We start from the raw sequence: 57,671 nt of genomic DNA on the forward strand, positions 1-57,671 counted from the left end.
CCGAGCCCGGCTGAGATCACCTCCTGGACCGCCCGGCGCAGCGTGCGCGCCGCATCGGCGTGGCCGAGCCGTTCGATCAGCAGCGCCGCGGTCACGATCGCGGCGATCGGGTTCGCGACACCCTTGCCCGCGAGGTCAGGGGCGGTGCCGTGCACCGGCTCGAACAAGCCGAATCCGGTGCTGCCGTTGATATTCGCCGAGGCCGCGGTGCCGAGGCCGCCGGCCAGCTCGGCGGTGAGGTCGCTGATGATGTCGCCGTAGGAGTTGTTGGTGACGATCACGTCGAAGGCGGTCGGATCGGCGACCAGCTCCATCACGGCGGCATCGACATACAGGTGCGACGTCGGCACCTCGGGATGTCGCCGGATCGCGTCGGCCCAGCATCGCTGCCACAGCGCGCCGCCGTTGCGTACCGCGTTCGATTTGTCCACCATGCAGACGGATCGGCGGGCGATGGCGAAGGCGAAGTCGAGGATGCGGGACACACCGTGCCAGGTGTTGATCTCGGCGTCGATGGCCACTTCCTGGGTGGTGGCGGGACGCAACCGGCCACCGATGCCCGCGTACAACCCCTCGGTGTTCTCCCGGATCACCACGCAATCGATCGGCCTGCGCGCCTCGTCGCGCAGCGGGCTGAGCCGATCGTGGCACAGTGCCGCCGGCCGCAGGTTCACGTAGAGGTCTAGTTCGAAGCGCAGGCGCAGCAGTACACCGCGGGCATATTCGGTGTCGGCCCTGGCATCGCCGACCGCGCCGAGCAAGGCGGCGTCACTGGCCTTGACGCGGTCGAAATCCTTGTCCGACAAGGCGATTCCAGTGTAGAGATAGGTGTCGGCGTTGACGTGGTCGAGCACGTCGAAGTCGAGTCCGAGGTCGAGCGCGTCCAGGGTCAGCACCGCCTGCTCGATCACCTCGGGGCCGATGCCGTCGCCGGGAAGCACCGAAACGGTGCTCATGCTCCGGCCGCCGGTGTGTTGGCCGCGGCGACCGGCACGCTCGGCCGGATGCTGGGTAGCCAGTGGCTGCGACGACGTTCGTAGGCGCCGATGCCGTCGGTCCGTTCGAGCGTCACCGCGATCTCGTCCAGCCCGTTCAGCAGCAATCCGCGTGCACGATCGTCCACGGTGAACGCTTGTCGCAGCGCGCCTGCCCGCACCTCGCGGGCTGCGAGATCCACGGTGAGCCGCAGTTGGGGATCGCGTTCCACCAGATCGGTGAGCGGGCCGACCACGTCGCCGGGCAGCTCGACGGCGAGCAGCCCGTTCTTGAATGCGTTGCGCCGGAAGATATCTCCGAAGCTCGTGGCGATGACCACGACGAATCCCCAGTCCCGCAACGCCCATACCGCGTGCTCGCGGGAACTGCCGGTGCCGAAGTTGTGTCCCGCGAGCAGGATGGTCGCACTCGCGCTGTCCGGCTGGTTGAGCACGAACTCGGGATCGGTACGCCACTCGGCGAACAGCGCGTCCGCGTAACCGCTCTTGGTCAGTCTCTTGCAGTATTCGGCCGGAATGATCTGGTCGGTGTCGACATCGCTGCGCCGCAACACCGCGGCACGTCCGGTGTGCTCGGTCAATGGTTTCATCGTGGCCCCAAGCTGCTCGGCACGGTCAGCCGTCCGGTGACCGCGGTGGCGGCGGCGACGGCGGGGGAGACGAGATGGGTGCGGGCCTGCGGGCCCTGGCGCCCTTCGTAATTGCGATTGGAGGTGGACGCGCAGCGTTTGCCGCCGGTGAGCTTGTCCTCGTTCATGCCGAGGCACATCGAGCAGCCCGAGAGCCGCCAGTCCGCGCCCGCCTGCCGGAAAACCTCGTCCAGTCCTTCGTTTTCGGCCTGCTTGCGCACCGCGCTCGAGCCGGGCACCACCAGCGCGTGCACTCCGGCGGCGACCGTGCGACCACGTAATACGGCCGCGGCCGCTCGTAGATCCTCGATGCGGCCGTTGGTGCAGGACCCGAGGAAGACGATATCGATGTCGATAGCGTCCATGCGCGTACCCGGGACCAGATCCATGTAGCGCAAGCTACGTTCGGCCGCCGCGCGTTCGGCCGGGTTCGTGAAGTCCGCAGGGTCGGGCACGGTGCTCGAAAGTGGAACGGCCTGACCGGGATTGGTGCCCCAGGTCGCGAACGGGGCCAAGGTCGAGACATCGATGGTGACGGTGCGGTCGAACTCGGCGCCGGGATCGGTACGCAGTGCCTTCCAGTAGTCGACGGCCTCGTCCCAGGCGGTGCCGCTCGGTACGGCCTTGCGGCCCTTCAGATATGCGAAGGTGACGTCGTCGGGTGCGCACATGCCTGCCCGCGCTCCGGCCTCGACGCTCATGTTGCACAGGGTCATTCGGCCCTCCATCGAGATTCGCTCGACGGCCGCGCCGCGATACTCGATGATGTGCCCGTGCGCGCCGTTGGCGCCGATCCGGGCGATGACCGCAAGGATCAAGTCCTTCGCGGTCACATCGGCGGGCAGCTCGCCGAGGAACTCGACCGCCATCGTGCGGGGCCGCGCCAGCGGCAGGGTCTGGGTGGCCAGCACATGTTCGACATCGCTGGTGCCGACGCCGAACGCGAGCGCACCGAACGCGCCGTGCGTCGAGGTGTGGCTGTCGCCGCAGATCACCGACATGCCGGGGTGCACGAATCCGTGCTCCGGTGCCACTACGTGCACGATCCCCTGACGGGGGTCGCCTAGCCGGTACAACTCGATGCCGTGCTCGGCACAGTTGCGCCGCAACGTCTCCACCTGCATTTTGCCCATGGGATCGGACAGCACCAACGAGCGGGTCGGGACGTTGTGGTCCTCCATCGCCAGGGTCAGATCCGGTCGCCGGACCTGCCGTCCGGCCAGCCGCAACCCGTCGAAGGCTTGCGGTGAGCTGGCCTCGTGGATCAAGTGCAGGTCGATGTAGAGCAGATCCGACCCGCCGTCGACCTGCTCGATCACATGGTTGTGCCACACCTTCTCGATCAGCGTCCGCTGCGCGCACATCGGGCTACGCCTCCGCGGTCGCGGATTGCCGGCACAGGATCAGCTCGCGCACCCCGGCCAGATCGATGCAGTCACCGTTGGTCCGGTTGGCGACGAACTCGCGATAGATGTCGTCGACGGCGGCCTCGTCCACCGGCAGACCCATGTTCTCGTACACGTAGCGCAGCACCGCGTGTCCGGAATGCCTGCCGACCAGCATCGAGCGCTGTCTGCCGAACCGGGTCGGGTCGATGTACTGGTAGGTGATCGGATCCCGCAGCATGCCCGCCTGATGGATACCGGCCTGGGTGGCGAAGGCGTTCAGCCCGAAGATGGCCTTGTTCCGCGGTGCCGTCAGCCCGATTGCCTTGTGCAGCACCTGGAACGCGCGATACAGACCCTCGGTGCGGGCGGTGGTGGTGGCGCCGACTTCCGCGCTCTTGTAGGTGAGCACCGCGATGAGTTCCTCGAGCGCGGTATTGCCCGCTCGTTCGCCGATTCCGGCCAAGGTCGCCTGCACCTCGTCGGCGCCCGCCGCGATGCCGGCCAGCGCGTTGGCCAGCGACAGGCCGAGGTCTTCGTGACAGTGCGTGGCGATCACGACATCCGGACCCGACCAGGACCGAATTCGACCGATCAGCGCGCCGTACTCGCTCGGCGTCATACATCCGGTGGTGTCCGCGACCGCGATGACGTCGGCGCCGGCGGCCAGTGACTCCTCCACCAGCGCACGCAGCAGCTCATCCGAACCGCGAGAGGCGTCTTCGATGCCGAGCGTCAGGTTCTCGGTGCCGAGCGAACCCGCGTAGCGCATGGTGTCGACGACTTCGCGCACCGCCTCGGCTCGGTCGATGCCGCGCTTGTGTTCGAGGTGGATCTCGCTGCCGGTGGCCATGATCTGGAGGTGATGGCGGGCGGTGCCGCCGGCCTGGATCGCGAGCTCGACATCCGCGCGGGTCGCTCGATTGAGCGTGGCGATGCGGGCCGAGGTCAGCTCCTGCGACAACAGCTTCGTGGCCTCGAAGTCGCTCGGCGACGAACTCGGAAAGCCGACCTCGATCACGTCGACGCCGAGAGCTTCGATCGCCAGCGCGACTTCGAGTTTCTGTTCGGGTGTCATAGCGTTTCCCGGCGCCTGTTCGCCGTCGCGCAATGTCGAATCGAAGATCGATATTCTCTTCATGGTACGTCGCCTTCGGGATCAATAGTCCGGTATATGGAAAGAGCGCCGTCATCGGTGTCGATCATCGGAATGGGCATGCCTGCGGACTTAATCTGCTGCACGATCGTGCACTACTGTTATTGTGCGCGCCGAACTCGGCATCGGAATGCGTGTCGAGTTGTGCCGAAGGACGTTTCGTTGCTACGGATGGCTCGGTCCGCGACCGCAACTCGTCCTATTCGGACCATAGCATGCGCGATCGTTCGGCAATCGACCGTCAGTGCACACCATTGAACTGACCGTGCACAATTCGCGCAGCGCCGGCCTGCTGCGGGCACGTCCGGTCCAGCTCAGGTGGCCTTGCGGTGGCTCGCAACGAGGCGGGAGTTCCTAGGGGCGGCTACCTTTTTCGATATTCCGACCGGGCGGTTTGTGAATGGCTAATTTTCAGATGAAAGCTCTTCTGCTGTGCGGCAATCGATGTAACAATCGAGAAGGCTCTAGTCGGCAGGAATCTTTCAGCGGATTCGGCTCGTATTGTTCATATCGCTGGATGGCCGCAATCGGATGTCGTATTCATATACATTGCCGAATCGCGACGAGTATTTCGTCGGTATACCTGCGTCGGCAAACGGGTGAACATCGGACCCAGCATCGTCCGCAACCGGTACCCGCGAGCAACCCTCGCCCGTCGAATCGGAATCGCTCATGGAGCCACCGCATTCCAGTCTTCGTAACGGCACACTCCAGAACTCGGCCACCACCGACCTACCGGTGGCCGAACGGGTCGGCAACCTGGCCCGCAGCGGCTTGTTCGGATTGCTGGCCACGGCACAGGGCGGGCACACCATCGATCTCGCGCTCGGTGTACCCGCCGTGCCCGTGACCCCGCCCGGCCTGATCGAGATGGCCTGCGCCGCCCTCCGGGACGGAGTCAACCAATATGAACAGCCGGACGGCAATATCGAACTGCGGCAACGGATCGCGGCCGAGTTGGCGGTTCCCACCGATCCGGCGACCGAGCTGACCATCACCGTCGGCGCCACTACGGCACTCACCGCGGCCATCCTGGCCATCGTCGACCCCGGTGACGAAGTCATCGTCTTCGAACCGCTCTACGAGAACTTCATCAGCGCGATCGCCCTGGCCGGCGGGGTCCCCCGGCTGGTGACCATGCACGCCCCGGACTGGTGCTTCGATGCCGCCGAGTTGCGCGCGGCGTTCGGCCCGCGGACCAAGGCGGTGGTGTTGTGCACGCCGAACAACCCGACTGGTCACATGCTGACCCGGCGGGAGTTCGCCGATATCGCGGAGCTGTGCGAACGCTGGAACGCGGTGCTCATCTCGGACGAGATCTATTCGACCTACGTGTACGCCGGGAACCGGCATGTGTCGGCCGCCGATATTGCCGGCCTGGGCGACCGCAACATCGTTATCGGCAGCTTGTCCAAGAGCCACGCGGTGTGCGGCTGGCGGATCGGCTTCGTCCGGGCGAATGCCGCGCTGTCCAATTCGATCCGGCGCGTTCATGTCGCGGTCTGCGGCGGCGCGGCCGCACCACTGCAAGCGGCGGCGGCGCGCATGGCGGCGGCCCGGCCCGGTTTCCTGCGGCCGTTGGCGAAGCTCGATGCACAGCGGGTTCTTGTTGTCTCGATATTCGACGACATCGGTTTCCGCTGCATTCCGCCGGACGGCGGATGCTATGCGATGGCCGATATCCGGCAATTCACCGACGACGACTGTGAATCGCTGGCTTACCGGCTCGCCCAGCAGGCCGGGGTGATGGTGGCGCCGGGGAGATTCTTCTATGCGGTGGCGGCGCAGGGCGATCACCTCATCCGCATCGCATTCAACCGGCGACTGGCGACCCTCGACGAGGTCCGCCGGCGTCTTTCGGCATATCAGGCCGCTGACCAGCGGTTCATCGCACGATAAGGAGCAGGTTATGTCTGATGGGCCATCGGCGACACTGGACGACATCGATCGGCCAGTCTTCGACTACATGCAGGGCTACGTCATCTGCTCGGTGTTCGCCGCGCTGGAGTCGGCGGGCGTTCTCGCCGACCTGGCGGCGACCGGCCTGCGGCCGGACGACGTGGGTTCGAACAGCTTTCTGACCGAAGCCACGTTCGACTACCTGGCGCAACGTGGGATCGTATGCACCGACGGTGACACCCGCTATCGCTTGACCGAGTTGGGCCGATTCATCCACGCCGACCGCGGGTACCTGGTGTGGCTGGCCGGCGGGTACGGTGCGCCGCTGACGGCTTTCGGCGACTTGCTCACCGACGCGCAGACCTTCGGCAAGGAGGTAGATCGCGACGTCCGCTGGGTGGCGGTGGGCACTGCGCTCGTCGGCCGGAACGATCTCTGGCCGTATGTCCTCGAGGTGGTGCGCGCATTCGAATTCCACCGAATAGCGGATCTGGGCTGCGGCAACGGCCAGTCGCTGATCTCGCTGTGCCAGGTGGTCGGCGCTACGGGGATCGGGGTGGATATCAGTCCCGCCGCCTGCGCCGAGGCTGGACGCGAGGTGGCGAGAGCGGGGCTCAGCGATCGCATCGAGATCATCGAAGCCGACGCGGGGAACCTGAAGTCGGTTCCCGGTATCGACGAGGTCGATCTGGTGATCACTTTCTTCTTCCTGCACGAGGTCCTCGAGCACGGGTATGACGCGCTCGTCGCGTACCTCCGGCAGATCCAGGAGAGCCTGCCCGCCAAGGCGCATATCTTGACCGCCGAGATCGGGCCACCCGATTCGAACCTGGACACCTCGGAAGTGCTTGCACCGGAGTACGCGCTCACCCAGGCTTTGATGAAACAGCACCTGCTCGATGAGAAAGGCTGGCAGCGAGCGTTCACCGAGGCCGGCTTCGAGGTGCGGCAGACGATTCGGCCGGACCTGCCGGGGGCCCGGATCATCCTCGCGGCGAAGCCGGGCTGAGAGGTCGATTCACAGTGACGACCTTCGACGAAGTGACCGATTGCGACAACGCTTGCGTGGCGCACCCTGCCGAGTATGTGAACGGGCAGGTCGATGAGCTCGACGCCCGACTGCTCGATGTGGTGTCGAAAGTCCTCCGGTCGCCCACCGTCGGAATGGACGACGATTTCTTCGCGGTGGGCACCACATCCTTGGATATCGCGCGATTGGTCCATCGATTGCGGCGCGAGTTCGGCCGGACGGTATCGGTGCGCGACGTCTACGACCACCCCTCGCCGGCCGGAGTGGCGCGGTTGTTGCGTGCGTCGGCCGAGCGGAACAACACTGGTGTGGCGATGCCCGCGGTGCTCGCGGTGACGTCGCGGCCCGAGCGAATACCGTTGTCGTCCGGACAGCGTCAGCTGTGGTACCTGAATCGAACCGGCGTCGGCGCCACTTACCATATGGCGCTGAGTATTCGGGTGCGAAGCAGGCTCGACGGGGCCGCATTGCAGGCGGCGCTGCATGATGTCGTTGCGCGGCACGAGAGCCTGCGTACCCACATCCGTGTACTCGATGGGCAGCCGTGGCAAGTTGTCGTCGCCGCCGCGGATGCGCGGAGCCGGTGCGAGATTCGCGACACCACGGCGGAACAAGTCGCCGAGATGGTGGCGGAGCTGGCCGCACCGCCGTTCGACCTGGCGGCAGAACTGCCGCTGCGGGCGATGCTGCTGCAGATCGGGCCACAGGAGTCGATCGTCGCGCTGGTGGTGCACCACATCGCCGTCGACGGCTGGTCGATCGCGCCATTGTGTCGCGATCTGGCCGCCGCCTACTCCGCCCGCGCGGCGGGCCGGGCACCGCGCTTCGCGGACTTGCCGGTGCAGTACGCCGACTTCGCGCTGTGGCAGGCCACCGTGTTCGGCGGCGGCGCATCGACCGATGCCGCCGCGGACGAGCAGTTGCGGTTCTGGACGCAGGCCCTGGCCGGGCTGCCGCCGGAACTTCCGGGACAGACCGACCATCCGCGTCCAGTGGCCGGCGAAAGTATGGCGGGCACCCTCGTCGCTGCCTGGCCGGCGAGCCTGCTGCGGAACATCCGCGACCTGGCCGGCGCACACCGCGCGACCGTGTTCATGGTGCTGCAAGCTGGGTTGGCGGCGGTGTTGACCGAACGCGGCGCGGGTACCGATATCGCGTTGGGCACCGGTGTCGCCGGCCGTGTCGATCCGGTGCTCGAAGATCTGGTGGGGTTCTTCGTCAACGCGGTGGTGCTGCGCGTGGACACCTCGGGCAAGCCCGCTTTCGCGGAGCTGCTCGACCGTGTGCGATCGGCCACCCTGGGCGCTTTCGACCACCAGGACGTGCCCTTCGGCCAGGTGGTGGAGCGACTGCGGCCCGCGCGGGTGGCGGGCCGTAACCCGCTGTTCCAGATCAGCATGGTGGTGCAGAACATGCCCTGGCCCGACATCCGGATGGCCGACGCCCCCGCCGAGGTGGAGCTGTTGCCGTACCCGCGAGCGAAATTCGACCTCCTGCTCGAGTTTTGGGAAAAGCCGGACACCGCAACGGAATACGGCGAGATGGTCTGCCACGCGGAGTACAACCTCGACCTGTTCGACGAGCAGACCGTCGCCGAGATCGTGGACCGGTTGCGAGCCGTGCTGGTTGCCGCGACCGCGGATCCCTGCTTGCCGATAGATGAACTCGCACAAGGGCATTCGACCGGCTCGGCGGCGTCCCGCGGGTCCGGCGCGGCGCTCGACGTCGAGACGCCGCTGGCCTACCTTTTCGAGCGGCAGGTCGCCGCGACACCGGACGCAATCGCCGTCAACGGCCCAGAGGGGCATCTGACATTCCAGGAACTGGATGAGCAGGCGAACCGGCTGGCCCGGCTGCTCGTCGACCAGGGCGCGGCACCGGAGACGCTGGTCGGTATCGCGTTGTCGCGGTCGCTGAATCTGGTCGTTGCGATCGTGGCGGTGGTCAAGACGGGCGCGGCGTATCTGCCGCTGGATCCGACCTATCCGTCCGACCGGATCGCCTGGCTGATCACCGACGCAGCTCCGGTCGCCGTTCTCACCGACGGCACAGGCCTGCAACATTTTTCGGCGCAGAACAGGGTTACGGTGGTGAACCTGGACAGTGCCGAGACCGCGCGGCGGCTCGCCGCCGAGGACAGTGCGGCGATGACCGACGCCCAGCGCCGAGGCGTCCTGCACGGAGACAGCCTCGCCTACGTGATGTACACCTCGGGCTCGTCCGGACATCCGAAAGGTGTCATGACCACCCAGGCCGATGTCGCGGGCCGGGTACTCGACAGCCACTTCGCCCACTCGGTGCACCGCCGGGTACTGCTGCACACACCCTACGGGTTCGATCCGGCCAGCTACGAACTGTGGATGCCGCTGCTCAGCGGCGGGCAAACCGTGCTCGGTCCGTCCGGTCGCCCAGAAGTGGCCGCCCTGGCCCGCAGCATAGTCGGTGGTCGGGTGACCGCGATGTGGGCGACCGCGAGCCTGTTCCAACTACTGGCACAGGAGGACCCAGGATGCCTGGCCGGCGTTCAGGAGGTGTGGACCGGCGGCGAGGCCGTGCCGCCCGAGGCCGTCCGGCAGGTGTTGTCCGCGTGCCCGCACACCGTGGTCGTCGACGGCTACGGCCCGACAGAAGCCACGATCCTCGCGACCTGCTACCGGATGCGCCGGGTCGAAGACGTGCCGACGTCCGTGCCGATCGGCCGCGGACTGGACGGCGTTCGCGCGTATGTTCTCGACACCACGCTGCGGCCGGTCGAAACGGGCAGCGCAGGGGAGTTGTACCTCGGCGGTACCGGGCTTGCGCGGGGGTACTTGCGGCGGCCCGGCCTGACCGCGGGCCGATTCGTGGCCTGCCCGTTCGGACCAGACGGTGCGCGGATGTATCGCTCCGGCGACCTGGTGCGGGAACGTCCCGACGGTGCGTTGGAGTACCTGGGGCGCGTCGACGTACAGATGAAGATCCGCGGCAACCTCGTCGCGCCGCAAGAGGTCGAGGCCGCGATGACCCGGCATCCGCTGGTCGGACATGCCGTGGCGGTAGGGCACGGGACTTCGCCGCTGGACCGTCGTATGGTCGGCTACTTCACGGCCGAGGGGACCGTCGATATCGAGGCGTTGCGTCGTCGCCTGGCCGCGGAACTGCCCGAACCCTTGGTTCCGGATCTCTTGATTCAACTCGATCGCATACCGGTGAACGCGCACGGCAAAACCGATCGCCGAGCCCTCGAGCAACGGCCGTTCAGCCGGGCCGGCGCCGCTGGTGGGCCGGGCTCACTGGCCGATTTGTTCGAGGCGCAGGTGGCAGCGCGGGGTGCGGCCGTCGCGGTGTGCGATCCGGATGGCGACTGGACCTACCGGCAGATCAACGCGCGAGCCAACCAGCTCGCCCGACTGTTGACGGCAAGCGGAGCAGCGTCGGAACGTGTTGTCGCCGTTGCACTCCCACGCGGCTCGTTGCTGATCACGACTTTGATCGCGGTCGCCAAAACAGGCGCGGCCTATTTGCCGATCGACCTGGACTATCCGCAGGCACGCATCGAGTTCATGCTCGCCGACGCGCGGCCCACCCTGACGGTCACGCTTACCGGACAGCGCGCTGCCGTGGCCGTCGATTCGAGTGTCCAGGCGATCGCTCTCGATGATCCCGGCACCGTGCGGGATTGGGCGGGGCAGCCCGACCACAACCTCGCCGAGGCTGAACTCCTGGTCCCGCCGCGACTGGAGCATCCGGCCTATGTCACCTACACATCGGGCACCACGGGTACACCCAAAGGTGTCGTCAATACCCGCCGCGGCCTCGCTGCGCTGGTCCGCGCATTCGCCGACCGGCAGGTGGGGTCGACCGACAGCCGGGTGCTGCAGTTCGCGTCGCCGTCTTTCGACATCATGCTCGCGGAGTTGTGCATGTCCCTGCTGTCCGGTGGAGTGTTGGTGATCGCCGCCACGGAGCGCTTGCTTCCGGGGCCGCCGCTGATCGAAGTCTGTGCGCGAGAGCAGGTTACGCACCTGTGTGTGGTGCCGACGGTGTTGTCGGCGCTGCGCCCCGCCGACCTGCCCTCGGTTCGCACTATCGCGGTCGGCGGCGAGGCACTGCCGCCGGCGGTGCTGGACCGGTGGGCGCGTGGTCGCCGGTTGTTCAACGGTTACGGACCGAGCGAGAACACCGTCCTCGCGACCTTCGCGGGCCCGCTGCCGCCGTCGGTGACGCCATCGATAGGCCCGCCGACGCCGGGTACCGACTGTCACGTGCTCGATCCGTCGCTGACCGAGGTCCCGGCAGGCGAGGTCGGCGAGTTGTATCTCGCCGGAACGAAGCTCGCGCGCGGGTATCTGAATCGGCCCGGCTTGACCGGGCAGCGTTTCGTGGCCTGCCCCTTCGGGCCGCCCGGCGCGCGGATGTACCGCACCGGCGATCGGGTCCGGAGACGGCCGGACGGCGCTTTCGAATTCGTCGGGCGGGTCGACGACCAGATCCAGCTCCACGGCCTGCGCGTGGAATTGGGCGAGATCGAGGCCGCGCTCAGCGCCCACCCCGCGATCGAAAGCTGCGCCGTCCTCGCCCGCGAGGACACGCCTGGAGTGAAAAGACTTGTCGCTTACGCGGTATCGGCGGACCCGGGGTTGCCCCGGCCCGAGGAGCTGCGCGAGTATCTGGGAAAGACGTTGCCCGCCAGCACGGTTCCGTCGCTCTATGTCGAACTGCCAAAGTTGCCGCGCACGCCGAACGGCAAGCTCGACCGAGAAGCCCTCCCGATCCCGCCGCACACCACCGCATCCAGGCCGGCACAGGTCCGGCAGCCGAAGTCGCTGTCTGCCAGGCTGCAACGGATCTGGTGCGAGGTGCTGGCCATCGAAACGGTGGACCTCGACGTCGGCTTCTTCGACGCGGGCGGCACCTCGATGCTCGCGGTTCGGTTGTGTGCGTTGCTGACCGAGCGGATCGGCGTCGAGGTCGCGGTCACCGATCTGTTCCAGTATTCGACCATCGAACGGCTCGCCGAGCACCTGGCCGTTCAGGTCACCGACCGTGACGCGGCCGAGGAACCGGCCGAGAACGCCGGTGTGCCAACGGATGTGGCCGCCGACGTCCCGGCGATCGCGATCATCGGCATGGCGGGGCGATTCCCGGGCGCCGGTAATATCGATGAGCTCTGGAAGTTGTTGTGTGACCGGAAGGAAGGGCTCGAACACGGGCCGTCCGATGGGCGGCCCGGTCAGGTGGCGACCACCGGTATGCCACCGCACGCCACCGCGTTCGACGCCGAGTTCTTCGGCTACAACCCGGCCGACGCGCGCGCCCTCGACGCTCAGTTGCGACTGTTCCTGGAGACGGCATGGGCGGCGCTCGAGCACGCCGGCTACGGCGCCCGCGAGGCCGGGAGACCGGTGGGCGTGTTCGCCGGATCGGGTTTGCCGTACGAATGGCTGCGCAACGCGGCCGGCGTCACCGGCGCCGGATCATCGGACATGCGTGTGGGACTGGGCAATCCACTGCAACTGCTCACCGCGCACGTCGCTAGCAAACTGGGTTTGCGCGGTCCCGCGTTGACGATCAACACCGCCTGCTCGACCTCGCTGGTGGCGGTGCACCTGGCGGGGCAGAGCCTGCTCGACGGTCACTGCGCACTGGCCTTGGCCGGCGGCGTGAGCCTGCCGAGTGCCGGTGCGGACGGCTACCGGTACGAGGACGGTGGGATCCTGTCACCCGACGGCCGGTGCCGGCCCTTCGATGCGCGAGCGCACGGCACCGTATCGGCCGGCGGCGCGGGCATCGTGGTGTTGAAGCGCTTGAAAGACGCTCTGGCGGAGAACGATACGGTCTACGCGGTGATCCGTGGCTCGGCGGTCAACAACGACGGCGGTCGCGCGGTGGGATTCACCGCGCCCAGTGTCGACGGCCAGATCGAGGTGCTCACCGCCGCGTACGCGGCCGCGGCCATCGACCCCGCCACCATCACCTACCTGCAGGCGCACGGAACCGCGACCGCGCTCGGCGACCCCGTGGAGGTGCGCGCGCTCACCACCGCGTTCCGCCGCGCGGGTGACCGGACCGGCTATTGCGCCCTGGGCTCGGTGAAAGGCAATGTCGGGCATCTGGATTCGGCGGCGGGCGTCACCGGTCTCATCGCCACGGTCCTCGCCATCGGGCATCGGCGGATCCCCGGTGTCCTGCATTTCGAACGGCCGAACCCGGCGCTGAAGCTCGAGCAGAGCCCCTTCTATGTCAACTCCGACACCGTGGACTGGATCCCGCCGGAAGGTGTGCCCTGCCGGGCCGGGGTCAGTTCGTTCGGGATCGGCGGCACCAATGCCCATGTCGTCGTGGAGGAACCGCCGCAGGCGGCCGCCGCGGAGCCGGACGTTGGACCGCAGGTGCTGGTCGTGTCGGCGCGCGATGCCTCGGCGCTGACCGCGGCCTGCGCCGGGTTGGCCGCGCACTTGACCGCGGAAGACGTTGCGCCACTTGCGGATGTGGCCTACACCCTGCAGCGCGGTCGAACGGGCTTCGGTCATCGCCGGGCGGTGGTGAGTGCGGAGGCGCGGACGGCCGCCACCCTGCTCACGACGGCAGACGGCCCGTCGGTCTACCACGGCAGCACCCGACACCTGAAGCTCGCGTTCCTGTTCCCCGGCGTCGGCACCCAGCATCCCGGCATGGGAGCGGAACTGTATGCGGCACAACCGGTTTATCGCGCTTGCCTGGACGAATGCGCGGAGTTGTTCGATACCGCCCTCGGCACCGACCTCCGGTCGCTGCTGTTCGCCGCCGGGCAGCGGGAGTCGGCGGCGACCGCGCTGCTGCGGCCTTCGCTGAACATGGCGAGCATCGTCGCGACGGAGCTCGGTGTGGCCGCGCTGTTGCGTTCCTGGGGTATTCACCCGTCGGCACTGTTCGGGCTCAGTCTCGGTGAGTGCACCGCCGCCTACCTCGCCGGCGTGCTCGATCTGGCCGACCTGGTCCGCTTGGTGAGCGTGCGGGGCCGGCTGTGCGACGACCTGCCGCCCAACGCGATGATCACCGTGCCGCTGGCCGAGGACGACGTGCGGCCGCTGCTCGGCGACGCGCTCTCGGTGGCCGTGGTCAACGGCGCCCGCAACTGCGTGGTTTCCGGGCTGTCGGACGACATCGAACGATTCGAGCAGACGCTGCGCCGCGACGGGGTCAAGTCTCGCCGCGTGCCCGTCTCCTTCGCCTCGCACTCCGTCGTCATGGATCAGGTAGTCGGCGAATTAGCTAGGGAGAGCGCGCAATTGAACCAGGAGGCACCGCAGATCCCGCTCGTCTCCGGACGGACGGGCACCTGGATGAGTACCGAACAGCCTCCTGATCCCGACCACTGGGCGCGCCATCTCCGCCACACGGTTCGCTTCGCCGACGGCCTGAGCACCCTGCTGAGTGACCCCGAGCGGGCATTGCTGGAGATCGGGCCAGGGCAGACGCTCACGCACCTCGTGCAGTCCCATCCGGACTGCGGCGAAGAGCGCGTCGTCCTGCCGACGATGGTGCCGGGCGAAGCCGAACCGGCGGTGCTGTCCGGCGTGCTGGCGCAATTATGGTGTCACGGAGTGGATATCGATTGGGACGGTGTTCATCGAGGGGCGCGGCGGCGCCGTGTTCCATTGCCCACCTACCCTTTCCGTCGTACCGCGCAGACGTCGGCGAACCCAGTGCAAGAGGCCCCGGTGGCGGCCGATCCGGCGCCGCAGGGGACCGAGCAGGTGCTCGGGGAGATCTGGTGCGAGCTGATCGGCGTGCGGACCGTATCAGCGGCCGACGACTTCTTCCGGGCCGGCGGCGATTCGCAGCTGGCGGTCGCCTTCCGGGCTCGGGTCCGCGAACGACTCGGCGTCGAGATCTCGGCCCACGCCTTGCTGCAACATCCCACTTTCGGCGCCCTGCTCGACCATGTCCGACCACGCGAGACGCGCAGCCACCCCCTGCTGATCACCCTGCGCTCGGGCGCCCCCGGCCGGATTCCGCTGTTCCTGGTGCAGTCGATCGGCGGCACCGTGTACTCCTATCGGGCACTCACCGAACTACTCGACCCCGCCCGGGCGGTGCACGCCTTCCGCGCCTGCGGGCTCGAACCCGGTGAACCGATTCCGAATACGGTCGCCGACATCGCGTCCCGCAACATCGAGGAACTGCGCGCCGCCCACCCCTCCGGTCCTTACGTGCTCGGCGGCCATTCCTCGGGCGGGCTGATCGCCGACGAGATGGCTCGCCAGCTGTTGGCCGCCGGGCACGAAGTGCCGTTGGTGGTCATGATCGACACCGTGGCAGTGCGCGACCCGCAGCGACTGGAACTGCGCGACGCCGAGGACGTGCTCGCGGTCTTCGAAGCCTTCCGCGACATCGCACCGCACGTCTGGGAATCGTTCCGGGACGCCATGCGCACCGATCCGTGCGTGCGGGACGTCGTCGTCACGACCAATCGGGCGATCCACGCCTACACACCGACACCGATCAATACCGACCTGCTGTTCCTCAAGGCGCACGACCGCGATCCCGTATTGAGTCCCGACCCAGATGTCTCATGGGCCACCATGTTCGACGGCGAGGTAAGCGTGTCGACGGTCTCCGGAAACCATATGACGGTCCTCGAACCTCCGCATGTGCAGTCGATCGCCGCCTACATCGAACGCGCGTTGCACACCCTCGACGCCACCGATGGTCCGCCGGCGCCGATCGATGACAGCCTGCCGTCCGAGAGTCTCGACGGTGGCATACCGGAGATACGCATGGTGACACCATCCGGGTTGCGCATCGAACTGGATGGACTCACCTTCGGTCAGCTGACCCAGCTGATCACTCAGCTCGCGGGCCTAGAGCCCGACACCTCTCGACGCTCAGCCCCCGGCACCGGCGACTGAACAAACCTGTACACCCCCGACGGAGGCGCGATCCGCGATGACAACCGACAACGACCAATTCACCGAGTACGGTGCGCATTACGATGCCACCGAGCAATGGCCGCTGCGCTCGCAACTCGAAGCGCCCAGCTTCCTCGCCGTCCTCGGCGATCTGACCGGACGCTCGATCCTGGACGCGGGCTGCGGCAGCGGGTTCTACCTGCGCCGCTACGCCCAACTGCACGCCGGACGGCTCATCGGCCTGGATCCCTCCGCGGGCATGCTTGCCGTCGCCCGCGCGCAGGCCGAAACCGCCCGGCTCGAAACAACTTTCGTGCAAGCCGGGCTCGCCGAGGCGGGCCGCTTCGGCCCCGTCGACCTCGTCACCGCGGTCTACGTGCTGCCATACGCCACCTCGCTGAACGAACTCGCCGCCATGTGCCGCGGCGCGGCCGACGCGCTGCGGCCCGGCGGCCGATTCGTCGCTTTCGCGCTGAACCCCGACTTCGCGCCCGACCCCGAGTACTACCGACCATACGGATTCACCCTCGACGCGAAAACCGAACCGGGAGAAGGACAACCGGTCGTGCTCGCCTCCCACCTCTTCGACCCGCCCGCTCAGGTCGTAGCCCACCGATGGTCCAGGCAAGCCCACGACAACGCCCTGCGCGACGCCGGATTCCAGTCCATCACCTGGGCGGCGCCGAGCCCCACCGAGGCGGGTATCGCCGAACACGGCGCGGCGTTCTGGGCGGACTACGTGAACTGCCCGCATGCCCTCATCGTCAGCGCCGACCGGCCCTGACGCCAGCGACGAGACGAGGCCGGCCATGCCACCACCATCCGATACACACGACGTCATCGTCGTCGGCGCCGGGATCTCGGGATTGACCGCCGCGATCGCGTTGCAAGCCAGGGGCTTTCAAGTGCGGGTATTCGACAGTCGCGACACCGCGGGCGGGCTGTGCGGCACCCACGTCATCGACGGCTACGAATTCACCATCGCCTGCAACGACTTCGGCGCCGCGTTCGAACAAGCCATGGGCGAACTCGGCGTCGATATCGCCTTTCACCATCCACGCTCGCTGCTGTGCACCGAACGCGCCACCTACTCGCTGCCCGTTCGACTGGCATCGGTGCGGCCGTTTCTCCCAGTGGGACCAGATCTACTCCGGTTCCTGCGCGCGCTGCGCGGCATCCAACGACGCGGCGAGCCGGTGTTCGTCGCCGACCTGCTCGACCGCGCGGTCAAGGGCCGCGAGTTCGCCGATTTCGTCGCCACGGTCTGCTGGGCCTTCGGCAGCCCGCCCCGCCGGTTCCGCGCCGACATGTTCGCGGCCCTGTTCGCCAGAGACCTCGGCTACGGCTACGACCACCCCGTCACCCCGATCGGCGGCACCGCGACCCTCGCCGACCGCATGGCCCGGCGGCTACTCGACCTCGGCGGACACCTCGACCTCGGCGTCACGGTCACCGACATCTCCCACGGGCACGGACCGAAAACGATCAGCACCGACCACGGCGTCCACCACACTCGCCACGTGGTCTCAAGTCAGCGGCGACTCGATCGTTATCCGTCCGATGCCGAGCCTGGACTGTCCGTCGCCACCATGCACATCGCCACCGCGCCTGACACTCCGTTCCCCGAAGACGTGCACACCGTCATGCACGTTCCCGCCGGTCTCCCCGGCTTGCTGGCCCGGCTCGACGCGGGGGAGTTGCCCACCACCTTCGCGTTCAACGTCTTCCCCTGCGACCTGCCCGGCGAACGGAATTACCGGTCCTTCAACGCCTATCTGATGTGCCCGCGCGGCACGGACGACCTCGACTCCGCCGACCGTGACCACATCCAGGCCTACATGTTCGACCGCATCGACACCATGCTGCCCGGCTTCGTCCCGACGATCCGCTACCACCGGCTTGTCGCACCGCACGAATTCCAGAAACTGCACGGCCTTTCCAGCACCCTCGCCCCCGCCATCCTTCCGCCCGGCTTCACCAAACCGGACAACTACGAACCCGAGCACGACATCTACTACGTCGGCAACACCGTCCAACCGCCGTGCGAGCACGCGGGCAGCGCGCTCGTGTCCGGATTGCGGGTCGCCGAAGCCATCGCTGTCCGCGATGGATCCGACGCCCGCGGGTAAGCGGTCTCGTCAGCGGTTGATCGCGGCTTCACTCGGATTTCGGTATAGCAAGACCGAGGGCCTGCGCCCAGAGTTGTGTCTGGGTGGAAATTGCAGCTCCCTGGGTGAAGTGTTCGATCATTCCGCCGAGTGCGGCTGCGGCAGCGGCCGAACAGGAAGAGCTGGTCGAGCAGCGGGATCAGTAGATGTAGGCGGTGTGCGGGAGATCGGTGACCGAGGTTCCGACTTGCACGGTGAACGCGCCGGGTTCGGTCGCCCAGCCCGCGGCCGTCCAATGCTGGAAAGCGCGCTCGGGCAACGTAATCGGGACGGTTCGGGAATCCCCGGGAGCCAGGGTGACGGCGGTGAAGCCGGCCAGCCAGCGGACCGGTCGATCGACGGCACTATCCGGGCGCGAGAGATAGACCTGAACGACCTGTTTGCCGACGCGCTCTCCGGTGTTGCTGACCGTGATCGAGAGCGTGCGCCCTTCGACGACGAGGTTCTCGGTCGACCAGGTCGTGTAGCCGAGGCCGTGGCCGAACGGGTAGGCCGGTTCGGTGCCCGCCCGCAACCACGCCCGGTAGCCGATGTGGATGCCTTCGCTGTAGTCGAGCACGCCGTCGACGGGCGAGGTGTTGAGCACCGGCACGTCGGCCATGGTCTTCGGCCAGGTCGTCGGCAGCCGGCCGCCGGGTTCGGCGGCACCGGTGAGCACGTCGGCCAGTGCCGTGCCGAACTCCTGTCCGGGGAACCAGGACAGCAGCACCGCGGCCACGTCGTCGCGCCACGGCAGCTCCACCGGCGCACCGGAATTCACCACCACGACAGTGCGCGGGTTCACCGCGGCGACGGCGGCGACGAGCTCGTCCTGACGGCCGGGTAAGCGCAGGGAGACGCGGTCGACGCCCTCGCTCTCGATCTGTTCGGTGGTGCCGACCACGACGACGGCCACGTCGGCCGCGCGCGCCAGTTCGATCGCCGCGGCGAATTCCGCGTCGTCGTCCCGCTGCGGACGCCGGATACCGAGGGTCGCACCGAGAATGATGCCGAGGCCGGGCATCGCATCCTCGATGCTGGTCACCAGTAACACGTCGACTTCCTCGCCGTCGGCGAGCGTTCGGGTCACGTGGCGCTGGGGTGGATTGAGCAGCGCTGCGGCCGGATCACCGGAATCCAAGGCGACGTTCTCGTCGAGCACGGTCTGCCCGTCGATGTCGAGCCGGAGGTGGCCGACGCCGCCGAAACCGATCTGCCAGTCACCGGCCATGTCGGCACGCAGACGCGTGCGCAGCTCGATGATGGTCGACTGGGCGGCGAGCGGGTCGCCGAGCAGCACGAGCCGGCTCGTGGTGCGATGCTCGGTGCCGAGCACCGTGTCACCGGTCAGGTACCGGGTGGACAGACCCGGCGCACCGGACTCGGGGTCGGTCATGAGCGGCAGTGGGATGGGAATCAGGTCCTCGCACAGGTGCACGCCCGCGGTATGGGTCAACGGCAGTCGGCCGGTCAGCCCGTCGACCGGCGTGCTGGTGTGGCTGGGGATCACTGTCGCGCTGCCGCCGCCGAGGAGCCGAGGCAAGCCGGCCGACGGTCCGAGCAGGGCGACGGTGGTGTCCGGCGTCAGGGGTAGCACGCCGTCGTTGCGGACCAGAACCATCGCCTGCGCGGCGACCCGGCGGACCAGGTCCCGGGCCTGCTGGTCGCTGAAAACCGGTGGGGACTGCGGGGTTCCGTCCAGTGCGCCGACGCGCTGGGCGAAACGCAGGATGCGGCGCACCTTGTCGTCGATGGCGGACTCGGCGATCTTGCCCGCGCGCACCGCGGCCGCCAAGGGCGCGCCCCAGAGGTAGGGCGGGCCGGGCATGCACAGGTCGGTGCCCGCGGCCGCGCTCTCGGTGGTGCGGATGGCGGTCCAGTCCGAGACCACTACGCCGTCGAATCCTCATGTGCCCTTGAGTGGTTCGTCGAGCAGGGGGTTCTCGGTCATGGTGGCGCCGTTGACGGCGTTGTAGGAGTTCATGATCATCCAGGCGCCGGCCTCGACGGTCCGTTCGAACGGGTAGAGGTACAGCTCGCGCAACGCGCGGTCGTCGACGCGGACGTCGACGGTGAAGCGGTCGGTCTCGGAGTCATTGGCCACGTAGTGCTTCGGGCACGCGCTGACCCCGTGCGCCTGCACCGCACGCACATACGCCTCGGCCATCTCGGCGGTGAGCAGTGGGTCTTCGGAGAAACACTCGAAATGCCTGCCGCCCAAGGGCGAACGGTGCAGGTTCATCGTCGGCCCGAGGACCGCGTAGACGTCTTTGCGGCGGGCTTCGGCGGCGATCAGCGCGCCGATCTCGGTGAGCAATTCCGGGTCCCACGTCGCGGCGACAGCGGTGCCCGAGGGCAGGCTGACCGACGGATCGCGTTCGTCCCAGTTTTCGCCGCGCACGCCGGACGGGCCGTCGGACACCGGCATCTCGGCCAGCCCGATCGCGGGATCACCGGCCATCCGGAACAGACTCGCTCCGGAAATCAGCCGCAGCTTGCCGTCCAGGTCGAGCTCGGCGAGTAGTTGCTCGAGGTGGTTTTCCATGAAGGATGCAGCCTTTCGTCGGTCAGCGGGTGATGGTGCTGGCCTGGTCGGACCAGTGCGGGTTGTGCAGCAGCTCGCCGGTGTCGGCGAGGAAGGCTTGGCGAGCGGCCTGATCGCCGCGCAGCCGGTCCATGAACCACGCGGTCAGGTAGCCGAGGTAGCGGTACACACCTTCGGTGCAGCTGTAATTGGTGCAGTCCGGCTGGCCTTGAATGTCGTTGTGCTGAGCGCCCACCAGCGCCGCACGCGCCTTGGGCAGGCCGGCGGGCAGCGCGTCGTAGTACGCCTGCATCGACTGCATGCCGATCAGCGCCGGCGGAAGGGGCTGTGTCGCGGGGGATATGCCATCGGCCGAACCGTTGAGCAGCAGTACCGATCCCGTGGTCACCGCGGCGGGATCGATGCAGGCGCTGCGCCCGTCGACCAGGGGCAGCGTCGTACAGGCCGCGGACAACGGCATTTCCAGCGTTACGGCGGTGCTGACGCCGCCGCGGGCGAGTGCGTTGAACGCGCCGAGGCCGCCCTGGGAGTGGCCCATCGCCCCAGCCGAGCGGGTGTCGAGTTTGCCGGCGAAGATGCTGTCCGGGTTGCTGTGCTGCCGGGTCAGGTACTCGACGGCGTCGAGCATCTGCCCGCCGGTGCCGGTGTCGGTCCGGTCGGCGGCGATGACCACGAATCCCCACGACGCGAGATGCGCCAGCAAGTACGCGTACTCACGCGGGTGGGCCGAGGTGCCGTTGCCCCAGGTGATGATCGGGTGGGCGACGCCGCCGGCGCCGAGGTCGGCCGGATACCAGATGTCGTAGCTGTCGCCGGTGGCGGTACAGCAGTCGAGACCGGTGCGTTCGGCCACCGCCCAGGGGCCGGGCGGGTAGTAGGCGGCTTCGAGTTGTGCGGCGGGCTGATACGAGGGTGCCGCCGCTACGGGCGGCGCCGCGATCGAAACGCATGCCAGTAGCGCGATCGACGCCAGTGCGGCGCGCGTGGTGGTCCGGGGCAGCTCCGGCCCGGACCGGACAGTTCTGTTCACGGTTTCGGACGATAGGTCGGCGAACAGTCGCGCCGGACGGGTCGAACCCGTCTTGCAGACAGTTGCAGACACCGCACACCGGGTAGCGGCGGCGACGTATTGTCGAGGTGATGAACGAGTTGGCCCGCACTGGCGCGGACCTCGAATGAGCGAGGTCGGCTCGGCGCTGCGTATCGCGCGAACGGCGGCGGGGATCAGCTTGCAGGGCATGGCCGCGCGCACCCACTACTCCAAGCCCTACCTGGGGCAACTCGAGACCGGCGCCCGGGTGGTGCGGGCCGAGCACGTGTCCGCTTACGAGTCGGCGTTGCAGACGAAGCTGGACCACCTGCGCGACCGTCTGACCGCCGAATCGGTCACCGAACTCGACGATCTCCCCAGGCAACTGCTGCCGCTGTTGTTGCCCGCCGCCGCGTCCGCGCGCGGTGGTCCGACGTTCGCCGTGACCGAGGTGGTAGCCGCCGAGCAGCTCATGCGCTGGGCGCGCGCCAGGCAGTGGGGCGACGGACCGGCGCCGCGTCGTGCCGTTGCGGCCTGGCTGACGGCGAATGTGCCTCGTTTACAGCAGCTTTCGGCTTCGAGCCGGCATGGGCGGGCGCTGCGGGCCGGGGCGGAGCTGGCCGATATCGCGGCCGCCATGAGCTGGGACGTGGAGGACAGCACCGCCGCGCGGCGTTATTCGGTCGTCGCCGCGCGACTGGCGCACGCGGCCGGTGATACGGCGCTGACCGCCGCGGTGCTCACTCGAACAACCTGGCAACTGCTCGACAACGGCGAACCGGCCGAGGCGTTAGAGGTGGCCCAGCTCGCGCAATATCTGGCGCGCCGTTCCGCGACGCCGCTACTGCGGGTCGCCCTGGCCGAACTGGAGGCTTACGCGCAGGGCATCCTCGGCGACCGCGCCGCCTTCCAGCGCGCGATCGTCGTCGCCGCGGAATACCGTAGCGAAGCCCGCGAGACCGTGGCCGGTGCGACGGCTGCCGATCGCAGTCTCACCGCTGCCGCTACCGGCATGATGCTCGGACCGCGCCGGGACTGGCCGGGACCGGGCCAGCAGTGGCGGCTGCTCGGCGCCAGCTACCGTCACCTGATCGCCACTCGCCCGGATTTGGTCCGCGCCGCCTTCGGCGAAACGCGGGTGCTGCTACCGGAATTCGTGACGCCGGAGATCGCCGCGATCTCCTCGGCTCGCCTACAGCTGATGCTCGGTGCGCCCGAGCATGCCGCCGAACAGGTCGGACTCGCGGTGACTCAGTGCGCACGACCGATCGGCCGCACCGCCGCCCGGTTGGCAGACTTTATGCACGAGTCGGCCGAGTTCGCCGCGGTCCCGGCCGTCCGCGAGGTCCGCTCGGCGATCCGAGAGTTGGTCGCGCACCGGTGATTTCCGCTCGATCGGCGGTGTCGATCTCACTGCTGCGGATGGCGCACCGGTGACAACGACCGCCCGAGGTCGATGTCACCGCGTTCTGTGCCGCGCGGATCGAGGTGCTACTCCGCGACGGCTGAGTCAGGGCTGGGTTCAGGGCGGGTCCGAATAACATTACAGGTTACTATGTAACGATGACTTCGGAGACCTCGCCGCGCCCCGGCCGGCCGCGCGACGCCGACAAGGACCTCGCCGTGCTCGTCGCCGCACGGCAGTTGCTGGCCGAGGTCGGATATCAGCAGACCACGATCGTGGCGATCGCCAAGCGGGCGGGGGTGAACTCGCCCGCGATCTATCGGCGCTGGCCGACTCGGCAGGCGTTGCTGGAGGAAGCTGTTCACGGCGCGGGCGGACATACGCCGCCCGAGCCGACCGGTGATCTTCGGGCCGACTTGGCGACGTGGGTGCGCATCTTCTTGGCGCGCGCGGACAGTCCGGCCGCGCGCGCCGGTGTGCCGGGGCTGCTGGCCGATTCGCAGACCGAGGAGGCGCGGCGGCGACTGCTGGCGATCGGAGCTCCGGTGCGCAAGGCGTTCGCCGAGCTGCTCGGCGGCGCGGTCGACGACGGCCGGATCGGGCCCGGCGCCGATGCCGAACTCGTTTTCGAAATACTCGCGGGCACAACGACATTCCACGCGCTCTCGCGCGGCGGCGCGGAAGCGGAGCAGTTCGTATCGAAATTGGCCGACGCCCTGTATGCGATGGTGTGCGCCGGCGGGCCGGTGCGCGGCTGAGACCGAAGTGGAGCCAGGGGATTGCCGCGTACGGCAATAACGTTACATGGTACTATGTAATTATGATCGCAGTGCTTCCGCGGTTCGCGGCGGAACGATGAAAATCGACCTCCAACTGAACGGACGGCCCGACGAAGCCCTCTCGCGGGCAACCGAATTGATCGCGTGCGGCGCCGACGGCCTGTTCACCTTCGAGGGCGCCCACGACGTCTTCCAGCCGCTGACGCTGGCGTCGACCGCGGCCGAACCCGTCGACTTGATGAGCAATGTCGCCATCGCCCTGCCGCGCAGTCCGGTGCATTTGGCACACGCTGCCTACGATCTGCACCTGCTCAGCCGGGGCCGGTTCCGGCTCGGTCTCGGTTCCCAGACCCGCGCGCACATCGACAAGCGGTACGGCGGCCAGTGGTCGCGGCCCGCGGCGCGGATGCGGGAAGCGGTGCTGGCGGTCAAGGCCATTCTCGGTTCCTGGCAGAACGGGACCCCGCTGCGCTTCGAGGGCGAATTCACCCGGCACACCCTGATGCCGCCCACCTTCGATCCCGGCCCCAATCCCTTTGGCGTGCCGGAGATCTGCCTCGGCGCGCTCGGCCCGATCATGACCAGAACCGCGGCCGAGGTGGCCGACGGTCTGCTGGTCATGCCGTTCAACAGCGCGCGGCACTTCGCCGAGCGCACCCGGCCCGCCATCGACGAGGGGCTCGCGCGGGCCGGTCGCGACGCCGCCGAACTGGCGATCTATCCCCAGGTGATCGTCGCGATGGGCCGCACGCCCGCCGAGCTGGCAGCGGCCGCGGTGGGCGCTCGCCGCCTGCTCGCCTTCTATGGGTCGACGCCCGCCTACCGTCCGGTCCTCGATGTCGAGGGCTGGGGGGAACTGCAACCCGAACTGAACGCGCTGTCCAAACACGGTCGCGTGGAAGCGATGACCGAGCTGATCGACGACCAGATGCTCCGGACGCTGGCCGTCTGCGGCACACCGGAGCAATGCGCCGCCGAAATCGTGGCGCGCTTCGGTGCCGTCGCCGACCGAATATGTTGCTATTTCCCGGGTTACGACCCAGCCGATGCGCACATCAGGGACTTGGTTACGGAATTGCAGACCGGATGAGCGAGCGTAGCGAGCGAACATCGACACAGCCGACAACGTCGGTCATGCCGGAGCTGAGCGTCAGCGAGGCGCAGGCATGAGCGACGTGCGGATCGAGATCACCGCGGGCGTCGCGGTGGTGACGCTGGACCGCCCGGAGCGCCGCAACGCTTTCACCGCGGCGATGGGGCGCGCGCTCGGACGCGCGTATCGCGATCTGGACGCCGAGGACGCGGTCCGGGTCATCGTGCTGACCGGTGCCGCACCCGCGTTCTGCGCGGGCGCGGATCTGGGCGGCGGGGCGAAGACGTTCGAAAAGCCCGGCAGCCCGGCCTTTTCCGCGTCGCCGGTCGACCCGCCCGCGTTCGCACTGCGTAAGCCGGTGATCGCCGCGGTGAACGGGCACGCGATCGGCATCGGGATGACCCTGGCGATGCAGGCCGACATCCGGGTGGTCGCCACCGACGCGCATTATGCGATTCCGCAGGTGCGCCTCGGCGTCGTGCCCGACGCGATGGCGCACTGGACGGTGGCGAAGGTGGCGGGGATGTCGGTCGCGGCCGACATCCTGTTGTCCGGGCGCACTTTCGACGGTGCCGAAGCGGTGCGGCTCGGCCTCGCCCGCTGCTGCCTGCCCGCCGCCGAGGTGCTGCCCGCCGCGCTTGCCATGGCCACGGACATGGCCGTCAATGTGGCGCCGATGTCCGCGGCATTGAGCAAAAGACTGCTGTGGGACACGGCGATCCGCGGCTACGACCCCACCCGGGTCGCCGATCTCGAAACCGAACTGCATCTGCGGGTCATGGGGAGCCCCGACGCCGCAGAGGGCATGCGAGCCCGGCTCGATCGCCGCGAACCGGTGTGGTCTGCCCGGCTGTCGAGCGATTGGCAGGACTTGCCGCGGTCGTGACCGACGGCTGCGAGCCACCCAGTAGAAAACATCCTTGCTGATTCAGCCTTCAGGAGTATCTGTATGTCCCTAGCCGTAGACGCGGACCAGCGAGCGCTGGCCGAATCGGTCGCCGCGTTCGCACACAAGATCGCTCCGCTCGCGCAGACCCGCGAGCACCTCGCCGACTATGCGGAGGGCATGATGCCCACCGACATCTGGAGGGCCCTGTGCGAACAGGGATTACACGCGCTGCACCTGCCCGCGGCCTTCGGCGGGGACGAATGCGGCCTGGCGACACTCGCGGTGGCCGTCGAGCAATTGAGCACGGCGCTGTTCCCGGGCCCCTACCTGTCGACGGTGACGGCGAGCGCGCTCGCCATGGCGGCGGCGAACGGCGAACCACTGCTGGCGGAGTTCGCTGCGGGCTTATCGGGAGCGGTCGCCACCGGACCGGATCTGCGAGCCACCCCCGCCGGTGCCGGCTGGGTGGTGTCGGGTGTCTCCGACCCGGTGCCCGGCCTGCCCGGTGCCCGGCGAATCGTGGTGCGTGCCGCCGTCGAGGGCGACTCCGGCGCGAGCCTGTGGTTCTGGGTCAGCGCCGCTGACGCGGCTGCTTCGGTGCAGGTGGTCGGCGCCGAGGCGGTCGACCTGACGCGGTCCCTCGGTCACGCCGAATTCGATGCCTATCCGGTGGATGCGCAGCGAGTGCTCGACGGCATCGATCCCGCCGTCGCGCACCTGTGGATGACGACGCTGGCCGCCGCGGAAGCGACCGGAATCTGCCGCTGGTGCCTGGACACCACCGTCGAATACGTCCGGGTGCGCGAACAATTCGGCCGGCCGATCGGCAGTTTCCAGGCGGTGCAGCACAAGACGGCCCGCATGCTGGTCCGTGCCGAAGTCGCGACCGCGGCGACCTGGGACGCGGCCCGGGCCGAGACCCAGGCGCACGATCAGCGATTCCTCGCCGCCGCGAGCGCCGCGCTGACCGTGCTGCCCGCCGCCATCGATCAGGCAGTGGACTGCGTCAGTTTGCTCGGCGGGATCGGATTCACCTGGGAACACGACGCCCACCTGTACTGGCGGCGCGCGATCGCCCTGGCCGCCGGTGCGGGCGGAGAGGACGCGGCGGCCCGTGAACTGGGGGAGCGCTCGCTGGTCGCCGACCGTGACTTCTCGTTCGTCACCGCAGGCACACTGCCCGAGTTACGTGCCACCGTCGGCGCCGTACTGGACGAGGTCATGGCGTTGCCCGACGACGAAATCCCTGCCGCGGGTTGGGCTCCCGCGCGCGGCGCGTCCCGCCGGGCTCGGCTGGCCGCCGATGGCTTGGTCGCCCCGCACTATCCGAGTCCGTACGGACTCGGCGCCGGACCGGCCGAACAGGCCGTGATCGCGGAGGAATTCGCCCGCCGCGGATTGGCCCAGCCCGAGCTCGGTATCGGCGCCTGGATCCTGCCGACTCTGATCGAACACGGTGACGCCGGGCAGCGCGCGCGGTTCGTGGTGGACACCCTGCTGGGCAAGATCATCTGGTGTCAGCTGTTCTCCGAGCCCGGCGCGGGTTCGGACCTGGCCGGATTGTCCACCGCGGCACGCAAGGTCGAGGGCGGATGGGTGATCACCGGGCAGAAGGTGTGGAATTCCCAAGCGCAAGAAGCCGATTGGGCGGTCTGCCTGGCACGTACCGACGCCACGGTCCCCAAACACGCTGGGCTGACATACTTCTTGATTGCGATGGACGCCACCGGCGTCGAGGTCCGTCCCCTGCGGCAAGTCACCGGAATCTGGGAGTTCAACGAGGTCTTCCTCAACGAGGTTTTCGTGCCCGACAGTCAGGTGGTCGCGCAGCCCGGCGACGGCTGGCGGATCGCGGTCACCACACTGGGCAACGAACGACTTGCCATGGGCTCGGCAACTTTCGGTCACGGCTCCAGCACCCTGGTCCGCCGCCTCCTGGAATCCGGTGACCACACCGGCACTCGCGACGACGCGCTGCGCGTGCTCGGCCGCAATGTCGCACTCGAACTCTCGGTCGCCGCGCTCACCCTGCGCAACGCCATGACCAGGATGAACGGCGCCGCCGACGGCAACAGCTCGAGCAACAGCGTCCGCAAGGTCTGGCATGCCCTCGCCCAGCGGGACGCCTCCCGAGCGCTGGTATCGATCCTCGGCCCCCGCGCCGCCGTCGGCCACCCCGAGCAGCCCTACACCTTCGACTTCCTCGGACTGCCCGCCATTCTCTTCGGCGGCGGCACCGTCGAGATCCAACTCGACATCATTGCCCGGCGGGTGCTGAGTCTGCCCCGATGACAGTGCAATTCGGCGAGATCGGGCCACTGCGCGGGCACACCAACGCCCCCCGATTTCGGTGCCTTTACACAGCGATGACGGATGCCGCACAGTGTCGCCATGACACTCCGAATTCTGTGCGTGCTGATGATCGTGGCGTGTTCGGTGACCGCGGCAGCATGCGCGGATGCGAGCGACCAGGGATCGACTCGATCAGCAACGTCGACAGCATCGGCACCGGTACCGGCGGACTCCGTGGGCGTGATTCCACCGGCGTCCACTGGTCTGGCTCCGGGCGTGCGCTTCACGCTTCCGGCCGAGTTCAGCGTTTTCGCGTACGCGGAGGGCCTGGAGACTCAGGGAGTTATCGGATACCCGGCAGGAGGAAGCGGTGATCTATCGCTGCGCTACGACGTGGCATTCACCGGCGAAATCGCCGCTCTGAAACCCGAAATCAAGGGTGGCTGCTATCGCCACGGCGGTTCCGTCGACGCGCTGCGCGTCGACGACGTCACGGCCACGACAGGAGACAGCACCCGATATCGGCAGGTGGGGGAACAGAAAGCAGACTACCGAAAGTGGGTGGTCACCTGCCCGAACGGCATGGCACCACAACCGCATCAAGCCTGGGTACTCGCCGATGCGGACGTCGCGATCTTCGAACAGCATCCGGGTGAACACAACGATGCGATCGTCGCGAGCATGCAGATCGTGCGATGACCGAAGCTACGGGCAGGCTCGGACTACACCCAGGGCGCCACCGGATACCACGGGATGATGTCGCGCATGGCGAGTAGGCGCACATCCCAGTAGAGGAAGGTGAAGACGCCGACGGTGAGTAGGGCGGTGGCGCTGAGGATGCTGACGCGGCGTGGGTCGGTTTGGAACCAGCGTTGCAGGCGGCCACCGACGAGGACGGTCAGGATCAGCAGGATGGCGAGGATGATGATGTTGCCGAGGGACTGCAGGACGAAGGCGCTCGCGGCGTAGAGAATGTTGCCCTCTTCGGCGGCGTCGCGAAACAGCTTGCGGAACAACGGGAACGGGCGTCCGATGAGGAAGGCGCCGATCAGGCCGCCGAAGACGACCAACGGTGCGTTCGGGAAGCGGGCGGCGATGCGGGTGAACGGGTCGCGCACCAGACCGAGCACGGCGAGTCCGAGGTAGGTCATGATCACCCCGATCACGCCGAATACCACCATCGATTGGATCAGCCGTGGTGAGATCTGGCCGGGCCGGCTCGGCGCGGTGTCGAATTGCGGCATGTCGGTGCCGAAGATGCCGACCACGACACCGTAGGCGGCGGACACGGCGACCATGCCGACCGCCATCCACAGCAGCGGCCGCAGCACCGCCTGCACCCGGTTCCACCAGCCGCCCGCGCTGCCCGCCAGCGGCGCCACCGCGCCGAAGACGGCGATGTTGCACGCGGTGAACGTGCCCGCCAGGCCGGAGACGAACGCGAAGACGATGCCCGCGCCGATGCCGGTGATCGCGGTTTCTTTGGCGTCGTGGCCGAGCAGCCCGTCGGCCACGGTGCCACCGATCGTGGTGTCCACGAACGGCGCCGACCACACCACGGTCAGTAGGAACCCGGCGAGTACACCGAGCAGTAGGACCAGCCCGCGCCGCCGCGGAATGTACCCGTTGACGAATACGCTGGTTGCCACGGGTTGGTCGGGTTTGGGGGAATCTGGTGCGGTGGAAGGGGATTCGAGCTGTGTCATCGGGCTCTCCTGTCGGCCACTGACCCGGCAACGAAACGCCGGTGTTCTCATTGTCGGGTACCGTGACCGCCAATCTTGCTGAATGGCTGAGATCGGTACTTCGAATTACCTGCGACACAGCTGATTCCGATAGACAGCTAACGAATCAGTAGCTGGCTGGCGGGAACTCGTTACGAACTCGGCTCCGACCCCGCACGCCGCTCGTGCCGGGACCGCGCGCGGATTTCACCCCGTCCAACGCGACTGATCGGATGAGCCGAACCCGCTAGGAATCGAAACGCTTCGGCCCATCCATGATCGAGCGGCGGGCATTGTCCAGCCCCCGAGATTGAGGGCACGAGAGATCGATAACGCCGCCGATGTGCCGGGCGAAAGAAAGATCATGAGTATGAAAAATGTTTTCCTACAACGGTTTATGTTCCGCACGGGTGTGGTCGCGACGGCGATGGTGGCCGCGGTGAGCGGATTCGCTGGGTCCGCCGGCGCCAACCCCGACGATCCGGTGACGCAGTTCTCCTCGACCCTCACGCGGGTGCCGGGGCCGAATTGTGCGGCGATCATCAATGCCGAGACGGTGCCGCAGCCGCAGTCCGGTGTATTCGGTGTCCGAGTGAAGATCACGCAGACCGGGGAGTTCTGCGGGGCCTACTTCGTCACCGTGCATTGGCGCAACCTCGACACCGGCCGGACCAGCGGGCAGTCGCAACGTGTCGAAGGCACCTCGGTGGTCGGCCTGCCGGACAACGTGATCACCGGCATGGGCATGGGGCCGGGCGCCGGGAAGGTGGAGGCGTGGATCGACACGTACTCCAAGGTCTATCCGCAGAACGTGGATCTGGAGCACATCGCGGGCCGCGCGACGTTCACGCTCGGCTGAGTATGCCCCGACTATGCGCTTCACCATCCGACCGCAGGGTGTCTGGCAGGGCTGACCGATGGACGCCGCTATCGGGTAGTCGGCTGTCGCAATGCGACGGTCGCGCACGCGGTGGCCAGCAGCCAGACGACCGGTCCCACGATCGCGCCGATCAGGTCGACGTAACCGGGCGCTGCGAGAAACACCAGGAAGGCCAGGTCGACCACACCGAGCACGACGGCGTTGAGCCAATAACCCAGGCGACTGTTGACCCTGTTCATGGTCACCGCGACGAAGATGGCCTGCGCTCCCAGCGTGGTCACGCAAAGGAAGTACAGCAGACTTTCGGCCGCCGACTCGGTGCCGGGCGCACCGTCGGCGAGGTCGCTGATCACCATGGAGGCGCCGAGTCCCATGTGCAGCACACCCCACACGGTGTACAGCACTGCAGCGGTCGTCGACCACCGACGATTACCTGTCACCTCGGCCCCCGGACTGTTCGGAAAGCGTTGGCCCGTTGCTGTTTCGGGCCCCGCGACGAAACTCTATGCCGCCCGGGTCGGTGTCCACATCGGGGTAATCACCGATTTCGCGCACGTGCCACAGTGTGCGCGAGATTTTCCGGGACATGGGCGCCACCGCGTGCGCCGAACTGATCCGGGCCGTGCTGTCCGGCACCGGCTGTGACTATCGGGCGCGGCCATCGGGGTTGGCGATTTTCCGTGGGTATACGGCAGAAATGCCACTGGGATACCTCCCGGCCGGGCGATACCTTCGTGACCGATCCAGCCCTGAGCACCAGAAGGAGTCACCCGGCCATGCATCCCGTCGTCGTCTATGTCGTTGCGCCGCTGTCGATCGGCGTCGTATACGCCGTGCTGATGTCACTGATCCGGGAACCGCACCGGCGTACCTTCAACGCGATCATGGTCGCCGGAGCCGGTGCCGCCTATCTCAGCGGCGGCGGCCTCGGCGGCTGGGAGTACTTGTTCACCGCCCTCATCACCTACTGCGCTTTCCGTGGACTCAATTCCTGGACCTTCATCGGAATCGCCTGGCTGCTACACACCATCTCTGACGTGTTGCATCACCTCAAAGGTCATCCGATCGTCCCGTTCGCGCACGATTCGTCCCTCAGCTGCGCGGTCTGCGACCCCGTGATCGCGCTGTGGTGCCTACGCGGCGGCCCGGACCTGCTCGCTTTTCTCCGCCGCCGCTCATCCGGTCAGCCCAGCGAGCCCGTCCACTAGCGTCCACGTCCGGTGCCCCCGTCCACCACTGACGTTCGTACGGCTCAGGCCGAGAGCCACCGTGCTGCGGTTCCGTAACCGGACATACCACGTCATCATCGAACATGAAGCCCGCGCCGCGGACCGCGATGGAATCCCCGACAGGTATCGAAAACCCTGAACATCCTCGGCGCCAAGGCAACAGAGCGGCATCATCCGGCGCTGGGTGCTGCTGCCGGTTTGATTCGACGGTGCCTGCTGCGGCATGGTTTGCGGGCGGAGTGCCGGGCGGTCAGGCCGGCAACCCGGCCCGGGCGTCGGGTCGGTCATAACGATGGCGGGAGTCGGACGGTGCTCACGCGGAGGTCGGCGGCGAAGCCGGCGGACGGCGTAAAAGGTGGTGGCGCATGTTGACTTGGGTCCAGGACGCCGTGCGCCTGGGGTCGGCGTCGAGCGAACTCAGGGGGGACCGGGCCGGGGGAGCGGTCGGCACCGGGTATCGGCACGACCTCGACGGCCTGCGTGGCCTCGCGATCGCGCTGGTCGTGGTGTTCCACGTGTGGATGGGCCGGGTCTCCGGCGGGGTGGACGTGTTCCTGGTCCTGTCGGGATTCTTCTTCACCGCAATGTTGTTGCGCCGCATCGAGACCACGGATGCGATCGGTCTGGGATACACCGTGCGCCGGACCGTACGCAGGCTGTTGCCCGCGCTGTGTCTCGTCCTCGCCGCGGTGTTGCTCGCCACGGTGCTCGCCCAGCCTTACACGCGCTGGGCCGACATCTCGGCCCAGACGCTCGCCTCGGCGCTGTACTACCAGAACTGGTATTTGGCAGGGGCGGAACTGGACTACCTCGCACCGGATCCCTCGGTCAGTCCGCTGCAACATCTGTGGTCGATGGCGGTACAGGGGCAGTTCTATCTGCTGATGCTGCTGGTCGTCGGGATCTGGTCGTGGACGCTACGATTTCGCGGGCGGTTGCTGGCCTGGCTCGCCGGGTTCGGCGTGGCCTCGTTCTGGTACGCGGCGTCCGGATCGGCACAGCATCAGGCGTGGACCTACTACGACAGTGGCGCTCGCGCCTGGGAATTGCTCGTCGGTGCGGCATTGGCCGTTGCCGCACCATGGATTTCGATCCCGAAGCCGATGCGCGCGATACTCGCGGTCGCCGGACTCGGCATGGTGATCTCCTGTGGGCTGCTCATCGATGGTGGCACCGAATTCCCCGGCCCCGCCGCGCTTTATCCCGTCCTCGCTACTGCCGCGCTGATCGTGTCCGGTATGAACACCGGCACCGCACCGCACCCGTGGATCAACCGTCTGCTGGCGACACCGCTGCTCGTCGAACTGGGTGCGCTGGCCTACTCGCTCTACCTGTGGCATTGGCCGGTGCTGATCTTCTACCTGACCGAATACGGCGAGAGTAGTCCCGGCATCGGCGGCGGGATTCTCGTCATCGCCGTCTCGCTCGTCCTCGCGGTGGCGACGCAGCGGCTGGTCGAGACACCGCTGCGCCTGCGCCCGACCACTACCCGGTCCGGTGTGGCCGCGCGTTCCCGGCGCGGTATCGGGGCGGCGGTGTCGGTACTGGGCATCGGCGTGCTGGTGGCTGCGCTCAGCTGGCAAGCGGTGGTCCGGGCGAACCCCGCGCAGCCGGCGGCCGAGCTGGCGGTCAACCGATATCCCGGCGCGGCAGTGCTTTTCGAGGAGGTAGCCGTGGCGCCGGAGCCGATGCGGCCGACCGTCTTCGAAGGCCGGCTCGACGCGCCTGCCCCGACGTTCGACGGCTGTATCAGTGCGAACCGGGAAGTCCGGGTCTGCACCTACGGTGACGTGAATGCCGACCGCACCATCGCTTTGGTCGGCGGCTCACACTCCGAACACTGGTTGCCGGCCCTGGAACTGCTTGCGGGCGAGCACAAGTTCCGCATCGTGACCTATCTGAAGGAAGGTTGTCCGCTCACTTTGGCCGACGAGCCCTCCTACGCCCTGGCGCCGTTCCCCGAATGCCGCGAATGGTCGATCGAGGTGCTGGATCTGCTCGCCGATCACCGCCCGGAGTGGATATTCACCATCGGCACGCGGCCCCGCTGGGACAAAGGGGACTATGTACCACCGGAATTCATCGATATCTGGACCGCATTGGACGACCGCGGACTCAACGTCCTCGCGATCCGGGATATCCCCTGGCTGCGTCGTGGCGAGGTGCACTACCGTGCCGTCGACTGTTTGGCGGACCGGGGCAGCCCCTACAGCTGCGGGATGGACCGAGCGGCCGCGCTCGACCCGGAGAACCCCGCCGAGTTACCGGCCTCGAGACACCCCAACATATTTCCGCTGGACCTGTCCGACGCCATCTGCCGCCCCGACCGTTGCCTGGCCGCCGAGGGCAACGTGCTGATCTATCGCGACGAGCACCACCTCACCGCCAGCTACGCCCGCACCCTGGCCCCCGAACTCGGCCGCCGAATCGGCGAAATCACCCAGTGGTGGTGAAGCGGCCGCGCCGGGGCGGGGCGGACTACGCCGTGTGTTCGAACTGGCTGGTCCACACCGCGAGCCGGGTGCGTGCCCGTGAATTACGTACCAGGGCAGCAGGTGTCGCCCGCTCGAAGCCCTCGTAGTAGCCGCCGTTGACCACCGGCGTTGCCGCTGTGCTGAACTCGACGAGCAACGCGGCGGCCTCCTCGACGGAAGCGGTTCGGTGACTGCGTAATTGGGGCAGGTCGATCTCGAAGTCGGCGGGGTGCACGCTCACCGAGGTGAGACCTTCGGGTCCGGTCTCGGACAAGGACCGGCTGAACATGGTCAACGCCAGTTTGGCTTGGGCGTAGATCGCGAGCGGGGTATAGATGGCTCGGTTGCGGTCCAGGTCCGAGTAGTCGATGTTGCCACCGGCGTGCAGTTTCGAGGTCACCGTGACGACCCGCCCCTGCGCCGCGGCGACGGCGGGGGCCAACGCCATGGTGAGCCGTCGTGGCGCGAGATAGTCGACCTGGAAGGTCAATTCGTGCCCGTCGTCGGTGTGCGTGCGCCGTTGCGGCGCGGCGATGGACGCGACGTTGAGCAATGCGTCGAGGCGGGGTAGCTCCGAGGCCAGGGTACGACCGAGCTCGTCGACCTCGGCCAGGCGGGTGAAGTCGGCGTGCACCAGCCGAACTCGGCCGAGCCCGGGTTCGCTCTGTAGTCGTTCCATTGTTTCGTCGGCACGGTCCTTTTCCAGGACGTGGGCGATGACGGTGGCGCCGTCGGCAATCAGCAGCCGTGCGGTAGCGAAACCCAGGCGGCTATCGGCACCGGTCACGAGTACGGTGCGGGTCGCCGGCGAGCTTGCGGACATAGTTCTCCCATCGGGGTGGTGCGATCGTCACGCACTGGTGTACGAGACGCGCAGGCAGGAATATCGCGATCGGTCATCGCGAAAAGACAAGTGGGACACCGCTTGTGCAGCGGCAACACGGCACGGCACAGATCTGCCGTGCTGCACAGGGCGTGGTGGACCGTTACGCCGGACTCGGCGGCTCGTCCTCACTGCCGAAGCCGAAAAGCTCCAGGGCAGACGGCATCCGCTCCACACGGTGCCGGGCGACCTCGTCGACCCGGCGCGCAGCGCACCGAGGGCCCGAAGTCGCAGTCATACCGCGATACAAGCCCATCGGGCATATCGGCGGCAAGCCATCCACGCCCGATTTGACGGAACGTTTGCACCGCCGCTCAGGCTCGAGCCGGTGTTGAAGTGACGCAGCCGAAGATGCCCGGATAGCTGTTGCGGGGCTTGACAAAAGCCCACGGTGCCTGCCGCGGCGGCGTAGCGTTGTGGTCAGGAGCGCCGGGAAGTCTGGTCGGCATGTCATATTCGCCGACTTCGGAGGGTTTCCGTGTCTGCTATTTTGGCGTTGCCGGTGCACGCCACCACTACCTGTGCTGCCGTCTCGATCGAGCATCTGTGCAAACGGTTCGGCCGTACCGTCGCGGTCGATGATCTGAGCCTCACGGTCGCCACTGGTGAAGTGTTCGGGTTTCTCGGCCCCAACGGTGCCGGGAAGTCGACCACCATCCGGTTGCTGCTCGGGCTGATCCGTCCTTCGACAGGGATCGTGCGGATCTTCGATGCGGACGCCGCCGACGTGCGGCGGGCGCATCGTCACCTGGCTTATGTGCCTGCCGATGTGGCCTTGTGGCCGTCACTGACCGGCGCCGAGACGTTGGAGCTGCTCGCCCAGATCGGTGCGGGCACCGACCTGGCGTATCGCGCCGAGTTGATCGAGCGGTTCGCCCTGGAGGTCGACAAGCTCGGCAAGGCCTATTCGACCGGCAATCGGCAGAAGGTCGCGCTGATCGCGGCGTTCGCCTCGCGGGCGCCGCTGCTGGTGCTCGACGAGCCGACCAGCGGGCTGGACCCGTTGATGGAGCACGAGTTCCGGCGGTGCGTCGGTGAGGCCCGCGATCGCGGGCAGACCGTGTTCCTGAGTTCGCACCAGCTCGGCGAGGTCGAGGCGCTGTGTGATCGAGTGGCGATCCTGCGCGCCGGTCGGCTCGTGCAGACCGCGACCTTGGCAGAGTTGCGCCGGTTGCACCGGACCATCGTCGAGGTCACCTACGAGGGGCCAGCGCCGGTGCTGAGCGAGGTAGCCGGTGTCGAGAATGTCGAAGCGCCCGACCATGGGCGGCTCCGGTTCACGGTGTCGGGGTCGGCGGCGCCTGCGCTGCGCGCGTTGTCCGCCGCGCAGGTGACGACGCTGTCGTCGCACGAGCCCAGTCTCGAAGAGATCTTCCTCGACTACTACGGGCAGGCGTGACGATGACTACCTCAGCCGTATCGGCAGGTGGGTTCGCGCCAGGACGGGCGGTCGCCCGGCTCACCCGGCACCAAGCACAGCGTGGGGCGCTGTTCGTCGCGGCCGTCGCCGCCGGAATGTCAGCGCTGGTCGCCTTCCAATACCGCAGCACCTTCGCCGGCACCGTCGACTCCGGCGCGATCCGCGCGCTCGTTGAAAACCCCGCCATCCGAGTCCTTTTCGGTCCGCCGCTGGCTTTGTCGGATCCCGGTGGATTCACTGTGTGGCGCACCGGCACCCCGGTGCTGGTGCTGTGCGGGGTGTGGGCACTGCTGGCCGCCACCCGCCTGACCCGCGGCGCGGAAGACGCGGGGCACTGGGAGTTGCTGCTCGGCGGCAGGCTGCGCTCGCTCGATCTGCTCGTACGGGTAACCGGCACGCTGTGGCTGGCCGCGGCGGTGATCGCGGGCGGGGTCGGGACCGCGCTGGTCGTCGCCGGTACCGACCCACTGGGCGCAATCCTGCACGCCGCCTGCGTGTTCGGCGTCACCGCGACCTTCGGCGGCGTGGGATTGCTGACGGCGCAACTGGTTTCGTCGCGAGCCGCGGCCACCTGGCTCGCCTCGGCCGTGGTAGGGGTTGGTTTGCTGCTGCGGATGCTCGCCGACGGTGTCGGCGCGTTCGCCTGGGTGGCGTGGTTTACCCCGTTCGGCCTGGCCGCCCGCACCGCGCCCTACGCCGACAACCGTGTCGCACCGTTGTTAGTGCTGTTGGTGTTCGTTGTCGTCCCGGCCGCGAGCGCGTTCGCCGTGGTTCAGCGCCGCGACCTCGGCGGTGCGGTGATCGTCGTGTCCGCCACTCGGGCTCCCCGTACCCGACTGCTCGGATCGGTGGCCGGTTTCGCGGTGCGTCGCGCGGTGCTCCCGACTGTCGGATGGGCCGTGGGCATCGGTGCCTACTTCCTGCTGATCGGGGCGCTGATCTCCTCGATCCTCGAATTCATGGACGAGAACCCGCGTTTCGCCGAGCTCGCCGCGACAGCCGGTTTCGGCGGCCTCGGGTCGGCCACCGGGTTCGCGGCGGCGATGTTCGCTCTGCTGGCCCTGCCGGCCGGGGGTTACGCCGAGAGTCGTATCTCCGCCATGGTCGCCGACGAGAAGGCCCGCCGCTGGACCGCGCTGCATGCGCTGCCGCTGTCGCGTTATAACTCGGCGGGAATCGAAATCGCCGTCACCGTAGTTGGTTTGGTGGTTCTGCTGGTCACCGCGGCGAGCGCGATGTGGGCGGGCGCGGTACTCGCCGGTGCGCCGCTGAGCCTGGGTGCTGCCCTCGCCGGTGCCGCCAACGTGGCTCCGGTAGCCCTGCTCGCCCTCGGCGCCGCGGTACTGGCGTTGGGCTGGCGGCCCGACGCGGTGGGGGTGATCGGTGCGATACCCGTGGTCGGCGGGTTCCTGCTCGACGTCGTGGTGCAGAGCATCGGCGCACCCGGCTGGATTCGGGAGATCTCGCCGTTCGCCCACCTCGCCGCCGTACCGGATACCGCACCCGACTGGGCTGCCAGCGCTTGGTTGACTGCCATAACCATCGCCGCGATAGCGATCGGAATGTATGGCTACGCGCGGCGCGACCTGCAAGGGTGATGCCATCCTTTGATAAGAAGCGGTCAGGTACACCGTTGTGTACCTGACCGCTGCCTTCGGTTACGCCTTGGTCGTCACCTGATCCTTGTCGGGACTCCGGCGGTAGGTCTCCCAGAACGTGGCGCCGGGAATGTTCAGCACCAGCGGATCGAATACCGGGTCCAAACCGGCCTTCTGCTGCCGTTCGAAATCACGCAGCGCCTTGTACGCGGGCTGTTGCAGGATGATGATGCCGACGATGTTGAGCCAGGCCATCAGTCCGACGCCGATATCGCCGAGCGTCCACGCGTCGGTCGCGGTCGAGACCGCGCCCACCGCGACGGAGACCAGGATCAACCCTTGCAGCAGCAGGGTGACGTTCGATCCGATGGTGCCGCGGATCAGCGGCACCGGGATCGTCGCGTACTTGCCGAGCATGAACCGCAGGTTCGTTTCCGCCATGTAGTAGTAGGCGATGATCGTGGTGAGGCAGAAGAAGGCCAGCGAGATCGCGACGAACGTCGCTCCGGCGCCGCTCCACAACGTGTCGAACCCGACCTGGGCGAAGGCCGGCCCGACCGCGGCGTCCGAAGGCAGCGCGCCGCCCTCGGCGAGCACTCGGCCGTTCGCCGATTCGCCCTCGAACACTCGGTACGCGCCCGTCGACAGGATCAGGAAACCTGTTGCGGTGCAGATGAAAAGGGTGTCGACGTAGACGGCGAACGCCTGCACCAAGCCCTGCTTGGCCGGGTGCGAGACCTCGGCCGCCGCAGCCGAGTGCGGGCCGGTGCCTTGACCCGCTTCATTGGAATAGACGCCGCGTTTGACGCCCCACATGACCGCCGATCCGATGATCGCACCGAACGCCGAATCGACGCCGAACGCACTGGCGAAGATCAACCGCAGCACACCGGGCAGTTCGGTCGCGTTGGCGACGACGATGACGAGCGCCACCGCGATGTAGACGATCGCCATGAACGGCACCACCACGGCGGCGAACGCCGCGATGCGCTTGACGCCGCCGATGATCACGAACGCCAGCACGATGACCGTGCCGACAGCCACTGTCCATTCCGAGATATCCCAGGCCTGGTGCATGGCCGAGGCCATCGAATTCGACTGCACGCTGGGCATCAGCAGGCCGCAGGCGAGCACGGTCACCGCCGCGAAGACGAACCCGTAGACCTTGAACGCCGGGGCGGCCTTGGTGTGCGCCATCGCCCGGCTGAAGTAGTAGGCAGGCCCACCGCGGTATTCGCCGGTGAGGTTGTCGCGGGTCTTGTAGATCTGGCCGAGGGTGCACTCGACGAAGGAGGTCGAGGCACCGAGGAAGGCCACGGCCCACATCCAGAACAGCGCGCCCGGCCCGCCGAAGGCGATGGCGGTGGCTACGCCCGCGATGTTGCCCGTGCCGACCCGGCCGGACAGCGACATGGCGAGTGCCTGGAACGACGACACCCCGGACGGGGAGGTTTCGCCGTTTCGCATCTGCCGGATCATCTCCGGAATCTGGCGTACCTGAACGAATCTGGAGCGGATCGAGAAGTACACCCCTGCGGCCAGGCACAGGTAGATCAGCGCATCGCTCCAGATGTACTCGTTGATCGTGGCTAGAAATTCGGTCAAGACCCGCTCCTATCGAACTATCGACATCGCCGGAGATCGTCCCACGAAAAGTGCGGTCATTTGTTACAAACCGGTCACAGAGGTGTTAGGTCGCTTGTGAACATCGGGTAACTGCCGGTCGCCGCCTTGCCGCCACGATCCCCATCCGGTCGCGCACTTGTCTTTGCCGGTTCTTTACGGCATCTTTACGGGCGGAGCGCCGGGAAGTCTGGTCGGCAACCCACCCGCCGCGGGTTGGGTTCGGGATTTGCAGGTGGGATGAGGTGCTCGCATGGGGTTGCCACGATTCGCCGCCGAGGCAGTGTCCGGTTTGACCGTCGCGATCGTCGCGCTTCCGCTGGCCATCGCGTTCGGTATCACGGCGACCGGCACACCCGAAGGTGCGCTGGTCGGTTTGTACGGTGCCATCTTCGCGGGGTTCTTCGCGGCCGTGTTCGGTGGCACGCCGGGCCAAGTCACCGGCCCTACCGGCCCGATCACCGTCGTCGCCACGGGTGTGATCGCCGCCCACGGACTCGAATCCGCGTTCGTCGTGTTCATCATGGCGGGTGTGTTCCAGATCCTGTTCGGGCTCTGCCGACTCGGATCGTTCATCCGCTACATCCCGCACCCCGTGGTCTCGGGGGTCATGGGCGGGATCGCGCTGATCATCATTCTCGGCGAGCTCGATCAAGCGCAGAAAAGCTTCCTGCTGGTCGCGGTCACCATCGTGCTGATGCTCGTATCGGCCAGGCTGATCAAATCCGTTCCGGCCAGCCTGATCGTGCTGGTGATCATCACTGCGCTCTTGCCGCTGACCGCGGACTGGCTCACGAATGTCACCGTGGGCCCGGTACCGCTCAACACCGCGGTCGACTACATCGGCAAGATCCCCGAGGCCATCCCGACCATCAACACACCGGAACTCAGCGGATCGTTGATCGTCGGCCTGCTGCTGCCCGCGTTGAGCATCGCGCTGCTCGGATCGATCGACTCGCTGTTGACCTCGGTCGTGATGGACAACATCACCGGCACGCGACACCGCAGCAACAAAGAACTCGTCGGGCAGGGCCTCGGCAATATCGCCAGCGGGTTGTTCGGCGGTCTGGCCAGCGCCGGAGCGACCGTCCGCTCTGTGGTGAACGTCAGAAGTGGTGGCCGCACCGGTTTCTCGGCGGCGACGCACAGTGTGGTGCTGTTGATCTTCGTGGCCGGACTCGGCGTCGTCGTCCAGTACATCCCGCTCGCGGTGCTGTCGGGCATCCTGATCGTCACCGCCGTCGGCATGTTCGACTGGGAGACGATGCGCAAGGCGCACGTTTCCCCGAAGGGTGATGTGGTCGTATTGGTCGTGACCATGGCGATCACGGTGATCGTCGATCTCACCGTCGCGGTCGCCGTCGGTGTTGCGCTGGCTGTCGCAGTGCATCTCGTGCAGTCGCGGCAGCGAAAGGCGTCGATCGTGCAGGAGGACAACGCGTATGAGATCCACGGGCCGTTGTCCTTCCTGTCCACCGACGCCGTGTTCAGCAACCTGCGCGAGGACAAACCCGAACTCTCGCTGTCACTGGCCAAGGTCAGCTACCTGGACATGTCCGGGGCCAAGGCCTTGCTGACCTTCATCGACCACTCGGACCGAGACGGTGTCGATCTCACCATCACCGATCTGCCGCCGCACATCGAAAACACGTTGTCCGAGCTGGCAAGTCGAGAACAACAGACGAAACTGGCAGCGGCGCTTCGGTGATGTCGCTAGCGCTCGGGCTCTATAACTTTCGTCAGGGGTAGGTGCGGTCGTTCGACAGATTCGCCGGGGCGCGCGGATCCCTAGCGTCGTGGGCATGGTCAGATTCATTGCCGCCCTCGCCGTCGTAGCCTGTGTCGTTCTGGCACCGGGTGCGACGGCGCACGCGGTGCCGAACGCTCCGTTGACTCCCGCTGTCATCGACAACTATCTCGAAGACGCGCTCGAGAGCACGGGGGTGCCGGGATTGGCAGCCGTTGTGACGCACGGTGATCGGGTTGTGCATGCCGGTGGCTACGGCCATGAGTCCGGCGGCGGGCCGGTCACTGCGGATACGCCGATGCGGGTCGCCTCGCTCAGCAAATCGTTCACCGCTACGGCTGTGCTGGTGTTGGTGGAGCAGGGGCGACTGTCGCTGGATCGCCCCGTTTCCGCGCAGTTGCCCGGGTTCGCACTGGGCGACTCGCGGGGCGGCTCGGTGACGGTGCGACAGCTGTTGAATCAGACGTCGGGGCTGACGGATTCGACCGTCGATATCGGCAGGCTGGGGCAGGCCCGTTCGCTCGACGAGTATGTGTCGCTGCTGGATACTGCCTCGCTCGCGACGGATCCGGGCACGCGATTCAAGTACTGCAATGTGAACTACAACGTCGCGGCTCGGCTGGTCGAGGTCGCCAGTGGACAGAGTTTCGGGGACTTCCTCGCCCAGCGGGTGTTCGGGCCGCTCGGGATGGCGCGCAGTGCCGTGAGCGCCGCAGACATCGCGCCCGCGGACGGCTACAACTCGGTGTTCGGCGCTTGGGTGTCCCGGCCCGAGTTGTCCGAGTTTCTCGACGGCAGTGGCAGCGGAGGTGTCGTCACCACGGCCGCGGACATGGGGAAGTGGTTGATCGCGCACAACGGCCGCGGTCCGCGGCTGCTGAGTCAGGCCGGCCTGGATGTCGTGCACACCTCGTCGCCGGTCGCTGAATACGCGATGGGCTGGTCGCCGGAGCCTATGGGCGCGGATCCTGCCCTGCTCGTGCACAGCGGGAACCTGTTCACCTACTCCGCGTTTCAAGCCATCGATCCCGTGAGCGGTTACGGGTTCGCGGTGCTGGCCAACAGCGCCGCGCTCCATGACGACACGTATGACATCGTCAAGGGCTTGGTGGCGCTCAGCAGGGGAGAAGCGCCTGGCGAGATCGGCGGCCAGCGGCAGATCTTCGAGCTGGTCCTCGGCCTGATCGCATTCGGCGCCATCGGACTCGGCACGCTGGCAGCGCTGCGGTCACGCCGATGGGCTCGGCGACAGAGCGGGCGCGCGTGGTGGCGGGTCGCGCTCCGGGTGCTACCCCTGGCGGTCCCGGCCCTGGTGTTCGCCGGTTATCCGGCCATCATCTCGTTCATCAGCGGAGGCAGGACGGTCACCTGGGCCCAGCTCACGTACTTCGCTGCGCCGCTGACCATCACGTTGTTCGTGGTCGCGGCGGCCGGGGCGGCGACAGTGGCGTTGCGATTGGTCCGACTGCGCTCGGTAAGGTCGGCGGAATGAGGTACAGCGCTCTGCTCGCGGTCACAGCGGTAGGTGGCGCGCTGAACGGACTTGCGACAGAAGGGCTTCCGGGCTGGCGGCAGTTGCTGTTCGTGGCGCTCTTCGCCGCCGCCTACCTACAGGGTCGGCGCCTGCCGGAGCGGCACGGTGGGCCGGTGCTACTGGTCGCCCTCGCGGCGGCGGCGCTGATCGCCGTGGTCGATGTCGCCGAGGCCGTCGGTGCGGTCATGTCGCTGGCCCTGTTCGTGGCGCTGCCGTGGGTGATCGGCCGGTTCCGGCGGCAACAGGCCGAACTGCTCGCGGTCGGCCAGGAACGGATCCGTCACCTGGAGCAGACCCAGGCGCTCGCCGAAGAAAGCGCACGACTACGCGAACGGGCCCGCATCGCCACCGACATGCACGACGCCCTCGGCCACGAACTGGCCTTGATCGCCTTGCAGGCCGGTGCCCTGGAGCTGAGCGCCGACCTGAACGAACCGAACCGCCAGGCGGCGAGCCTTTTACGAGCCTCCGCAGTGACCGCCTCCGACGAACTGCGCCGAACCGTCAGCATGCTGCGAGCCGGCAACGCCGTGGCCGTCGAGCCACCGAGCATGTCCGTCGAGGCGCTGGTCGCCCGCGCCCGGACGGCAGGGATGACGGTGGACCTGGTCCAGAGCGAGCTATGCGACCACCTGACACCCCTGGTCGAATCGGCTGTCCGCCGCGTGGTGCAGGAAACGCTGACCAACGCTGCCCGGCACGCGCCCGGTGCCGGCGTACGGATCGAAATGGAGCAGCACGGAGACGAATTCGGCCTAGTAGTCACCAACCCGATCAGTACGCCAACAGTCGGCATCGGTACCGAGGCAACCAGCGGCGGCAACAATCGTGGCGTGAATATCGGCGGCGCTGGGCGCAGTGGGGGAGCCGGCGATGTGCGGGGCGCCGTGCCCGGTAGCGGCCTGATCGGGCTCGCCGAACGAGTTCAGTTGCTGGGTGGGACATTTCAGGTGGACGACGACCGAGCGGCTTTCACGGTCACCGCCCGCATTCCGGTGGCGGTGCCGGTTCGGGCGGGGGCGGAATGATCCGGGTTCTGCTGGCCGACGATGAGGCCATGATTCGGGCCGGGGTGCGTGCGATTCTCGCCAGCGATCCCGGCATCGAAGTGGTCGCGGAGGCCGCAGACGGGCGGGAGGCCGTCGCATTGACGCGGGTGCACCAGCCCGACGTCGCGCTGCTCGACATCAGGATGCCAGAGCTCGATGGGCTGGGTGCTGCCGCCGAGCTACGCGAAACCCACCCGGAGGTCGCGGTGGTCATCGTGACCACGTTCGACGAGGGCGACTATGTCGCGCGTGCGCTCGCCGCCGGAGTGAAAGGGTTCCTGCTCAAGGCGTCCGATCCGCGTGAACTGCTGATGGGAGTCCACGCGGCGGCGAACGGGGCTGCTTTTCTCTCGCCGCGCATCGCCCATCGTGTTATCACCGAGCTCAGCGGCAATACCCTCGAACGCAAGAACGCCGCGCGCGAGCGAGTGGCAAGCCTGACGCAACGGGAACGCGATGTGCTGACCCTCCTCGGTCAGGGTCTGTCCAATCGGGAGATCGCCAAGCAACTCTGCATCGCAGAAGGAACAGTGAAAGCACACGTCAGCGCGATTCTGCAACGCATCGGGGCGGGCAACCGCGTCCAAGCCGCCATCTTCGCGCACCAGGCTCAGCTCGTCGGCTATTGACGCCGATGCCGTGCGTGGTGTGCGTGGGCGGCGGCAGTTCGGCGGGCGCGACAGTGGGTGAGGCGGAGGGGCGGCGGCATGCCGAAGCACCGCGCCGGAGACATCCGGCGGGGGGCTACTTCCATTGCTGGATCAGCTCGAATGCCGTTCCGTCACACTCGAACACTCACAAACGAGTCTGCGCTACCGCCACAGTGACAATCGGCGGGTGTGCGGGTCGATGGTGTCTACCGATCCGAACGCCGCGACGCACAGCAAGATGATGTCTTCTTCGGGAGTTGCCGCGACACGGGCGAGTTGTTCGTCAGTCGATCCGTCGAGCATGCCGTCACAGAAGTCGATCGAGTGGACATCCTGCTCGGTGAAGGTGCGCCGAAGTGTCTGCAGCTGACCGGTTTTGGCCGACAGCACGATCAGGCCGTGGGCGGAGATGAAGTCGTGCGAGGTGCCCGACGCGTCGGGGTAGTCGATGAACGCCATCGCTTGCAGCAAGTCGGGTGCCTTGCATGCGGCTTTGGCGACGAGTCCCGCCATTGCGTGGGCCGCGACGTTGATCGCCCGTCCGGGGTCCTCGCGCAGCACCTTGTTGATCACGACATACAGCTTCATTTCGCTTGCCACCGAAACCCCACCGGTATCCGAAATCTGAGCGTCCCTTTCGCTACGGCGACGTTGCCGTCGCCCGGATGATCACCTTGCGTGCTAGCTGTCGAATGTGCTGCCGTGCGCGACGAACTCGCAGCGCCCCTGCAGCTGGATACGGTCGTTATCGATGAGCACGGTGACCTCGCCGCCCGGCATGGTAACCGTGACCGACCTGTCGACGTATCCAGCGCGGAAGGCACTATACGCGGTCGCACAGCTGCTGCTGCCCGATGCCAGCGTATAGCCGGCGCCGCGTTCCCAGATCTGGAGTTTCAGCGTTTGCCTGTCGAGGGCAGTGCAGAGTTGAACGTTGGTACCGTCCGGACCGAATGCGGGGTGGTGGGCCGCCCAGGCGCCGACGCTGCGGGCCAACTCCTCGGTGGCGTCCGGCACGAAGGCGATGGCGTGCGGATTGCCGATGTCGACGCGATCGAAGGCGACGACCGTGCCCTCGGGGGTTTCCAGTTTCATATCACCGAGGGGCTTCGCCATTCCCATGTCCACCGACACCTCCCACGGGTCTGTGCTGATGATCTCGACGGGGCAGTCGCCCGCCAGGACCTCGAGCACGAATCCGTCGGAGGTCAGATAGTTGCGGCGCAAGTATGCGGCGAACATGCGCAGGCCGTTACCGCTCTTTTCGCACTCGGAGCCGTCGGAGTTGAAAATCCGCAAGCCTACCGATGTTTCGGTGCCGTTCTCGATGATCCGGTCGGTCGGGCCGAGAAGTACTCCGTCCGCGCCGATACCGAAGTGCCGGTCGCACAGGTGCCGGACAAGGGTGCTGTCCATCGGACGCGCGAGCTGGTTCGGTTCGACTACGAGGTAATCATTACCGAGGGCCTGCATCTTGGTGAATGGAACCATTGTTCTCTACTCCGGATTCATGTCGTCGCCAGCCAGCCCGCGAGGCAGAGGAATATCGCCCCGGCGACATTGTTGATTCGGCGACTGTAGTTGTTGCTGGTTTCGGCGATACGGCTACCGAACATGCCCGACAGGTAGCCGATGGGGCCGTCGATGGCGAAGTCTACGATGACCAGGACGAGTCCGAGAATGGCGAGCTGATGTGGTACGTGCCCCAAGCCCGGATTGGTGAACTGCGGTAGGAACGCAAGGTTGAAGAGAATCACTTTGGGGTTGAGTATGTTGGTGATGGCGGCGCTCCTGAATGACGCCAGCACCGGCTTGCTGAGTACTTTCGTGGCGGAGACCTCGTCGGCGGCCGGCGTGGTGTCGGCCCGAAACGACGAAATCGCAAGGTAGACAAGGTAGATGACGCCGAGCCACTTCAATCCCTGGTACACAGCGGGGAACTTGTGCACCAGCGCGGACAAGCCCAGCACCGTGATGACGATGTGCACCGCGAGTCCGGCAGCGACGCCCGCGGCCGCCGCGACACCTGCGGCTTTGCCGTGCCGAGTGCCGAGCGTGACGATCAGGATCATGTCCGGGCCGGGCATGATCACCAGGACGACCGCGGCGAGCATGAACGGCCAGAACAGATTCCAGTCAATCATCGATGTCCTTTCGGTCGAGTAGCGCGACGTCGACATTGTTGTCGTGGAATACGGCTCCGCCGCCCAGGTCGGCGTCGCGTTCCTCGACCGTCGCGTTCACGGTCGGGCCGCCGACGATCTTGCGCCAGCTGCCCTTGGTCATCGCGACCACACCCGGTGGGACCGCATCACTGATTTCGGCGCTGGTGGTGAATTCGCCCCGGCTGTTGAACACTCGGACCCGGCACCCCGCGCCGATTCCTCGCGAGTCGGCATCCGCAGGGTTCAGGGTGACTGCGGTCCCACTCGACTTGCCGGCCAGTAACTCATTGTTGAGAAATGTCGAGTTCAGTGTGTAATGCGAGGCTGTCGCCAGTAGGGACAGTGGATATCGCGTGTCCGTTCCTGATGTTTCCGCAGCAACCTTTGCGCTGAAGTCTGCGCTGGTCGGAAACTCGAACTTTCCACTCACGGTGCGGAAACCATCGGCGAAGGGGACGAACTTGTCAGGGTAGTTCAGACGTTGCCATCCGCGCTCGCGCAACGATCGCACAGTGATGCCGTCGAGCGAAGGGTGGGTGGAGTCCATCAGCTGGCGAGCTATGTCGATATCGCTGTCATACAAACACGGTTCCCGCAACCGTAGCCCGGCAGCGATTCGACGGAATATCTCGGTCGTGGACAGCGCCTGGCCGGCCGGGGCAACCGCGGGTTCGTTCCATGCGAGGTACATGTGGCCGTATCCGTCGTGGATGTCGAGATGCTCTGTCTGCATCGTCGCGGGCAGCACGATATCGGCATAATCGCAGGTGTCGGTCTGGAAGTGGTCTACCACCACGGTGAACAGATCTTCGCGCGACAGTCCTCTGATGACGTTGGCCTGGCCGGGCGCACTGGCTACGGGGTTGGCGCCGTAGACGAACAGCACCTTGACCGGCGGCGACAGGTTGGGATCGTTGAGCGTGTCACCGAGCCGGGTCATGGACAGTCCCCGCACCGGCCGTGTTTGCAGGTCGTCGCGGTCGAGTGCTGCTCGGTTGAGCCCGAAATACCCGTCGGTCGAATAGGACACGCCGCCGCCGTAGCGACCCCAGTCACCGGTCGCCGCCGACAGGCACGCCAGCAATCGCAGGACGTTGCCGCCGCCGGCATGGCGTTGTAAGCCCATTCCGGCGCGGATGCCGACTGGAGATGACGACGCGATCCGAGCGGCGAGGCGAATAATCACCGATGCCGGTACGCCCGTTGTCTTTTCGACGGCGGCAGGCGCGAATTCGGATAGCTCGCCGCGGAAGTCCGGCCATCCGTTGGTCATTGTCTCGAGGTAGTCGACGTCGATCGCCTCGTGCGCGACCAGCTCGTGGATCAGGCTCAGAATGAGATGTGCGTCGGTGCCGGGGCGGGGCGCGATGTGCTCGTCGGCCAGCTTGACTGTCCGAGTCCTGATGGGGTCGATCGCGACGATCCACGCACCGAGCCTGCGCGCCTGCTGGACGAATTTCCACAGATGATGCCCCGAGGTCACGGTATTGACACCCCACATGAGCACCAGCCGAGACGCCGCCAACGATTCGGGGTCGATCCCCAACGAGGTACCGGTGGACTGCGCGAGTCCTTCCTGACCGGCGATCGAGCAGATCGTCATGTTATGGCGCGACGCGCCGATCGCATTCCACAGCCGCCGGCCCGACTTGCCTTGCAGGCCTTGGATATAGCCGAGGTTCCCCGTGCCCTGGTAGGGCCAGATCGATTCCCCGCCCCACCGCTCGATCGCGTGCTCGAACCGGTCGGTGATCATGTCGATCGCCGTGGACCACTCGACCTCTTCGAACTTGCCCGAACCCTTCGGTCCCACTCGACGTTTCGGGTTCAGCAGACGTGACGGTGACCGGGTCTGTTCGAGGTACTGGCCGACCTTGACGCACAGCGCACCGGCGGTGAACGGGTGATCCTTGCGCCCGGCCAGCTTCACCGGCTCATCGCCGTCGACGGTGACTGTCCAACTGCAGCCGTCGGGGCAATCCAGTGGACAGGCACCGTGGACCAGCTTTACCGCCGACGGAACCGCAGCGACGCCACCAGCTTCAGCTGACATCGGAGAGGACCGCTTGTTCGTGCTCCTCGCCGTACCAGCGTTCGTCCCACCGGGAGAAGGAGACGATGAGGATGTCTCGGGTACCGGTCGTAGAACCGTCTGGTTCGATCGGCGTCACGTCGTGATAGACGCGCTGGTCGTCGAGAATGACCGCGTCGCCGGCGCCGAGCGTGCCGCGCCAGATCGGGTCGGCGTCTTTCGCGGGCCAGAGACGCATCTCGCCGCCCCGGACCTTGTTCCTGCTCAGGATCGAGATGATGACGAACTCGTGCCCGTCCTGGTGGATTCCCTCCGGCGTGAGCTCCGCCGACTTGTCGGTGGTGGTCTTGCTCCGGTTCTGGTGGACGTTGATCTGCCAGTCGACGGTCTGGTCGAGGAAGCGCTCCTGGTCGATGACGTGTTTGATCGTGCTGACAAAGTCGACGGCGATCGGCGTGTATTCACGAAGGATGCCGCCTGCGACATTATTGAATTTCTTGAATGCCGAGTAGGCCCGGTGCGGCAGCAGTTCGAACTCCCATCCCTTGTCGTCGGAGAACTTCAGCCGATACTGGGAGAACCGCTTGTACCTGGTGCCGTGCGCCATGTAAGGATCGAGTTCGATTTCGTCGTAGCTGGAGAGCACGTCAGCACCGATTGGTGGCAGGGTGACAAACTTGAAGCCGCGATCTTGCAGTTCGGACACGGGTCTTCCTTTCAGTGTGTAGCCCGCGCGAGGTGGGCTGGTTCGGTCAGTCGGAAATGCGCACGGTGACGAAGTCGGCTGCCAGCGGCAGTTGGTGGATCAGTGGTGCACAGGACGGCGCGACGGTGATGGTGCACGGAACGTCGAATACATCCGACAGTTCGGTGATGGCGATGACGAGTTCTCTTTCGTTCTCGTCCAGATCCGCCGCGGTAGCCGAAACGCGTAACTCGGCGGTGTGCATATTGATGGACAGACACCATTCATGGAACGCGGCGGACTCGACGCTGATCTCGCCCTTCTGGACGGCCAGTGTGTTGTCGTCGACCTCGATCAGCATGAGACGAGCTCGTTCAGTAGCGCATCGAGGTAGCGTTGCGAAGAGTTCATCCGCGCTATCGCGCCCCAGTAGATGTCACCGGTTGCGCTCGGATCCTTGCGAATCTCCGGCTTGATGACGTTCCGGAAGAATCCGCTCGCGTGCCGGGCGTCGATACCGATGTGCTCTTTGTGGTAGTCGCCGTTGCGCTCGGAGAGATTGTTCCGCCGCCACGCCTCGAGGAGTTGCGCGCAGCGGCGCGGGAACAAGAATTCGGTCACCGCGAAGCTGCCGATGGAGCGGTAGTAGAACCGGGGGTTCACCGCCAGCGTCGCCGAGAGGTTCCCGCAGATGAGTGTCTCCACCAGCCGGTGCGTGTGGACGAACTCGGGATCCGCCCCGACCTCGCGCATCGCGTTCTCGAACATCGATGTATGCACCTGGGCGGGGTTGCCGTTGCCCATCTCGTCCCAGTAGTTACCGGCCAGTTCCAGCTTTTGCTGGCTGTCGCAGCCCAGTTGCATCAAGGCGATGAAGTCGTCGAACCGCGGATCCAGGGCGGTTTCCTGGGCAAGATAGTATCGAATATCGGCGACGCCGGCTTTGAATGGAAGAAAGTCGATGTAAAAAGGGTGTCGATTGGCGGGGTGGGCGCGGACCGCTTCTTTCAGTTGCTGCACGAACAGATCGGGATCGTCGGTGAAAGGAATTTGCCCATCGTCCATCCACTGGTCTTCGTACTCGATGACGAAATCTTCGAGGATCGCCTGTACCGGATCGAGAATCCCTTTCCGGTTGCACCACGACTCGTTGGGGCGCGGCTTGGTGAAATATGATCGGTGAATGGACTCCAGTGCAAGGTGCAACTCGGTCAAGGCGCCGGTAGAACCTTTGCGTGCTTGTTCGACGGTGTCCTCGGCGGCTGATCTCAGTATGTTCGCCGACTCGGCCGCAGCGTCTCCGCCGAACTGGTCCTGAATGGACCGAGCGGGGCCGAACTGGATTTCTTGAACAATGGCCGCAAGATTCTGGCCGATTGCTACCGACGTTGTCACACTACCCCCCATAGGGTTGTCCAATTATGAATATGTGCTTGTTCGACTTCGCGTACAGACTCAGGGCGAAAGCCTGAATCCACGTCGTACGCGCATGCGTTTGCTCAATTATCAACGATGTATGCTCATACCCCATGCTGGAGGGGGTTTTGGTATCCCCGCCGACCCTCCTGAGGCCCCATAAGGCCGTGCGATGACCATACGGCCGCGCCCGTGGCCGAGTCAAGAGTGAGATGTCGATTATGTTGCGGCGCAACAGAAACAAACCGAGTGTCCGGAATCGCCGGGGGATAGCGAGTTCGCGTATTTATGCGTTCGGCATGAATACACCGAAGCGTTCGCAGGTTGGGTGAATGCCGATAAGGGTTGCGATGCCGACTAGGGATATCACCCTGGTATTCGGGGCTTGCGCGCTCATTCACAGGCGGAGTGAGTACTTCTCGTTGATTGGTGCCGTACGCCATCCGTCGAGATGGTGTCGCGCTGTGGGCGGTCGACCGCTCCGTGAACATGTCCTGGCTCCTCGAGGGCCTGGCGATTCGCGACTCCAGCACAATCGGACGGATCGGCATTGGGAGACGGCGATCCGCTTCCGGAGTCCGAACTCGGCGGCGCTGCCGAACTCGGTCGGCGTCGGCACGCACTGTTCGCTGAGCAGTGACTGATCGATCTGACTATGGTTAGCTATAGCCTGTGAGACTGAGTGAATCGGACGCAGGGAAGACGAACATGACAACCGCGGTTACGGTCAAGAAGCACATCCTGGAGCTGGGTGGGGCGTTCATGATGTCGCGCGAGGCAAGAGAATTCGGGCGGGCAACCGGGGTGGACGGATTCCACGGCCCCTACACCCGCGGTCGCGGCGGCGTGCTCGGCGAGGTGGATGCCGACGTGGTCACCGCGGCGTTCGGGTTCTTCGCGCCGGACCGGGTCCGGTCGGCCTGGGAATCGGTGCCGATCCCGCCCGCCGACGCCGCCCGCGGCTACCTCGCCGCATGTCAGGACTTCGGCCGCCGCAAGCTCGCCGCGTTCCCGGAGGCGGACAGGCTGGCGGAACTGCTGCAGGCGGTCGCGACCGCGGCGGCGCCCGCCGGGCTGGCGCTGTTCGCGGGGTGGCGCGCAATGCCGTTGCCGCAGAACGGGTCTGCCAGAGTTCTGCAGTTGGTGCACGTCCTTCGTGAACTGCGTGGTGGGCTGCACTTCATGGCGTTGACGGCGAACGGGTTGACGCCATTGCAGGCGATCCTCATCGCCGGGTCGCCCATCCTCGCCGGGCCTGATCAGGCCCGGCTGCTCGGCTGGCCGGAACCGTTCGAGGAGATCACTGCCGAGCAGCGCGATCGCTGGGCAGCCGCAGAGGCGTTGACCGACACAATGATTCAGCCCTACTTCGAGGTTCTCGACGAGTCCGAGCAGCAGGAACTCACTGCCTTGATCGCCGCCGCGCACCAGGTCGCCTTGGCTCGCTGAGGGTTTCGGGTCGTCAGCAAGGCGCGCCGCCGACGCTCGCCTGCTTCGAGGGCGGTGCGTCGGTGGGGCCGCCGGTGCCGTCCGCGGCGGCGCACGACCGGAAACTCGGCGCTCGCAACCGGCTCGAGATTCGGATCGCCACTCACCGCCGCTGGATTCCATCGATCCTGCACTTCGCACCACACTCCATGCGATCTGCACTGAATTGCCCGATCCCGAAAGCCATCGCGCTAGCCTCCCGTGGCTGGTCACCGGTGTGGTCGCTGCGCGTAGGCAACGCTCGACGACGGCCGCCCAACCGGTAGTGACCCACCTGCGCGCACTAACCTCGCGGCGGCGGCCCGGTCGTTACAGCAGATCTGAGCCGACCGGACCGTTGCCGCGACCACCAAAGGCCACCATGTCACCCGCTCGATTCACGTTCCGCGAAACCAATCCCCAAGACCAGCAATTCTTGGCAGAGATGCTGATCGAAGCCGCCCATGCCTCGGGTGACATCCTCAGCATCGACGACCTGCCCGATACCCCCGGCTCCTACCGCTACGTCGCCGAGTGGGGAAAGCCCAGCGACCTCGGCGTAATTGCCCACGATGAACACGGCATGCCCGTCGGCGCGGCGTGGGCGCGGCTTTTCGACCGCTCCATCGGGTCGCCGGCGTTCATCGATGACCACACCCCCGAACTCACCATCGCGACAACCGCGCACGTTCGTGGCCGAGGACTGGGCACCGCGCTGCTCCGGCAACTTCAGGACCTCGCCCGGCGGGCAGGGCGGCCGGCGCTGGCACTGGGGGTCCATCGTGACAACCAACCCGCGCAACGGCTCTACCGCAACGAAGGATGGACGACCCATACGACCGCAGGTGAGTACAACATCTTGGTCAGATATCTCCAGTGAAGCCGTTTCAGGTCATCGACGTCGGATGAAGCATCACTTTCTTGTCGGGCACTATCGGACTGAGCTGAACAAACTTCCATGGGAGCACTGATGCAGATCGCGATTGTCTTGTTCGACGGATTCACCGCCCTCGACGCTGTCGGGCCCTACGACATTCTCAGCCGGTTGCCCGATGCCGAAACAGTGTTCGTGGCCCAGGAGCGGGGTGCGGTCCGGAACGACAATGCGGGCAGTCTCGCGATCGTCGCCGATCGCGCGTTCGACGAAGTCGCCGCTCCCGACATCATCGTGGTGCCCGGCGGCCCCGGTGAAACGAAACAACGAACCAACACCGTGCTGCTGGACTGGCTGCGCGCCGTCGACCGGACCAGCACCTGGAGCACCTCGGTGTGTACCGGATCGCTGCTGCTCGCCGCCGCCGGGCTGCTCGACGGGCGCCGCGCCACGTCGCATTGGCTGGCGCTGGAAACCCTTGGTCGCCTCGGCGCCACACCTACGGCCGAGCGAGTGGTCGTCGACGGCAAATATGTGACCGCCGCCGGAGTTTCCTCCGGCATCGATATGGGCCTGAGCCTGCTCGGAACCATCGCCGGAGCGGAGTTCGCGATGGCGGTGCAGCTGATGACCGAATACGATCCGCAGCCTCCCTATCAAGCCGGATCGCCCGACAAAGCCCCCGCAGATCTGGTGGCCAATCTCAGAGCAGCCAACCGGCACGAGCGCTGATAACGCAACCAGATCGCGGCTGTCGGGGTGATGTTGTGCACCGTCGTCGCCGCGCGGCCGCAGGCGCTGCAGGTAAAGCTTTCGGCCGCAACGAATCTCCCTGGTCCGCTGCGGCGGGCCGGGGGTTTGTGGTTGGCGTCCAGGTCGGCGCGGGCTGGATCGGCTACCCTGGGCGCTGCACTGGAGATTGTCGGATGTGAGGAAGATTTATGGGAAGCGTTGTCCTCGACGTTGTCGCGTTGCTCGCCAATCGTGCAGCGATGTTCTGGAATTGGATGGCCACCGGGTCGTCGGGGTTTCCCCCGCTGTGATTGCGCGCTGAACGGATAATTTGCGAACGCCCTGGTCTTTCGACCGGGGCGTTCGTGTTTCGCCGACGTCCGCAGCGTGGTGCGGATTGGTGCATACTTCCCGGCTTTGCTCGGCGCGGGAAATCTGGCCGCCATAGTGTTCTCGACCGAGGTGTTCGTTCTTCGGCCTGGCGTGGATCCGATGCGGTCTGCCGTGTCGTTCGCGTAGGAGTCTGGCTGCCATAGTCTTCGTGACCGAGGTGTTCGATCTTTGGTCCGGCATAGATCCGGCGCGTACCTCCCGGCCTCGTCGGCGCAGGAATCTGCCCCGTGTGCTGAACACCGTTGGGTTAACGGGATTTCGCCGTCCATCCGGGTATACCCCCCGTATGTTGAGCACCGTGAGCACCCCCGGAACCGCGCGCCGCACCCCGAGTTGGTTCGTCCTCTGGATGGGGCTGCTGACAGCCCTGATCGTGTTGTGCTGCCTAGCCTTGTTCTGGCAGTTGGCCGCCGAGGGCACCTTCCCCGTCCAGGTGGTGCTGTGGTCGGCCATCGGCATCCTCGGCGCGGTCGCGCTGCTGTTCGCCCTGCTCGGCCTGTTCCGCTACCGCTCCTTCTTCTACAGCCTCATCGCCCCGCTTGTGATCGGCATCTTCGTCGCCCTCGTCTGGTACGACGTCCCCGAAACCACCGGCTGGAAACTCTCCCGCAACATCCTCCAAAACCAAGCCGCCGACTGCGCCAACCCCGGCAACCGCACCCGCCTGGGCGTCTACACCATCACCTACATCACCCGCCGAGACGGCGGCTGCCTCTTCTACACCCAAGGCGAAGAGTCCAACTCCGCCAAGGGTTTCGCCTACTTCCCCGACACCGCCCCGCCCTACCTCGGCACCCCCACCTCCGGCATCGGATACGAAACCTTCCAGGGAAACTGGTACCGCTTCACCGAAGAGTCCTGACCGGCTGCGCCACCCAGCCCGTCCAACAGCTGAGACCGCCCGCACCTCCGCCGTTCGCAGGCAACGCCCAAACCAACCGATGGAAACCGCCGGAATCACCGTCAGCGAGACAGTCCCACCGTTAGCGAGACAGTCCCAGGTGACGTATGTTGTGCGCTCTTGACTGATGCTGCAGCTTGCGTCAAGAACGTGCTCGGTGCGTCAAGTGCGCGTTGTTCACATGTGCGGAGGTGGGGGTGGTTTTTGGTGCGGGTAAGGGGTGGGGTGGGGGATGGAGTCGTTGATTTTTCGGAGGGATGTTCGGCTGGGAGGGGTTTCGGATGGGGAGTTGCGGGCGGGGCGGCGGCGGGGGGAGTTGGAGTGGGTTCGTCGGGGGGTTTATGTCGAGCGGGCGGAGTTCGAGCGGCTTGATGGTGGGGCGCGGCTTGCGTTGGGTGTGCGGGCTGCTTTGAGTGGGCTCGGGGGTGACGTGGTGGTGAGTCATCAGTCGTCGGCGATCGTGCGGGGGTTGCCGTTGTGGAATGTGGAGTTGGGGCGGGTGCATGTAAGTACTTGTGCGCGTGGGCGTTCCAGGAAGACTGATCGCCTTCATGTGCACAGTGCGCCGTTCGACGAGACGGAGGTGACGAATGTCGACGGGATGCGGGTGCTGTCGGCTGCCCGCACTGTGGTGGATCTGGCCAGGGCTGTGCCGTTCGAGGAAGCTGTCGTCATCGGCGACGCAGCAATGCACAATTATCGGCTCACCACGAACGACCTGCTGGAGGCTTTGGACCGCTGGCCGCGCAGACCTGGAGCCGCAAAAGCCCGACGGGCGATCGCCTTCATGGATGCCCGCAGCGAAAGCCCCGGCGAATCCCGCAGCCGAGTCCGCATGCACCTGGCCGGCCTCCCCGAGCCCGAACTCCAACACGTAATAACCGACGCCCAAGGCAATTTCATCGCCCGCGTCGACTTCGCCCTCCCCGAATTCGGCATAGTCGGCGAGTTCGACGGCCGCGCCAAATATACCCGCCTCCTACGCCCCCACACCACCCCCGCCCAAACCGTCTACGACGAAAAACTCCGCGAAGACGCCCTCCGCTCCCAAACCCTCCAGGTCCTCCGCTGGACCTGGCCCGACCTCAACCCCTTCCACCCCACCGCCACCCGCTGGCACAACGCCATAACCCGAGCCACCCGCTGACTTCCCGAGCCACCCGCTGACTTGACGTACGGAACATGCTCTTGACGCAGGTTGCAACATGCGTCAAGAGCATGCTCAGTACGTCAAGTCGGATTGGGTCTACGCGGCGAGTCTGCCGCCGTCTACGGTGATGATTTCGCCGGTTACCCAGGAGCTGGTGGGTTCGGCTAGGCGGGTGATCCAGGGGGTGATGTCGGTGACTTCGCCGATTCGGCCGGTGGGGGCTGTGTCGGCGTAGCCGGAGCGCCAGTCGGCGATCTCGGCGGGGGAGGTGCCGCTGCTGGCGGGGGTGGGGGGGCGGACGTTTCCGGGTGCGACGCCGTTGACGCGAATGCCCTTGGGGCCTAGTTCTACTGCCCAGCTGCGGATGAGGCTGTCGACGGCGGCCTTGCTCGCCGCGTACACCGATTGCTTGGGGGCGGCGAGGCGGGCGGAGATGCTGGAGACCACGACGATGCTGCCGCCGGGGGAGCGCAGCAGCGGAAGGACCTTGGCGGTCAACAGGATCGGGCCGAAGACGTTGACCTCGAATTGCCGGCGGACGGCGGCGGGGTCGAGCTCGTCGAGCGGGGTGGTGCCGAAGATGCCAGCGTTGTGCACGAGGACATCGAGTGTGCCGCCTCGGGCGTGCACGGCTGCTGCGACCGCCTCGGCACCCTCCTCGGTAGCGACGTCGGCGACCACGGGGATCACCGCCGGGTGCAGGGCGGCGACTTCGTCGAGGGGCGCGCTGCGGCGACCGGTGATGGTCACGCTGGCCGCACCCTGCTCGGCGAACGCGAGGGCCGCGGCCCGGCCGATCCCGGTTCCGCCGCCGGTGACGACAACATGCTGCTCCGCAAACGTCTTCTCGGACAATGCCGTGCCTCTCTCCTGTAGGCCGAACATCGGCTTCGGCCCT

General features: G+C 66.7%; 44 protein-coding genes (1 of these 44 cut by a window edge). 25 read left to right on the forward strand and 19 right to left on the reverse strand.

Going from position 1 to position 57,671, the window contains the following annotated elements:
* The 4 genes in view from DBO33_RS20050 to DBO33_RS20065 are tightly spaced (at most 4 nt apart) and all read right to left on the reverse strand, a layout consistent with a single transcriptional unit that may run on beyond the window.
* Window positions 1–956: the 5' portion of an isocitrate/isopropylmalate dehydrogenase family protein gene (locus DBO33_RS20050; protein ID WP_107656414.1), read on the reverse strand. Its footprint begins 67 nt before the window's first position; 956 of the gene's 1,023 nt are visible here — the first part of the coding sequence; the start codon lies at window positions 954–956; the stop codon falls past the left edge of the window.
* A complete protein-coding gene (leuD, locus tag DBO33_RS20055) occupies window positions 953–1,585 on the reverse strand; it encodes a 3-isopropylmalate dehydratase small subunit (RefSeq protein ID WP_107656415.1) in 633 nt (210 codons plus the stop codon). Before leuD ends, DBO33_RS20050 begins: the two co-directional genes overlap by 4 nt.
* Window positions 1,582–2,988, reverse strand: coding sequence for a 3-isopropylmalate dehydratase large subunit (gene leuC / locus DBO33_RS20060; protein ID WP_107656416.1), 1,407 nt, complete (start codon window positions 2,986–2,988; stop codon window positions 1,582–1,584). Before leuC ends, leuD begins: the two co-directional genes overlap by 4 nt.
* Before the next feature lie 4 nt (window positions 2,989–2,992).
* Complete coding sequence (locus DBO33_RS20065; protein ID WP_107656417.1) at window positions 2,993–4,150, reverse strand: LeuA family protein; 1,158 nt, start codon at window positions 4,148–4,150, stop codon at window positions 2,993–2,995.
* A 687-nt stretch (window positions 4,151–4,837) separates the two neighbouring features.
* On the opposite strand from DBO33_RS20065, the gene DBO33_RS20070 reads away from it, so the two are divergent.
* From DBO33_RS20070 to DBO33_RS20090, 5 genes are read left to right on the forward strand one after another with little or no spacing between them, the layout of a single operon-like run.
* Window positions 4,838–6,064 carry a pyridoxal phosphate-dependent aminotransferase gene (locus tag DBO33_RS20070; protein ID WP_107656418.1) on the forward strand — a complete coding sequence of 409 codons (1,227 nt, stop codon included), beginning with the start codon at window positions 4,838–4,840 and terminating at the stop codon, window positions 6,062–6,064.
* Between the two features lie 10 nt (window positions 6,065–6,074).
* On the forward strand, window positions 6,075–7,073 hold the full coding sequence (locus DBO33_RS20075) for an SAM-dependent methyltransferase (RefSeq protein ID WP_159080374.1): 999 nt from the start codon (window positions 6,075–6,077) through the stop codon (window positions 7,071–7,073).
* A gap of 14 nt (window positions 7,074–7,087) precedes the next feature.
* Window positions 7,088–15,967 (forward strand): hybrid non-ribosomal peptide synthetase/type I polyketide synthase, encoded by an 8,880-nt coding sequence (locus DBO33_RS20080; RefSeq protein ID WP_107656420.1) that lies wholly within the window; start codon window positions 7,088–7,090, stop codon window positions 15,965–15,967.
* A 37-nt stretch (window positions 15,968–16,004) separates the two neighbouring features.
* Entirely contained in the window at window positions 16,005–16,751 is a 747-nt protein-coding gene (locus DBO33_RS20085; protein ID WP_107656421.1) for a class I SAM-dependent methyltransferase, read from the forward strand.
* Between the two features lie 25 nt (window positions 16,752–16,776).
* Window positions 16,777–18,096 (forward strand): phytoene desaturase family protein, encoded by a 1,320-nt coding sequence (locus tag DBO33_RS20090; RefSeq protein ID WP_159080375.1) that lies wholly within the window; start codon window positions 16,777–16,779, stop codon window positions 18,094–18,096.
* A 178-nt stretch (window positions 18,097–18,274) separates the two neighbouring features.
* On the opposite strand, the gene DBO33_RS20095 is transcribed toward DBO33_RS20090, so the two are convergent.
* The 3 genes from DBO33_RS20095 to DBO33_RS20100 are packed head-to-tail and all read right to left on the reverse strand — an operon-like array spanning window position 18,275 to window position 21,689.
* On the reverse strand, window positions 18,275–20,005 hold the full coding sequence (locus tag DBO33_RS20095) for a glycoside hydrolase family 3 C-terminal domain-containing protein (protein WP_199856701.1): 1,731 nt from the start codon (window positions 20,003–20,005) through the stop codon (window positions 18,275–18,277).
* 15 nt (window positions 20,006–20,020) lie between these two features.
* Window positions 20,021–20,659: a glycoside hydrolase family 3 protein gene (locus DBO33_RS43600; RefSeq protein WP_199856702.1), complete on the reverse strand. Its 639-nt coding sequence runs from the start codon at window positions 20,657–20,659 to the stop codon at window positions 20,021–20,023.
* A gap of 22 nt (window positions 20,660–20,681) precedes the next feature.
* Window positions 20,682–21,689 (reverse strand): poly(ethylene terephthalate) hydrolase family protein, encoded by a 1,008-nt coding sequence (locus tag DBO33_RS20100; protein ID WP_107656423.1) that lies wholly within the window; start codon window positions 21,687–21,689, stop codon window positions 20,682–20,684.
* A gap of 145 nt (window positions 21,690–21,834) precedes the next feature.
* Between DBO33_RS20100 and DBO33_RS20105 the strand changes: the two genes are divergently transcribed.
* From DBO33_RS20105 to DBO33_RS20130, 6 genes are all read left to right on the forward strand, one after another.
* Window positions 21,835–23,073, forward strand: a complete 1,239-nt coding sequence (locus DBO33_RS20105) for a helix-turn-helix domain-containing protein (protein WP_107656424.1) — start codon at window positions 21,835–21,837, stop codon at window positions 23,071–23,073.
* A 179-nt stretch (window positions 23,074–23,252) separates the two neighbouring features.
* Window positions 23,253–23,852: a TetR/AcrR family transcriptional regulator gene (locus DBO33_RS20110; protein WP_107656425.1), complete on the forward strand. Its 600-nt coding sequence runs from the start codon at window positions 23,253–23,255 to the stop codon at window positions 23,850–23,852.
* A gap of 97 nt (window positions 23,853–23,949) precedes the next feature.
* Window positions 23,950–24,963, forward strand: a complete 1,014-nt coding sequence (locus tag DBO33_RS20115) for a TIGR03617 family F420-dependent LLM class oxidoreductase (protein WP_107656426.1) — start codon at window positions 23,950–23,952, stop codon at window positions 24,961–24,963.
* Between the two features lie 76 nt (window positions 24,964–25,039).
* The gene (locus tag DBO33_RS20120) at window positions 25,040–25,852 is read left to right on the forward strand and encodes an enoyl-CoA hydratase/isomerase family protein (RefSeq protein ID WP_107656427.1); all 813 of its coding nucleotides are present in this window, start codon (window positions 25,040–25,042) and stop codon (window positions 25,850–25,852) included.
* 63 nt (window positions 25,853–25,915) lie between these two features.
* Window positions 25,916–28,147, forward strand: a complete 2,232-nt coding sequence (locus DBO33_RS20125) for an acyl-CoA dehydrogenase (RefSeq protein ID WP_107656428.1) — start codon at window positions 25,916–25,918, stop codon at window positions 28,145–28,147.
* A 99-nt stretch (window positions 28,148–28,246) separates the two neighbouring features.
* Window positions 28,247–28,846, forward strand: a complete 600-nt coding sequence (locus DBO33_RS20130) for a hypothetical protein (RefSeq protein WP_159080376.1) — start codon at window positions 28,247–28,249, stop codon at window positions 28,844–28,846.
* Window positions 28,847–28,869: 23 nt separating this feature from the next.
* Here the strand turns inward: DBO33_RS20130 and DBO33_RS20135 are convergent, their stop codons facing one another.
* Window positions 28,870–29,853 (reverse strand): hypothetical protein, encoded by a 984-nt coding sequence (locus tag DBO33_RS20135; RefSeq protein WP_107656430.1) that lies wholly within the window; start codon window positions 29,851–29,853, stop codon window positions 28,870–28,872.
* 388 nt (window positions 29,854–30,241) lie between these two features.
* Here DBO33_RS20135 and DBO33_RS20140 point away from each other — a divergent pair, with 388 nt between their 5' ends.
* Entirely contained in the window at window positions 30,242–30,730 is a 489-nt protein-coding gene (locus DBO33_RS20140; protein ID WP_234390933.1) for a hypothetical protein, read from the forward strand.
* 68 nt (window positions 30,731–30,798) lie between these two features.
* Here the strand turns inward: DBO33_RS20140 and DBO33_RS20145 are convergent, their stop codons facing one another.
* Window positions 30,799–31,155 carry a hypothetical protein gene (locus DBO33_RS20145; protein ID WP_234390934.1) on the reverse strand — a complete coding sequence of 119 codons (357 nt, stop codon included), beginning with the start codon at window positions 31,153–31,155 and terminating at the stop codon, window positions 30,799–30,801.
* A 372-nt stretch (window positions 31,156–31,527) separates the two neighbouring features.
* Here DBO33_RS20145 and DBO33_RS20150 point away from each other — a divergent pair, with 372 nt between their 5' ends.
* Both DBO33_RS20150 and DBO33_RS20155 read left to right on the forward strand, forming a co-directional pair.
* On the forward strand, window positions 31,528–31,959 hold the full coding sequence (locus DBO33_RS20150; protein ID WP_107656432.1) for a DUF6010 family protein: 432 nt from the start codon (window positions 31,528–31,530) through the stop codon (window positions 31,957–31,959).
* A gap of 386 nt (window positions 31,960–32,345) precedes the next feature.
* Window positions 32,346–34,433, forward strand: a complete 2,088-nt coding sequence (locus DBO33_RS20155; protein ID WP_107656433.1) for an acyltransferase family protein — start codon at window positions 32,346–32,348, stop codon at window positions 34,431–34,433.
* Between the two features lie 25 nt (window positions 34,434–34,458).
* On the opposite strand, the gene DBO33_RS20160 is transcribed toward DBO33_RS20155, so the two are convergent.
* Window positions 34,459–35,277: an SDR family NAD(P)-dependent oxidoreductase gene (locus DBO33_RS20160; protein ID WP_107656434.1), complete on the reverse strand. Its 819-nt coding sequence runs from the start codon at window positions 35,275–35,277 to the stop codon at window positions 34,459–34,461.
* A gap of 547 nt (window positions 35,278–35,824) precedes the next feature.
* Between DBO33_RS20160 and DBO33_RS20165 the strand changes: the two genes are divergently transcribed.
* Together DBO33_RS20165 and DBO33_RS20170 are read left to right on the forward strand one after the other, a co-directional pair.
* Complete coding sequence (locus DBO33_RS20165) at window positions 35,825–36,736, forward strand: ABC transporter ATP-binding protein (protein WP_407670621.1); 912 nt, start codon at window positions 35,825–35,827, stop codon at window positions 36,734–36,736.
* Between the two features lie 2 nt (window positions 36,737–36,738).
* Entirely contained in the window at window positions 36,739–38,355 is a 1,617-nt protein-coding gene (locus tag DBO33_RS20170; RefSeq protein WP_107656435.1) for a polyketide antibiotic transporter, read from the forward strand.
* A gap of 60 nt (window positions 38,356–38,415) precedes the next feature.
* Here DBO33_RS20170 and DBO33_RS20175 read toward each other — a convergent pair whose 3' ends face one another.
* Window positions 38,416–39,960, reverse strand: coding sequence for an alanine/glycine:cation symporter family protein (locus DBO33_RS20175; protein ID WP_107656436.1), 1,545 nt, complete (start codon window positions 39,958–39,960; stop codon window positions 38,416–38,418).
* Window positions 39,961–40,231: 271 nt separating this feature from the next.
* Here DBO33_RS20175 and DBO33_RS20180 point away from each other — a divergent pair, with 271 nt between their 5' ends.
* The 4 genes from DBO33_RS20180 to DBO33_RS20195 all read left to right on the forward strand — a co-directional run bounded on the left by DBO33_RS20180 (window position 40,232) and on the right by DBO33_RS20195 (window position 44,937).
* Window positions 40,232–41,686, forward strand: a complete 1,455-nt coding sequence (locus DBO33_RS20180) for a SulP family inorganic anion transporter (RefSeq protein WP_107656437.1) — start codon at window positions 40,232–40,234, stop codon at window positions 41,684–41,686.
* A 94-nt stretch (window positions 41,687–41,780) separates the two neighbouring features.
* Window positions 41,781–43,217, forward strand: coding sequence for a serine hydrolase domain-containing protein (locus DBO33_RS20185; protein ID WP_107660429.1), 1,437 nt, complete (start codon window positions 41,781–41,783; stop codon window positions 43,215–43,217).
* Window positions 43,214–44,287, forward strand: coding sequence for a sensor histidine kinase (locus DBO33_RS20190; RefSeq protein WP_107656438.1), 1,074 nt, complete (start codon window positions 43,214–43,216; stop codon window positions 44,285–44,287). The genes DBO33_RS20185 and DBO33_RS20190 overlap by 4 nt, the downstream gene beginning before the upstream one ends.
* A complete protein-coding gene (locus DBO33_RS20195; protein WP_107656439.1) occupies window positions 44,284–44,937 on the forward strand; it encodes a response regulator in 654 nt (217 codons plus the stop codon). Before DBO33_RS20190 ends, DBO33_RS20195 begins: the two co-directional genes overlap by 4 nt.
* A gap of 183 nt (window positions 44,938–45,120) precedes the next feature.
* Here the strand turns inward: DBO33_RS20195 and DBO33_RS20200 are convergent, their stop codons facing one another.
* From DBO33_RS20200 to DBO33_RS20230, 7 genes are all read right to left on the reverse strand, one after another.
* Window positions 45,121–45,558: a DUF2000 domain-containing protein gene (locus DBO33_RS20200; protein WP_159080377.1), complete on the reverse strand. Its 438-nt coding sequence runs from the start codon at window positions 45,556–45,558 to the stop codon at window positions 45,121–45,123.
* A gap of 81 nt (window positions 45,559–45,639) precedes the next feature.
* Complete coding sequence (gene dapF / locus DBO33_RS20205) at window positions 45,640–46,449, reverse strand: diaminopimelate epimerase (protein WP_107656441.1); 810 nt, start codon at window positions 46,447–46,449, stop codon at window positions 45,640–45,642.
* A gap of 17 nt (window positions 46,450–46,466) precedes the next feature.
* On the reverse strand, window positions 46,467–47,102 hold the full coding sequence (locus DBO33_RS20210) for a LysE family translocator (RefSeq protein ID WP_159080378.1): 636 nt from the start codon (window positions 47,100–47,102) through the stop codon (window positions 46,467–46,469).
* A complete protein-coding gene (locus DBO33_RS20215; protein ID WP_107656443.1) occupies window positions 47,095–49,176 on the reverse strand; it encodes a molybdopterin-containing oxidoreductase family protein in 2,082 nt (693 codons plus the stop codon). Before DBO33_RS20215 ends, DBO33_RS20210 begins: the two co-directional genes overlap by 8 nt.
* Window positions 49,166–49,861, reverse strand: coding sequence for a 2OG-Fe dioxygenase family protein (locus tag DBO33_RS20220; RefSeq protein WP_234390936.1), 696 nt, complete (start codon window positions 49,859–49,861; stop codon window positions 49,166–49,168). The genes DBO33_RS20215 and DBO33_RS20220 overlap by 11 nt, the downstream gene beginning before the upstream one ends.
* A gap of 46 nt (window positions 49,862–49,907) precedes the next feature.
* Window positions 49,908–50,201: a hypothetical protein gene (locus DBO33_RS20225; RefSeq protein WP_107656444.1), complete on the reverse strand. Its 294-nt coding sequence runs from the start codon at window positions 50,199–50,201 to the stop codon at window positions 49,908–49,910.
* Window positions 50,195–51,235 (reverse strand): iron-containing redox enzyme family protein, encoded by a 1,041-nt coding sequence (locus DBO33_RS20230; protein ID WP_234390937.1) that lies wholly within the window; start codon window positions 51,233–51,235, stop codon window positions 50,195–50,197. The genes DBO33_RS20225 and DBO33_RS20230 overlap by 7 nt, the downstream gene beginning before the upstream one ends.
* A gap of 729 nt (window positions 51,236–51,964) precedes the next feature.
* Between DBO33_RS20230 and DBO33_RS20235 the strand changes: the two genes are divergently transcribed.
* From DBO33_RS20235 to DBO33_RS44015, 5 genes are all read left to right on the forward strand, one after another.
* On the forward strand, window positions 51,965–52,705 hold the full coding sequence (locus DBO33_RS20235) for an SCO6745 family protein (RefSeq protein WP_107656445.1): 741 nt from the start codon (window positions 51,965–51,967) through the stop codon (window positions 52,703–52,705).
* A gap of 463 nt (window positions 52,706–53,168) precedes the next feature.
* On the forward strand, window positions 53,169–53,603 hold the full coding sequence (locus tag DBO33_RS20240) for a GNAT family N-acetyltransferase (RefSeq protein WP_159080379.1): 435 nt from the start codon (window positions 53,169–53,171) through the stop codon (window positions 53,601–53,603).
* 90 nt (window positions 53,604–53,693) lie between these two features.
* Window positions 53,694–54,329: a DJ-1/PfpI family protein gene (locus DBO33_RS20245; RefSeq protein WP_107656447.1), complete on the forward strand. Its 636-nt coding sequence runs from the start codon at window positions 53,694–53,696 to the stop codon at window positions 54,327–54,329.
* Between the two features lie 691 nt (window positions 54,330–55,020).
* Window positions 55,021–55,584 carry a hypothetical protein gene (locus DBO33_RS20250; protein WP_159080380.1) on the forward strand — a complete coding sequence of 188 codons (564 nt, stop codon included), beginning with the start codon at window positions 55,021–55,023 and terminating at the stop codon, window positions 55,582–55,584.
* Between the two features lie 622 nt (window positions 55,585–56,206).
* On the forward strand, window positions 56,207–56,770 hold the full coding sequence (locus DBO33_RS44015; RefSeq protein WP_234390938.1) for an endonuclease domain-containing protein: 564 nt from the start codon (window positions 56,207–56,209) through the stop codon (window positions 56,768–56,770).
* 99 nt (window positions 56,771–56,869) lie between these two features.
* Here DBO33_RS44015 and DBO33_RS20260 read toward each other — a convergent pair whose 3' ends face one another.
* Complete coding sequence (locus tag DBO33_RS20260) at window positions 56,870–57,628, reverse strand: SDR family NAD(P)-dependent oxidoreductase (protein ID WP_159080381.1); 759 nt, start codon at window positions 57,626–57,628, stop codon at window positions 56,870–56,872.
* Window positions 57,629–57,671: the final 43 nt, after the last annotated feature.

Origin of the sequence: Nocardia suismassiliense (assembly GCF_900269665.1) — a bacterium.
Taxonomy (GTDB): Bacteria; Actinomycetota; Actinomycetes; order Mycobacteriales; family Mycobacteriaceae; genus Nocardia; species Nocardia suismassiliense.

Excerpts from the sequence above, each read along its gene's own strand:
- leuD (WP_107656415.1), bottom strand. The coding sequence starts at position 1,585 with ATGAAACCATTGACCGAGCACACCGGACGTGCCGCGGTGTTGCGGCGC.
- leuC (WP_107656416.1), bottom strand. The coding sequence starts at position 2,988 with ATGTGCGCGCAGCGGACGCTGATCGAGAAGGTGTGGCACAACCATGTG.
- DBO33_RS20065 (WP_107656417.1), bottom strand. The coding sequence starts at position 4,150 with ATGAAGAGAATATCGATCTTCGATTCGACATTGCGCGACGGCGAACAG.
- DBO33_RS20070 (WP_107656418.1), top strand. The coding sequence starts at position 4,838 with ATGGAGCCACCGCATTCCAGTCTTCGTAACGGCACACTCCAGAACTCG.
- DBO33_RS20075 (WP_159080374.1), top strand. The coding sequence starts at position 6,075 with ATGTCTGATGGGCCATCGGCGACACTGGACGACATCGATCGGCCAGTC.
- DBO33_RS20085 (WP_107656421.1), top strand. The coding sequence starts at position 16,005 with ATGACAACCGACAACGACCAATTCACCGAGTACGGTGCGCATTACGAT.
- DBO33_RS20090 (WP_159080375.1), top strand. The coding sequence starts at position 16,777 with ATGCCACCACCATCCGATACACACGACGTCATCGTCGTCGGCGCCGGG.
- DBO33_RS43600 (WP_199856702.1), bottom strand. The coding sequence starts at position 20,659 with ATGGAAAACCACCTCGAGCAACTACTCGCCGAGCTCGACCTGGACGGC.
- DBO33_RS20105 (WP_107656424.1), top strand. The coding sequence starts at position 21,835 with ATGAGCGAGGTCGGCTCGGCGCTGCGTATCGCGCGAACGGCGGCGGGG.
- DBO33_RS20110 (WP_107656425.1), top strand. The coding sequence starts at position 23,253 with ATGACTTCGGAGACCTCGCCGCGCCCCGGCCGGCCGCGCGACGCCGAC.
- DBO33_RS20115 (WP_107656426.1), top strand. The coding sequence starts at position 23,950 with ATGAAAATCGACCTCCAACTGAACGGACGGCCCGACGAAGCCCTCTCG.
- DBO33_RS20120 (WP_107656427.1), top strand. The coding sequence starts at position 25,040 with ATGAGCGACGTGCGGATCGAGATCACCGCGGGCGTCGCGGTGGTGACG.
- DBO33_RS20125 (WP_107656428.1), top strand. The coding sequence starts at position 25,916 with ATGTCCCTAGCCGTAGACGCGGACCAGCGAGCGCTGGCCGAATCGGTC.
- DBO33_RS20130 (WP_159080376.1), top strand. The coding sequence starts at position 28,247 with ATGACACTCCGAATTCTGTGCGTGCTGATGATCGTGGCGTGTTCGGTG.
- DBO33_RS20135 (WP_107656430.1), bottom strand. The coding sequence starts at position 29,853 with ATGACACAGCTCGAATCCCCTTCCACCGCACCAGATTCCCCCAAACCC.
- DBO33_RS20140 (WP_234390933.1), top strand. The coding sequence starts at position 30,242 with ATGAAAAATGTTTTCCTACAACGGTTTATGTTCCGCACGGGTGTGGTC.
- DBO33_RS20150 (WP_107656432.1), top strand. The coding sequence starts at position 31,528 with ATGCATCCCGTCGTCGTCTATGTCGTTGCGCCGCTGTCGATCGGCGTC.
- DBO33_RS20155 (WP_107656433.1), top strand. The coding sequence starts at position 32,346 with ATGTTGACTTGGGTCCAGGACGCCGTGCGCCTGGGGTCGGCGTCGAGC.
- DBO33_RS20160 (WP_107656434.1), bottom strand. The coding sequence starts at position 35,277 with ATGTCCGCAAGCTCGCCGGCGACCCGCACCGTACTCGTGACCGGTGCC.
- DBO33_RS20170 (WP_107656435.1), top strand. The coding sequence starts at position 36,739 with ATGACTACCTCAGCCGTATCGGCAGGTGGGTTCGCGCCAGGACGGGCG.
- DBO33_RS20180 (WP_107656437.1), top strand. The coding sequence starts at position 40,232 with ATGGGGTTGCCACGATTCGCCGCCGAGGCAGTGTCCGGTTTGACCGTC.
- DBO33_RS20185 (WP_107660429.1), top strand. The coding sequence starts at position 41,781 with ATGGTCAGATTCATTGCCGCCCTCGCCGTCGTAGCCTGTGTCGTTCTG.
- DBO33_RS20190 (WP_107656438.1), top strand. The coding sequence starts at position 43,214 with ATGAGGTACAGCGCTCTGCTCGCGGTCACAGCGGTAGGTGGCGCGCTG.
- DBO33_RS20195 (WP_107656439.1), top strand. The coding sequence starts at position 44,284 with ATGATCCGGGTTCTGCTGGCCGACGATGAGGCCATGATTCGGGCCGGG.
- dapF (WP_107656441.1), bottom strand. The coding sequence starts at position 46,449 with ATGGTTCCATTCACCAAGATGCAGGCCCTCGGTAATGATTACCTCGTA.
- DBO33_RS20210 (WP_159080378.1), bottom strand. The coding sequence starts at position 47,102 with ATGATTGACTGGAATCTGTTCTGGCCGTTCATGCTCGCCGCGGTCGTC.
- DBO33_RS20215 (WP_107656443.1), bottom strand. The coding sequence starts at position 49,176 with ATGTCAGCTGAAGCTGGTGGCGTCGCTGCGGTTCCGTCGGCGGTAAAG.
- DBO33_RS20225 (WP_107656444.1), bottom strand. The coding sequence starts at position 50,201 with ATGCTGATCGAGGTCGACGACAACACACTGGCCGTCCAGAAGGGCGAG.
- DBO33_RS20235 (WP_107656445.1), top strand. The coding sequence starts at position 51,965 with ATGACAACCGCGGTTACGGTCAAGAAGCACATCCTGGAGCTGGGTGGG.
- DBO33_RS20240 (WP_159080379.1), top strand. The coding sequence starts at position 53,169 with ATGCTGATCGAAGCCGCCCATGCCTCGGGTGACATCCTCAGCATCGAC.
- DBO33_RS20245 (WP_107656447.1), top strand. The coding sequence starts at position 53,694 with ATGCAGATCGCGATTGTCTTGTTCGACGGATTCACCGCCCTCGACGCT.